Raw genomic sequence first — 57,671 nt, forward strand, 5'->3', positions numbered from 1 at the left:
TTAATTTTAAGATAAGGGAGTTATAAAAAAGCCCCAATATAGTCACCTATATTGGGGCTTTTTCGTTTGTGGAGTTCGTTGCTATTTGCTTAAGAGCGACGGTTTTGGCTTCTCGCTTTTTACATCGCTCTCTCAAGCCTTAATCAGTTGTTTAGCGCAGTTAGCCAATCATCTTCTGCTACTTCTTCAATGTAGCTTTCTACTGTTTGTCCCACTTCTTCATCGTCTTGCTTGAAGTAAGCGATGTGGAACACAGCATCACCTTCGTTCACCAAAGGTAGCGTTTGTTGGCCAATCACGATACCGCCTTTAGTCGTGATAACTTGGCTCTCTTGATGACCCAGTGGAGAACTGATGTAGGCAAGAGTTTGTCCTGCTTCAACTTGTTCGCCTAGTCTCACCATGTTACGCAAGATACCGTCTGATTCTGCACGAATCCAGCTGGTGGATTTGCTCAATACTGGTTCTGGCAGCTTCTTACGGTTCGGACGCAGCATGCCGATTTCTTTCATTACTTGGTGAATGCCAAGGTAGCCTGCACGAATCGCTAGGTGATCAAAGCGCAGTGCCTCACCACCTTCGTATGTCAGTACTGGAATCCCCAACTTTTCCGCTTCACTTCGTAGTGAACCATCACGCAGAGGTGAGTCGATGATCACTGGGGTCGCGAAGGCTTTTGCGATGCGCATGGTTTCTGGGTTCGAAAGGTTCGCACGAATTTGTGGCAAGTTCGTACGGTGAATCGCACCCGTGTGTAGATCCAGAATGAAATCACAGTGCTTAGCCACGTTCTCGAAGAAAGTGTAAGCGATACGTGATGTTAGCGATCCTTTCTCACTACCTGGGAAGCAACGGTTTAGATCGCGACGGTCTGGTAGGTAACGAGACTTATGGATGAAACCGAACACGTTAACGATAGGCACGACAATCAAGGTACCTTTCAGTTTCTTTGGATCGATAGCGTTCGTCAGCTGTCGAGCAATCTCAACACCATTTAACTCATCACCGTGAATCGCTGCGTTTACCATCAGTGTTGGACCTGCTTGGCGACCGTGAATGATTTCAATCGGGATTGAAAGTGGAGAGTGCGTGTAAAGCTGAGCTGCTTGCAGTTCAATCTCCATTCGCTGTCCTGGCTGAACAGTAGAACCAAGTAATTCGAATGGTTGATTAGGTTTTAGTCTTGCCATTTAGGTTGTTCTCAACATGGTGATAATTCGTTAACACGGAATGTAGCAATCGTTGATTTTTAGTACGAATCAATCGGTTTACGGTAACGACAAAACTTTTTTGTGGAGGCGCATCGGGAACGGTATTCCATGGATGGCGCCCTCTTTGGAATACGCTTTTTATTTGTAAGGTTTCTGACAATTTATTGATTTAACTCTGATAATTGTGTTTTTCGCACTTGCTATTATCCATCGCCATTTTCTGGCGGCCAATTTCAAATATCGAGATGAAAATGAAAAAAACAATTTCAAAAGTTGTAGCACTTGCAGTGGTATCTGTTGCTTTATCTGGCTGTGTTGGTAGCAACGCAGTAACGGGTTACCTAATGAAGTTCAACCTTAAAGCCGTTGATAACCGTTACGCACGTGGTGGCTTAAACTTACTGTTGGCACCGGCATACGGTCTAACGGTTGCAGCGGATTACCTGGTATTCAACTCACTAGAGTTCTGGACTGGTAGCAACCCACTAACGGGTGCGCCGCATATCTTTGATACTAAGGTGGATACTTACATTGATATCAACCATCAGCTAGATCCGTCTCTAACGGAAGCGCCTGTAGGTCCAATCACTAATGTAAATATGATCGAAAAAGGTCAGATGCAGCAGATTGATGAAAACACTATCCAAATGGATATCACTTACCAGTCTGGTGAGCGAGCGACACTAATCGGTGTTCGTGATGGCGAGATGGTAACGTACTTTATCGATGGTGAAGTCGTTGCACAAACGTCAATTGATGAGCTAGAGAGCTACGCAGCGTCACGCGCTTAATGTCTTAGCTGGTTGCAAAGATTAGATACAAAAACAGGTACTCATTGAGTACCTGTTTTATTTTGTCTGAATAAATGGTGTTTACTGTAAACACCATTTATTGAACAAACGTAGCTTATCGAATTAAGCTTTTTCTGGGATTGCTTCTAGTAGCGCGACCATTTGGTTCCAGAATAGCTCAACCGTATCAATCTTCACTTTCTCATCTGGAGAGTGAGGGAACTTGATAGTAGGGCCGAAAGAAACCATGTCCATGTTCGGGTAAGGTTCTTTGAATAGACCACACTCAAGGCCAGCATGGATAACCATGATGTTTGGCTTGTGACCGTAGATGCCTTCGTACATGTCGCGGAAGATGTGCATGATTTCTGAATCTGCATCTGGCTTCCAACCTGGGTAAGCGCCAGAGAACTCGATGCTCGCACCCGCAAGCTCTGCTACAGAGTGAAGCATGCTTTCAACTTGGCTACGGCCAGAGTCGATCAGAGAGCGGATTAGGCAAAGTACAGTGATTGAGTTCTCTTCTGTCGTGATAACCCCCACGTTTAGAGATGTCTCAACAACACCTTCAATCTCATCACTCATACGAATCACGCCGTTTGGCGCCGCGTTAAGTGCTGCGATGAAGCGAGCTTGGTCAGCAGCTGCAAGTGCGCCCATTTCAACTGAAGCTTCTTCGTTGAAAGTCACGATGCTGTCTTCTACTTTACCTAGCTCTGTAGAAAGTAGCTCTGTGTAGTCGTTGTATAGCGAAGCCAGTTTCTCTTGGTTTGCCGCTGGAACAGCAACGGTAACGAAACCTTCACGAGGGATCGCGTTACGAAGGCTACCACCTTTGAATTCTACGATGCGTAGGTCTAGCTCTTTCGCGTGACCAGCTAGGAAGCGAGCAAGCAGTTTGTTCGCGTTTGCACGACCTGTGTGAATATCACAACCTGAGTGGCCGCCTTTAAGACCTTTAAGCGTTAGCTTACGAGTCACGAAATCTGCTGGGATTGCAGTACGAGCAATGTCAAATGTCATTGCGCCGTCGATGCCGCCAGCACAACCCATGTACACTTCGCCTTCTTGCTCTGAATCGGTGTTAAGAAGGATGTCGCCTTCTAACCAACCCGCTTCAAGACCGAATGCACCTGTCATACCTGCTTCTTCGTCTACAGTTAGCAGAACTTCGATTGGGCCGTGCTTGATTTCGTTTGATGCAAGAACCGCTAAGCATGATGCCATACCCATGCCGTTATCTGCGCCAAGCGTTGTGCCTTTTGCAGTAACCCACTCACCGTCGATGTACGGTTGGATTGGGTCTTTAGTGAAGTCATGAACCGTATCTTCGTTCTTTTGTGGAACCATATCGATGTGAGCTTGTAGCACAACACCTTTTTTGTTTTCCATGCCCGGCGTCGCAGGCTTTTTGATGAATACGTTGCCCGTTGGATCACGGCGTACATCTAGCCCTTGCTCTGTTGCCCAAGCAATAATGTATTGAGCAAGCTCTTCTTCATGCTTAGAAGGGTGTGGGATTGAGCAAATCTTATCGAAGAACTGCCAAATAGGGGCAGGGGATAATTTACTGATCTCAGAATGGAATTCAGACACGGATGACTCCTTTTTTATTTGATAACCATATATTTAGGCTTTCTATGGGTATAAACATAGAGCAAAAACCTAAAATATAGGTCTGTTTTGATGCCGACAGCATACCATTAGAGTGTTTTGACGAGTAGCGCTTCTAAACCTGAAATGCTTCAAATTTTGAACGCCATCTTGTTCATTTGATCTTGTATAAGTGCTCTGATGCTTATAAAAGATGCAAGCAAACGTTTGTTTAAGTCTATTTTGTAATTTTATTACGAAATTAAGTTTGCAAAATAACCCGTATTGGTCAAAAGTGTGACCTGAAGCAAAAAATACTTGTAATCTTTTTTCTTTAAGGTATATTTGTAACCAACTTCTGAAGTGAAGAGTAAATGCTCAAAGGATGAGTCCGTTTATCGCCTCCAAGGAACCGAGAAATCAAATTCGTTTTTTATTGATTTATTAAGGTGATAGTTATGAAAGGTTTACCATCTGCAATGTTCTGGCTTAACAACTCTGTTTACACTAGCAACTTTGCATACCCTACAAGTTTCGGTTACTAATACCGTAAGCATGTAACTCGAACAGTTTTGTTCACCCCTATATATTGGAATTCTCTAACAACCCTCTTGGTTGACAGATTCTACCGCCACTCAGTTTTGAGTGGCGTTTTTTTTGCCTGCTACTTTATCCCCAGCTGTGATTCGTCATCTATCTACGACTATGCTCGGTTGTTTTTTAAACAGCAAAATATCAATTTGAGCCTTATTACCGATTCTGTTGAAAATCGGATAAATATTGTGGGTTTGAATTGGCAAATTTAGCGCCAGATTCTTAATGAAAATAACTGATAGTTGAAAAAGTAATCAAATAAATACGACCGTTAAATTGTTTTTAGTCTATTGTTTTTAATGTGTATTTTTCTTTTTTGATATGATTTTTAATCGCTTGGTTTCATACGTCATTCTGATAAATATTATTTAGAGCCTTAATTCTATCTGGAATTTGTTATTTGATAACTTTATAATCCACAGCCAATCGATTACGCAACCGTTTACTTTTTACCCTTATAGGATTCGATAATGTTCGAAAAGCTATTCAAACTCAGTGAAAACGGCACCAATGTGCGCACTGAAATCATCGCAGGTCTAACAACCTTCCTAACAATGGCTTACATCATTTTTGTAAACCCAATGATCCTAGCTGATGCTGGTATGGACCACGGCGCTGTATTTGTAGCAACCTGTTTAGCGGCTGCTATTGGCTGTTTCATCATGGGCTTTGTTGCTAACTACCCAATTGCTCAAGCTCCCGGTATGGGGTTGAATGCCTTCTTTACCTACGCGGTTGTGATGGGCATGGGTTACACCTGGCAAGTTGCTCTAGCGGCAGTGTTTGTTTCGGGTGTGATCTTCATCTTCTTGAGTATCTTTAAGATCCGTGAATGGATTATCAACTCGATTCCTATGTCTTTGCGTGTAGGTATCTCTGCGGGTATCGGTCTTTTCCTAGCGTTTATCGCACTTAGCAATGCTGGCATCGTGGTTTCTAACCCTGCAACTAAAGTATCTCTTGGCGACATTACTGCTATTGCTCCTATCCTTGGTGCTCTTGGTTTCTTCCTTACTATTGCCCTTGTACACCGTGGTGTGAAAGGTGCAGTAATGATTGCAATTCTAGCTATTACAGCTCTTGGCATTATCATTGGTGACGTTCAGTACGGCGGTATCATGTCTACACCACCAAGCCTTGCTCCGACTTTCATGCAGCTTGATTTCTCTGCAGTATTTGAAATCGGTATGATCTCTGTTGTATTTGCTTTCCTATTCGTCGACTTATTCGATACAGCGGGTACGCTAGTGGGTGTTGCTACAAAAGCGAACCTAATTAAAGAAGATGGCAAACTACCTCGCCTGAACAAAGCACTGCTTGCTGATTCAACAGCAACGTCTATCGGTGCTCTTCTAGGTACATCGAACACGACTTCATATGTAGAGAGTGTTTCTGGTGTTGCTGAAGGTGGTCGTACTGGTCTAACGGCTGTTGTCGTGGGCGTACTTTTCCTTCTTGCTCTTTTCTTCTCACCACTTGCAGGTATGATTCCGGCGTACGCAACATCAGGCGCACTTTTCTATGTAGCAATTCTGATGATGTCAGGCCTAGTTGGCATTGATTGGCGTGATCTTACGGAAGCAGCACCAGTCGTGGTAACATGTCTACTTATGCCGCTGACGTACTCTATTGCTGAGGGTATCTCACTAGGTTTCATCGCTTACGCTGCAATTAAGCTGCTAAGTGGTAAAGGTCGCGACGTTTCACCTGCTGTGTGGATCATGTCGGTAATCTTTATTCTTAAATACATTTTCGCTTAATCGTCTAGATTTCTGCTTAAACGCTGAAGAGGCTATGTTTGGCATAGCCTCTAATAACATGAAAAATTATTAGGTTTTATACTATGAGCAACAAATTCGTTATCACTTGGGACAACATGCAGACTTACTGCCGTCAACTAGCAGAAAAGCAAATGCCAGCAGAGCAGTGGAAAGGTATCTGGGCTGTAAGCCGTGGTGGTTTGGTTCCTGGTGCAATCTTGGCTCGTGAACTGGGTATTCGTCACGTAGATACGATTTGTATTTCTAGCTACGACCACGATCACCAACGTGATATGACTGTCGTTAAAGCACCTGAAGGTGACGGCGAAGGTTTCCTAATCGTTGAAGATCTTGTTGATAGTGGTGACACTGCACGTAAGCTTCGCGAAATGTACCCTAAAGCTAAACTGATCGCGGTATGTGCTAAGCCTTCTGGCGCGCACCTACTAGACGAGTACATTGTTGATATCGCTCAAGACACGTGGATTGAGCAACCTTGGGATACTAGCCTAAGCTACGTTGAGCCAGTAAATCGCAAGTCAAAATAAGCGTAAACTTAGTTTTTTGAGAAATGACCCTTTATAGGGTCATTTTTTTTTATATTATTAGTGAAAATCATTTCTTATTAAGTATCCCAATGTCTGAACCAGAAGAAACGAGCTCGAACCTTTCGGAAACCTTGTTTGTAAAGCACAAGCAGGCCAAAGAGACCTCAATGCTGACACAATACATGCCAAGCTCTGAAGCGTTATTGGATGAGAAGCGTGAACAGCAAAACTCATCATGGTACCGAAACCTAAGGCGTCTTCAGTGGGTATGGCAAGGCGTGAATCCTATTGAGCAAGAAGCCGTACTGGCTCGAATCGCGTCGTCAGACAACTCTCGTACTACCGATGAGTGGCTAGACACAGTGATGGGGTACCGCAGTGGTAACTGGGCCTATGAGTGGACCAAGTTGGGCATGTTGCATCAGAACCGCTCCAATGAAAAAAGCGGTGAAGAGGTGGCTGAAGAGCTGTTCTCGGCCTCTTTATGTTTTAGTATTGCAGGCTACCCGCATCTAAAAAATGACAATCTGGCAGCTCAGGCCCAAGTGTTAGCAAACGCAGCCTATTCTGAAGCGATTAAGCACACTAAGCTGATTGTTAAGCAGATTGAGGTGCCGTATCAGAACAAGAAAATCAAAGCCAACCTACACCTAGCGAAAACCGACAAGCCTCAACCTGTTGTAATCGTGAGTGCTGGTTTAGATAGCTTACAAACGGACATGTGGCGTTTGTTTAGGGATTATCTGGCGCCAAAGAACATTGCGATGCTTACCGTAGATATGCCATCGATAGGTCACAGCTCTCATTGGCCGTTAACCGAAGATTCTTCGTGCCTGCACCAAGCGGTATTGAACGAGCTGCCAAATATCCCATGGGTTGATCATCATAAAGTGGGCTTGTTTGGTTTCCGTTTTGGCGGCAATGCGATGGTGAGGCTGTCGTTTATCGAGCAACAGAAGATCAAAGCGTGTATCTCTCTTGGTGCGCCAATTCACGATATTTTTGTGCATGCCGATAAACTAAAGCAGATGCCGAAGATGCATTTGGATGTACTGGCTTCTCGTTTAGGTAAAGGTGCTGTTGATATCAATAGTCTCTCTGGTCAGTTGATGGCGTGGTCTTTGAAGGTCCAAGGTCTGTTGGCGAACAGTAAAACCAGCGTTCCTATCTTAGCGTTAGCCTTAGAAGGGGATCCTGTGTCACCGCCAATGGATAATCAACTGGTTGCTATTTACAGTGATTACGGCAAGGCAAAGAAAATCAAATCGAAATCAATTACACAAGGTTATGAGCAATCCCTCGAATTAGCGATAAAGTGGCTTGAGGATGAATTATTTAGATGACATTTCTCCTAAATTGGTTAAGCATGAAAAGTGTACAGATTAAGTACCTGATACTCAGAGAAAATTTATAAAGTCCAACTGCATGTTTTCAACGTATTGCAGTCTGAGTAACGTCATTCTTAACATTGAAAATGGAGATTCAATATGTCAGAAGTGACACAAGAACCAACGCATTATCGCTTGTTAAATGTATTAAAGGCCATTGGGCCATACTTGAGGGAGCCGCAATCAGAAGAAGGCCACTATATTTTTGATTGCTTGTCAGTGTGTGTTAACGATAAAAAATCACCAGAAGAGCGTGAGTTCTGGGGCTGGTGGATGGAGTTGGACAAGTCGGAAGAGGGGTATTCGGCGAAGTACAACATTGGTAAATACAACATCGAAGGCAAGTGGGATTCATTACCTCTGCCTAAAAAGGCAGTTTCTGAGGTCACTAGAACTCAGGAAGCCTTCCACCAAAAACTGGTTGATGAACTTCAAAGTAAGTTTGAAATCAGCATCCAATTGGACGAAGAGTCTGTCGAATTCGTCTGATTTTAAAGGTTACTCTTCTATATAAAGTAAAAAGGTGCGATTTCGCACCTTTTCTGCTTGTGAATTCCCCTGTTGATTGCTAAAACATCACCTCTTATTTGTTTTATCCATAAAAGACTTCATGACAACAAATCATCAAAGCGGGACAACAGCGCAGCGTAAAACTGTCGTTGTTAAACTGGGTACCAGTGTCTTAACTGGTGGAACATTGGCATTAGACCGTGCTCATATGGTTGAGCTGGTTCGTCAATGTGCTGAATTAAAAAAACAAGGCCACTCTGTGGTTATGGTTTCGTCTGGCGCAATTGCAGCAGGACGTGAGCACCTTGGTTACCCCGCACTTCCCAACTCAATGGCGAGCAAACAGTTGCTTGCTGCAGTTGGGCAAAGTCAGTTGATTCAAGTTTGGGAGTCTTTATTCGCTATCTATGGCCTTAAGATTGGCCAGATGCTACTGACTCGTGCTGATCTCGATGACCGCGAGCGTTTTCTGAATGCTCGTGACACGATCAACGCACTCGTTGAACACGATATTATTCCTGTCGTGAATGAAAACGATGCAGTCGCGACCAACGAAATCAAAGTGGGCGACAACGATAACTTGTCGGCATTGGTTGGTATTTTATGTGGCGCTGATAAGCTTTTGCTACTGACAGACCAAAAAGGTCTATTTACTGCAGACCCTCGCAAAGATCCAAATGCAGAGCTCATCAAAGAAGTAAAAACCATTGATGACACGCTGCGTAAGATTGCAGGTGGCAGTGGTACTACGCTAGGTACAGGTGGCATGGCGACAAAACTGCAGGCGGCGGACATCGCTCGTCGTGCAGGTATTGAAGTTATCATTGCAGCAGGTAGCGCCGAAAATGTGGTTTTTGACTCTTTGAGTGACAATCCTCAAGGCACACGTTTCTTACCGTTAGCCGAGGCGCTTGAAAACCGTAAGCGTTGGATTTTAGCTGGCCCAGCTTCTGCAGGTGACATCGTGGTTGACGATGGTGCGGTGAATGCCGTTAACACCAAAGGCAGCAGCTTGTTGGCAAAAGGGGTGGTTCGAGTTAAAGGCGAGTTCTCTCGTGGTGAAGTCACCCAAGTTACAGACAGTAAAGGCAAAGTAGTCGCGCGTGGTATCGCTAGCTACTCAAGCCAAGACCTTGCAAAAATAGCAGGCAAGCACAGTAAAGATATTGGCGACATCCTTGGTTACGATTACGGGTCAGAAGTCATTCATCGTGACGACCTTGTCGTTATCCAAGAATAGTTCGAGATGACAAGGTGATGAACGGCGCATCTGGCTTTTGCACTAGATGCACGTAGTACTCATCGCCTTTTTCATCTAAAGGCAGACAGAATTTAGGGAGAGTTAAACGTGGATTTAACTAACATGGGTATCGCAGCAAAAGAAGCTGCTTTTCACCTAGCGACCGCATCAACGGCGCAAAAGAACAAGGCATTGGCGATCATCGCTGATGAGTTAGAAGCAAATGCAGCCGTTATCCTAGAAGCGAACGCAAAAGACATCGCTCTGGGCCGAGAAGCAGGTCTAACGGACGCACTGCTTGACCGTCTACTTCTGAATGAAGAACGCTTATCGGGCATCGCGAACGACGTTCGTAACGTTATTAGCTTGAATGACCCTGTGGGCAGCGAAATCGACAGCAAAGTACTGGAAAACGGTATGTCATTGTCTCGTCGTCGTGTACCTCTTGGTGTGGTTGGTGTTATCTATGAAGCACGTCCGAACGTAACTATTGATATTGCGGCACTGTGTCTGAAAACAGGTAACGCAAGCATTTTGCGTGGTGGTAAAGAGACGTTCTTCTCGAACATGGAGCTTGTAAAAGTTATCCAGTCTGCATTAGAGAAAGCGGAGCTTCCGGCTGCGTCTGTTCAGTACATTGAAAAGCCAGATCGTGAACTTGTTTCTCAGCTGCTTAAGCTAGATGACTACGTAGATATGATCATCCCTCGCGGTGGCGCTGGTCTGCACAAGATGTGTAAAGAGAACAGCACTATCCCGGTAATCATCGGTGGTTTCGGTATCAGCCATATTTTCGTTGATGAAAGCGCGGATCTTGAGAAGTCTGTCGATGTGGTTGAAAACTCGAAAGTACAACGCCCATCAGCATGTAACTCACTAGATACTTTGCTTGTTCATGAAGCGGTAGCTGAGGAGTTCCTTGGCAAGCTTAAAACACGTCTAGCGGACAAAGTGACACTAGTAGCAGACTCAAGTGCGAAGGCGCTTCTTGCTGATTTCGCTGACGTGCGTGATGCAGGTGAAGATGACTTTGACACCGAATGGCTAAGCTACACACTTGGCGTAAAAGTGGTTGCAGATGTTGCAGAAGCGATTGACCACATGCGCGTGCATAACGCGAGCCATTCAGATGCGATCATGACTAATAGTTTAGAAAGCTCTGAGCGCTTCATTAACTCGGTAGGCTCAGCAGCCGTGTACGTGAATGCATCAACTCGCTTTACTGATGGTGCACAGTTTGGTTTAGGTGCGGAAGTAGCAGTCTCTACTCAGAAACTGCACGCTCGTGGTCCTATGGGCTTGGAAGAGCTGACTAGCTACAAATGGGTGGGCAAAGCGAATTATCTTGTTCGCGGTTAATGTTTCTCGTTAACTTTACTCTGCAGCTCATTTTAAAAATTGCTATCGCGTAGCAATAATCAATGAATCAGCACACAAAAGGGCCTTAATTGGCCCTTTTTCTTTCCTAACGTTTGGCAATTCCGTTACACTGATAATCAATTATTTGGAGGTGATATGCATTGTCCTTTTTGTTCAGAGAACGACACTAAAGTAATCGATTCAAGACTGGTTGCTGATGGCCATCAGGTTCGTCGTCGCCGTCAATGCCTTGCATGTAGCGAGCGTTTCACTACGTTCGAATCGGCAGAACTTGTGATGCCGAAAGTCATTAAGTCGAATGGAAACCGCGAACCGTTTAACGAAGATAAAATGGTTGGTGGTGTGCAACGTGCTCTGGAAAAACGCCCTGTAAGTGCTGATGCGATCGAGCTTGCTATCAGTAATATTAAGTCACAACTCCGTGCAACAGGTGAGCGTGAAGTTCCAAGCGAAATGATTGGTAACCTAGTCATGAGCCAATTAAAAGAGTTAGACAAAGTCGCGTACATCCGTTTTGCTTCTGTTTACCGCAGCTTTGAAGACATTCGAGAGTTTGGCGAAGAAATCGCTAAATTAGAGGATTAATCCCTCAGTCATGTCTAACTTTTCTCCCCTAGATTATCAAATGATGTCGCGTGCTATCCATTTAGCTAAACGCGGCATTTACACTACTGCGCCAAACCCAAATGTCGGTTGTGTGATTGTACAAACCAATGGACAAATTGTTGGTGAAGGCTTTCACGCCAAAGCGGGTGAACCTCATGCTGAAGTGCATGCCATGCGAATGGCGGGTGATAAGGCAAAAGGTGCGACGGCTTATGTCACACTGGAACCTTGTTCTCATTATGGTCGTACACCACCGTGTGCCGAGGGCTTGATTAAGGCTCAAGTGGCTAAAGTCATTTGTGCGATGCAGGATCCAAACCCGAAAGTCGCTGGTCGTGGCATCAAAATGCTGCGTGATGCGGGCATTGAAGTTGAAATCGGTTTACTGGAGCAAGATGCTTTAGACTTGAACCCTGCATTTATTAAACGCATGCAAACAGGCATGCCTTTTGTTCAGCTTAAGATGGCAGCCAGTCTCGATGGGCAAACGGCGCTAGCAAATGGTCAGAGCCAGTGGATCACATCGCCAGCAGCGCGCCGTGATGTTCAAAATTATCGAGCAAAGGCGGGCGCAGTGTTATCAACCAGCCAAACGGTGATTGATGATAACGCTTCACTGAATGTTCGCTGGGCTGAATTACCAAGTAGCGCACAAGCTCATTATGCTGAAGCTGATGTGCGTCAGCCTATTCGTGTGATTCTTGATCGTCGAAACCAACTGCGCCCTGAGCTCAAGTTATACCAATCGCCAACACCTGTATTAAGAGTCGCAGAGGCGTCTGCTGACATTGAGGTCGGTACTACTGATACAGGCCAGTTAGATTTACACGATTTGATGCGCCAATTACCTGCTAATCATATCGACCATATTTGGGTCGAAGCGGGTGCAACATTGGCAAAAAGCTTGATTGAAGCACAGCTGGTGGATGAGCTAATCCTCTATTTAGCTCCTAAACTTATGGGCAGTGACGGAAGAGGTTTGATGGGCGCGTTAGGGCTCACTTCGATGTCTGATGTTATTGACCTAGAAATTAAAGATGTTCGACAGGTTGGTGTGGATATTCGCATCGTGGCTAAACCAATCTCGAAATAGTCACTCCAACTACATACATGTCGTTGACAACAAAAAGAGTTTTAAAATGTTTACAGGAATTGTAGAAGCCGTAGGTACATTGAGTGCAATCACTCCCCGCGGAGAAGACATTACCGTAACGGTTAACGTGGGTAAGCTTGATATGGCCGACGTTCAGTTAGGCGATAGCATCGCAACCAACGGTGTGTGTTTGACGGTCGTGGAATTTAACGACCACAGCTACAGTGCTGATTTGTCACTTGAGACCCTGAAAAAAACGGGCTTTGTTGATTACCAAGCGGGTGACAAGGTGAACCTAGAGAAAGCGATGCTCCCGACGACACGTTTCGGTGGTCATATCGTATCGGGTCACGTAGATGGTGTAGGCGAGATTGTTGAGCGCAACCAAGTAGGCCGTGCGATTGAGTTCTGGGTCGAAATGCCCGCTGAAATCTCAAAGTACGTTGCTCAAAAAGGCTCGATTACCGTCGATGGCATTAGTCTTACTGTGAACGATTTACGTAAGAATGCATTTAAGCTGACGATTGTTCCTCATACCTCTTCAGAAACCACCATCGATCAATTTCATGTTGGTCGTAAAGTGAATCTAGAAGTGGATGTGTTAGCGCGCTACATGGAGCGCCTACTCCAAGGTCAGCAACAAGAGTCTGAACCTGAATCTCGATTGACGATGGAATTCTTACAACAGAATGGTTTTGCCTAATCGGTGATATGAAGTGCGCTGAGCGTCACTTTGTAGAGCGAAGCAATATCATCAGGTTTAAATAGTGTCGGTTCTAGGAAGCAGAACCATTTCAAAGGATATAGAACAATGCCAATTAGTACTCCTCAAGAAATTATTGAAGACATTCGCCTAGGAAAAATGGTTATCCTGATGGATGATGAAGATCGCGAAAATGAAGGCGATCTGATCATGGCAGCAGAACATGTGACGCCAGAAGCGATTAACTTCATGGCGATGTACGGCCGTGGTTTAATCTGCCTAACCTTGACTAAAGAGCGTTCAAGCCGCATGGGTCTTGCGCCTATGGTTCAAGACAACAACGCACAGTACACCACTAACTTTACCGTTTCGATTGAAGCTGCTGAGGGTGTAACTACAGGTATTTCTGCGTCTGACCGCGCTGTGACGGTTCAAGCAGCTGTTGCGAAAGATGCAAAAGCGGCTGACCTTGTTCAACCTGGTCACATCTTCCCGCTAACAGCACAAGAGGGTGGTGTTCTAACTCGCGCCGGTCACACTGAAGCGGGTTGTGATTTAGCACGTTTAGCGGGTTGTGAGCCTGCATCGGTTATCGTTGAGATCCTAAATGATGACGGCACCATGGCTCGTCGCCCTGATCTTGAAGTGTTTGCTGAAAAGCACGACATCAAGCTAGGCACGATTGCCGACTTGATCGAATACCGTAACAACACAGAAACCACGATTGAGCGCGTTGCACAGTGTCACCTACCGACTGAGTTCGGTGACTTTGAACTCGTGACTTACCGTGACACTATCGACAACCAAATCCACTATGCAATGCAAAAAGGTGACCTAACGGGTAAAGCTCCACTGGTTCGTGTTCACCTACATGATACCTTCACCGATCTGCTTCATTCTGATCGTGGTACTGAGCGTAGCTGGTCGCTAGATAAGGCGATGAAGCGCATTGGCGACGAAGGTGGTGTGTTGGTTATTCTAGGCAACGAAGAGTCGTCTGATTCTTTGATTCACAAAGTGAAGACATTCGAAGCTCAAGATAAGAACGAGCAACCAACTATGGCTAAGAAGCAAGGTACTTCTCGTCGCGTTGGTGTCGGCTCTCAAATTCTACAAGACCTAGGCGTTCATGATATGCGCCTATTGTCTTCAAGCACTAAGCGTTACCATGCTCTTGGTGGTTTTGGTCTTAACGTTGTTGAATACGTTTGTGAGTAACCACTTACATACTAGTTTATAGCAACATATTTTATGATGATTTGAGCGGCTCTTTTGGTTCGAAATCGGACAAAAAGAGCCCAGTCGCTGAGCCTGACTTTTATCGTATCAAGCGTTGGCGCTTAGCGACCTGTTGCTCCTAAATAGTTGGGAGCGAGGCTTGGCTATCATCTTTACATCTCCGGTGTCTGTTCTTCTAAATTAGCATTAGATATTGCTCACAGTTTTATGCTAGAATCCGGCGATTCTCACTTGATGAAAATAGTTAAAGGAAGGCTTATGAAAGTGATCGAGGGTGGCTTCCCAGCGCCAAATGCAAAAATTGCTATCGTTATTGCTCGTTTCAACAGTTTTATTAACGAAAGTTTACTTTCTGGTGCAATCGATACTTTAAAACGTCACGGACAAGTAAGCGAAGACAACATCACTGTTGTTCGTTGTCCTGGTGCAGTAGAACTTCCACTTGTAGCGCAACGCGTTGCAAAAACAGGTAAGTTCGACGCGATTGTATCTCTTGGTACAGTAATTCGTGGCGGTACGCCTCATTTTGACTATGTTTGTAGTGAATGTAATAAAGGTTTGGCGCAAGTGTCTCTGGAATACTCTCTTCCAGTTGCATTCGGCGTACTAACTGTTGATACGATCGATCAAGCTATTGAACGCGCAGGAACCAAGGCTGGTAATAAAGGTGCAGAAGCTGCACTAAGCGCACTTGAGATGATCAACGTTCTTTCTGAAATCGATTCCTAATGGGGGCCAGTGTGAAACCAGCCGCACGTCGTAACGCACGTCAATTTGCTCTACAAGCAATTTATTCTTGGCAAATTACTAAAGAAAATATTGCTACCGTTGAAGAACAGTTCTTATCTGGTGGTAAGTATGATGAAGAAGAACATCATGCTGCAGAACCTGCACTTGCTATGCCAGAAACAGACGTTGCATACTTCCGCGACCTACTAACTGGTGTTGCTCTTAGTCACATGGAACTTGATAGCAAGCTTCGTCCATTCGTATCTCGCCCGATGCAAGATCTGGACTTAATGGAACTTGCTCTTCTACGTTTAGCTATGTACGAGATGACTCGTCGCGAAGATGTACCATACAAAGTGGTTATCAACGAAGCTATCGAGCTTGCGAAAGTATTCGCAGCAGAAGACAGCCATAAGTTTGTGAATGGTGTGCTTGATAAAGCAGCGCCACACGTACGTAAGAAGTAATCTCTACGTATATTGAATCTAAAGGTCAGCTTTCATGCTGGCCTTTTTTGTTAGTAAATTCCAAAGATAGGGCATGTGATGTCTGGTGAATTCAACCTAATCGATAAATATTTCGTAAACCGACAGCCTCAACGTAAAGACGTGCACCTCGCCGCTGGTGATGATTGCGCTTTGGTTAAAGCGCCAAGTAATGTTGAGATCGCGATCAGCACAGATACCTTAGTGGCGGGTACTCACTTCTTAGCAGAAGCAAACCCAGCTTGGGTCGCACACAAAGCATTGGCTTCAAACATCAGTGATCTGGCTGCGATGGGTGCAACGCCGGCGTGGGTCTCTTTTGCCTTAACCATGCCTGAAGTAGATGAAGCTTGGTTAGCGCCGTTCTGCGACTCTTTTTTCAAACTTGCAGACTACTTTGGTATTCAGTTAATTGGTGGTGACACTACAAAGGGGCCGCTGAGCCTAACATTGACGGTACAAGGCTTTGTGCCAGAAGGGAAAGCCCTACGTAGAGATGGCGCGAAAGTCGGGGATTGGATTTACGTGACAGGTAATCTGGGCGACAGCAAGGCTGGTCTAGAGGTTCTATTAGACCCTGATAAAAACCAAGCTAAGCCGTATGCGAGGGAGCTTGAAGAGAGACACTATATCAGTTCTCCACGAGTGTTAGCGGGTCAAGCGCTTGTCAATCTTGCTTCGTCGGCTATTGATATCTCAGATGGTGTTATTGCAGATCTCAAACACATCCTTAAGCGCTCACAGGTGGGTGCAAGTATTGATGTGAGTACTTTACCTATCTCACCTGAATTACGTCAGTTTGCCCCTGATATCGCTACGGCGCAGCAGTATGCGCTGACCAGTGGTGAAGAGTATGAGCTTTGCTTTACCGTCCCTGAAGAAAACAAAGGCTCTCTTGAAAGTGCTTTGTCACACACTGGAACAAAAGTCACCTGTATTGGTCAAATAAGACCTGTAGAATACTTTGAACTACACAATAATGGTGAACCGCTGAGCTGGAGCTTAACCGGTTACGATCACTTTAAGGTTAATTGATGACAAACCCACTATCTGCAATCTCTCTTAAAAACCCTTGGCACTTTCTAGCAACGGGTTTTGGCAGTGGCTTATCGCCTATTATTCCTGGAACCATGGGTACACTCGCCTCGATTCCTCTGTACCTATTATTGGTTCAATTGCCGTTCCCGGCTTATGTCGCGGTGGTAGTGATAAGCTGCATTATTGGTATCAAAATCTGCCAAGTGACCTCAGATGACATGGGCGTACATGACCACGGCTCTATCGTATGGGATGAGTTTGCGGGCTTTTGGATCACCATGAGCCTAGTGCCAATGTTGAGCATTCCTGCCGATGATTGGAAATGGTTGTTGACGGGCTTTGTTCTATTCCGCTTCTTCGACATGGTAAAACCGTGGCCAATTGGCTGGTTGGATGCTCGAATTCATGGCGGTTTGGGTATCATGATTGATGATATTGTGGCAGGTATTATGGCGGCGATTTCTCTGTATGCTGTGGCCCATTTCGCAGGTTGGCTAGTTTAATTAAAGATAAGATAAAACAAGGAATTACAATGTCTAAGAAGGTTTACTGCATCGCTCAATTTCAACCGAAAGAAGGCAAGTTGAACGAACTTTTTGAGGTTTTAAAAGCACTAGAGCCAAACACTCTGCGTGAAGATGGTTGTATTCAATACACAGTAACTCGTCACATCCAGAGCCCGTTTGCTGAAGGTCAGAGCTTCCCGATTGCTTTCAACGAAATTTGGGCAGATAACGAAGCATTTGAAGCACATTGTCAACGTCGTGAAATTCAACAGTTCTTTCAAGAGCAGTGTGTTGATGAAACAGGCTTAGTTGAGAACTTTAATGTTGCTATCTACTCTGATGAACCAGAGAGTTACGACGCACCTGTTCTTAAGCCGTGCTGCTAATTTGCTGTAACAACTGACTTAAACAATGACTAGCTAATGAGTTAGCGAATACTAAAAAGGTTGACCCTAGGGCCAACCTTTTTTTGTCTTGTTGCTTATGCAGTTCGCTACTGAAAGCTATTTAGCAAGGTACTCAGAGATAGACTTCTCAATACCTTTCGCGTCTAAGCCTAGCTCTTCATGCAGTTCACCTTGAGTGCCTTGAGCAATGAACTTGTCTGGTAGGCCAAGGTTCAGTACTGGCATTAGCAATTTCTCTTGCATCAAGAATTCAATCACACCTGCACCTGCACCACCGGCAATCGCATTCTCTTCGATAGTCACCAGTACATCGTGGTCAGCGGCAAGTTGTTTGATTAGAGCTTCATCTAGCGGCTTAACAAAGCGCATGTCTGCAACGGTCGCATCCATTGCATCAGCGGTTTGAAGTGCATTTTCTAGGAAAGTACCAAAGCTTAGGATAGCAACCTTAGCGCCATCTTTTGCTTTTGAGCTTTCACGAACGATACGGCCTTTACCAATCTCAAGTGCAGTAAACTCACTTTGAATCTCTGTGCCCATGCCATTACCACGAGGGTATCGAACCGCACTTGGTCCATTGTGCTGGTGGCCAGTGTAAAGCATTTGGCGACATTCGTTTTCGTCGCTTGGTGCCATGATCACCATGTTTGGAATGCAGCGCATGAAGCTTAAGTCGAACGCACCTTGGTGTGTTTGACCGTCGGCACCCACAAGACCTGCACGGTCAATCGCGAACATAACCGGTAGATCCATGATAGCCACATCGTGGATCAGTTGATCGTAGCCACGTTGTAGGAATGTCGAGTAGATAGCGACAATCGGCTTATCACCCGCAATCGCCATACCGGTTGCCAGCGTTACTGCGTGCTGCTCAGCAATGGCAACATCGAAGTATTGTTCTGGGTACTCTTTCGAGAAACGCACCATGCCTGATCCTTCACGCATTGCTGGCGTGATAGCCATCAGCTTAGGATCTTGCGCAGCCATATCACATAAGAAGTCACCAAAAATCTTAGAAAACGTTGGCTTAGAGCTGGTGCTCTTAGGCAGGCTTGAGTGTGCAGGATCGAATTTAGGTACGCCGTGGTAGCCAATTGGATCTTTCTCTGCTGGCTCGTAGCCTTTACCTTTCTTGGTCATGATATGCAGGAACTGAGGACCTTTTAGGTCTCTCATGTTCTTAAGCGTTTTAATCAGCTCGTTTACATCGTGGCCGTCTACTGGGCCAATGTAATTAAAGCCTAGCTCTTCAAACATGGTGCCAGGAACAACCATGCCTTTAAGATGTTCTTCTGTACGACGAACTAGCTCTTTAATCGGTGGAACACCAGATAGCACTTTCTTGCCGCCCTCACGAATAGACGTGTAAAGACTGCCAGAAAGAACTTGAGCTAGGTGGTTGTTCAGCGCGCCTACGTTTTCAGAAATCGACATCTCGTTATCGTTAAGGATAACCAGCATGTCATTGTGAACATCGCCCGCGTGATTCATGGCTTCAAATGCCATACCGGCAGTAATAGCACCGTCACCAATCACACTCACAACTTTACGGTTCTTGCCTTCTTTCTTCGCGCTGATCGCCATACCGAGTGCAGCACTGATCGATGTTGAAGAGTGACCAACAGAAAGGGTGTCGTACTCGCTCTCTTCACGCCATGGGAATGGGTGTAGTCCATCTTTTTGACGGATAGTCGACAAACGGTCGCGACGACCAGTAAGAATTTTGTGCGGGTATGCTTGGTGGCCAACATCCCAAACCAACTGGTCAAAAGGCGTGTTGTACACATAATGCAGAGCTACAGTGAGCTCTACCGTACCTAGACCTGACGCTAAGTGGCCACTTGATTGGCTCACTGAGTTAAGAAGATAGGTGCGTAATTCATCACAAAGCTGTGTTAGCGTCTCTTTCGGGAGAAGACGCAAATCCTCTGGCTTATCAGCCAAAGCAAGAGTTGGGTACTTTGATATATCAAGAGTCATAGGTAATGCGCGCTTATTGTCTTAGTTCTTGCGCTCGATGACGTATCGGGCGAACTCTTCGAGTAACTGGGTATTGTATGGGATTGCAGCCAAAGCTTGAAGCGCTTCCTGCAGTAGAGATTGCGCTTTTTCTTGAGCGCCCTCTAAACCTAGCAAAGAAGGGTAGGTGCTTTTGTTCAAACCTTGGTCAGAACCCTGTGGTTTACCCAAAGTTTCGGTGTCGCCAATGATATCTAAGATATCGTCTTGAACTTGGAAGGCTAACCCGATGGCATCTGCGTATTTATCTAATTGAGGGAGCACCTCAAACGCTTTTTCACCTGCAGCCAGTGCACCTAAACGGATGGCACTTTTCATAAGAGCGCCCGTTTTATTGCGGTGAACTTCTTCCAGTTCTTCTAGCGTAACCGCGCGGTTTTCAGCTTCGATATCGAGCGCCTGACCAATACACATACCTTGAGCACCAGAGGCTTCAGCTAGGCGTTGAATCATTCGAACGCGATTGCTTTCCCCGTCAGCACTTAATGTGCCTTCTGCAAGTATAGTAAATGCCAGAGTTTGTAGGGCATCGCCCGTTAAAATGGCGGTCGCTTCATCGAATTTGATGTGACAAGTCTGATGGCCACGACGCAGTTCGTCGTCATCCATTGCTGGCAGGTCGTCGTGAATCAGAGAGTAGGCATGAATACATTCGACTGCAGAAGCTGGAGTGTCGAGCTCTTCAGCGGTGCAACCGAGCATCTCCCCTGTAATATAGACAAGAAATGGACGCGCGCGTTTGCCGCCTAAAAGTAACCCATAACGCATTGCGTTGATCAGGTTCTGATTTTGGTGTGGCAGGCGATCAAGCCAAAGGTTCAGTTGCTCGTTATTACGTGCCTGATAAGACAATAAAGTCTCGATCATAGGGGATCTCATACAATTCGTTATTCTGGTTGTGGGTTAAAGTCACTAAGTTCTGCGTTTTCATCATTTTGCAGTAGGATGCTAACACGCTGTTCAGCATCGTTTAGTTTGCTTTGACCGGCACGAGCGAGGGAGATACCTCGTTCAAATTTTTTCAGCGCATCATCTAAAGCTAGATCACCGTTTTCTAGTTGATCAACCAAGCCGTCGAGCTCTTCGATTGCCGCTTCAAAGCTCATATTTTCAGGTTTCTTAGTAGCCATAATAAATCTGCGTTTGGAAAGATGAACGAACGTTACCTTAGGGCGTTGAGATGGTCAAATGTAACCAATAAATTTTGCTAGAAAGTTCGTTTTTAAGAGGCTTGAAGCCACTTTCATCTAATAACCTCACCTTTATCGAGTTTATGACTGCTCGAGAACGGGGAAGCGGGTAATAGTTGTGATACAAAAAGCAAAAGTGTGATATTTAGGCCAAGAATTTACTAAAAGATCTTATAGTCTTGCCGATAAAAAGATTATCGTCGACATAGAGCTACAAAAAAGCATGAGGAGTGCTCAGTGGATTTAGCAACCCTAATAGGTTTGATTGGTGGATTTGCCTTTGTAATCATGGCAATGATCCTAGGTGGAAGCCTCGGGATGTTCTATGATACGACATCCATATTGATCGTGGTTGGCGGTTCAACGTTTGTTGTTCTGATGAAGTTCACCATGGGACAGTTCTTTGGCGCGACTAAGATTGCCGGCAAAGCTTTTATGTTTAAAGCCGATGAGCCAGAAGACCTTATCGCTAAAATTGTTGAAATGGCAGATGCTGCTCGTAAAGGTGGCTTCTTAGCACTCGAAGAGATGGAAATCAGCAACAGCTTTATGCAAAAGGGCATCGACCTGTTAGTCGATGGTCATGATGGTGATGTAGTGCGTGCTGCATTGCAAAAAGATATTGCGCTAACCACCGAGCGTCATGAACAGGGGGCGAAGGTGTTCTCTGCATTTGGTGATGTTTCTCCTGCAATGGGTATGATCGGTACCTTGGTGGGTCTGGTTGCCATGCTTTCGAACATGGATGACCCTAAAGCGATCGGCCCTGCGATGGCAGTTGCACTCTTGACTACGCTGTATGGCGCAATTCTATCGAACATGGTGTTTTTCCCTATCGCAGACAAGCTTGCACTGCGTCGTGACCAAGAGACACTGAACCGTCGTTTGGTGATGGATGGTGTGTTAGCGATTCAAGATGGTCAAAACCCACGAGTTATTGATGGTTACCTGAAGAGTTACCTAAATGAAGGTAAGCGTACGATTGATGGTGAACCTGCGTAAGAGGAGTTGAAGATGGATGAAGAGAATCCATGTAAATGTCCTCCTCCGGGGTTACCTCAATGGATGGGAACATTTGCTGACTTGATGTCACTGCTGATGTGTTTCTTCGTACTTCTACTCTCATTCTCTGAGATGGATGTACTGAAGTTTAAGCAGATCGCTGGCTCGATGAAGTTCGCATTTGGTGTGCAGAACCGCCTAGAAGTCAAAGACATCCCGAAAGGGACCAGCATCATTGCACAAGAGTTTCGCCCTGGTCGCCCAGAGCCAACGCCAATTGATGTGATCATGCAGCAAACGATAGATATCACTCAGCAGACGTTGGAATTTCATGAAGGTGAATCTGAGCGCGCTGGTGGTACCATGCGTGACCAAGGCAAGATGACTGGAGGCAAGTCGCCAGAGGTATCGACTCACGACAACCAAAACTCTGAGTCAGACCAACAGCAACAGCAAGCCGAAGCTCAATCTCAAGAGATGGAAACCTTGATGGAAAGCATCAAGAAGGCGTTGGAACGAGAGATCGACCAAGGCGCGATTGAGGTGGAAAATCTAGGCCAACAGATTGTGATTCGAATTCGTGAGAAGGGTGCATTCCCATCGGGCTCTGCTTTCTTACAGCCTAAGTTTCGACCTTTGGTGAGACAGGTGGCTGAATTGGTGAAAGATGTTCCGGGCATTGTTCGAATCTCAGGTCACACTGATAATCAACGTCTTGATTCTGAGCTGTATCGCTCGAATTGGGATCTGTCATCTCAGCGAGCGGTATCTGTTGCTCAAGAGATGGAAAAGGTTCGCGGATTCTCTCATCAACGTTTGAGAGTACGTGGTATGGCGGATACAGAGCCAGTAGAGCCTAACGATACTGAATGGCAGCGCAGCCTAAACCGCCGTGTAGAAATCAGCATTATGCAAGGTGAGCCGCTATACAGTGACGAAGTCCCAGCTATCTCTCAATAGCCTGAGTTATCTCGAGAGATGTAATTGACCAGAAAGCCCAACCTTATGATGAGGTTGGGCTTTTTATTTGGGCGATGAACGGTTGATTGACCTCTTTGTCTACCGGCAGTGAGTAAGCATGCTATTTTTAATAAGGTGCGCATTTATTACTGGTGCCTAAGCAAGCACTCTTTTCCTTGTTTCACTTTCTCATGTATAATTCGCGCCCTTAGATTTAGATATGATCTACTCTTGCTTCAAGTGCTGTGTAAATTCTCCAATTTACTTGGCGAAGAGCCTTTTAAAAACTTTGAACATTAATGTTGTGAACGTACTATGAAATTTATTGTTAAGCCCCATCCGGAAATTTTTGTAAAAAGTGAATCGGTGCGTAAGCGCTTCACAAGGATTCTAGAGTGCAACATTCGTAACGTTATTCAGCGTCGCTGTGAAGGTGTTGCGGTATTTAACCGTCGTGACCATATCGAAGTGACGTCTGAGAGTGATAAGTACTACACAGAAGTGTTAGAGGCTCTGACTCACACTCCTGGTATTCACCACTCTCTTGAAGTTCAACAGTCTGAATTCAAAGACTTGCACGATATCTATGAGCAAGTATTAGAGCGCAGCCGTGCTGACATTGAAGGTAAAACATTCTCTGTTCGTGCTAAGCGTCGTGGTAAGCATGAGTTTACGTCTATCGAGCTTGAGCGCTACGTAGGTGGCGGTCTGAACCAAGCGGTTGAGTCGGCACGCGTTAAGCTGAAAGATCCAGAAGTTACGGTTAAAGTTGAAGTTGCGAACGACAAACTTAACCAAGTTCTCGCTCGCCACAAGGGCCTTGGTGGTTTTCCTCTTGGTACTCAAGAAGACCTATTGAGCTTGATCTCTGGCGGCTTTGACTCTGGCGTATCAAGCTACCTACACATCAAACGTGGCTCTAAAGTTCACTACTGTTTCTTCAACCTTGGCGGTCCTGCGCACGAGATTGGCGTTAAGCAAGTGGCTCATTACCTATGGAACAAGTACGGTTCTTCGGCAAAAGTGAAGTTCATCTCTGTTGATTTCGAACCGGTTGTTGCTGAAATCCTTGAGAACGTAGAAGACGGCCAAATGGGCGTGGTGCTTAAGCGTATGTTCATGCGTGCTGGTGGCATGGTTGCAGATAAGTTCAAGATCGAAGCATTGGTTACTGGTGAAGCACTAGGTCAGGTATCAAGCCAAACACTAACTAACCTGCGTCACATCGATAACGTAACGGATACGCTGATCCTTCGTCCACTTATCAACTGGGACAAAGAAGACATCATTGATCTTGCGCGCGAGATCGGCACTGAAGACTTCGCGAAAGTAATGCCAGAATACTGTGGTGTTATCTCTAAGAAGCCAACAGTGAAAGCGAAGAAAGGTAAACTTGAAGCAGAAGAAGCTAAGTTTAACTTTGAAGTGCTAGAGAAAGTGATCGAGAACGCTCGTGTTATGGATATCCGTGACATTGAGAAAGAGAGCCAAGAGCAAGCTCCAGAAGTGGAACAGGTTCAAGCTGTTGCTGAGCACGCTATCGTCCTTGATATTCGTAGCCCAGACGAAGAAGACGAAAGCCCATTAGAAATCGATGGCGTTGATGTAAAACACCTTCCTTTCTACAAGTTAGCGACGCAATTTGGTGACTTAGACCAAGGTAAAGAGTACCTACTGTACTGTGACCGCGGTGTTATGAGCCGTCTGCAAGCGCTTTACCTGCAAGAGCAGGGCTTCAAGAATGTTAAGGTTTACCGCCCATAGTCTGCTAGCTTAGAGCACGACTTAGGTTGTAACAGATACAGAAAGCCGCTTACTGAAAAGTAAGCGGCTTTTTATTTACCGGTTGATTGTTATTCTGTAATCGATACAGTTGTTCCACTGTGTTGCTCGTATGGTCTTTTTGTTTACACCCAAGCTGATGTTATAAATCGATTTTTAGTTTGCACTGTTAGCATTTGCATTGTTACTAAAAGGTGCAATTAAATGCTTATTTTTGTATGCGTATGATTGTTTAAGTAAGCGGGCGTTACATTTTGTGATTAGAGTAAAGAAATAGTAAGGATTAATTAGTACAGCTATTGATAAACTTGTTGTTACTTTGCTTTGGGCATAAAAAAACACCGCCTTATAGGCGGTGTAAACAAATTTGACAGACAGGTCAAAATAAATACAGGAAGTAGATGCCTCGTTTCAGCGCGTAGCTGTAACAAAACATTTGGTAGAACTCTACCCAACTCGAAAAGTACGAGTTTGCAAACACAACATCGCAGGAGCTGAGCCAATTGATTCTAGAGAGAATCAAGCCGTTCAGGCTAGCTGCTGCGGAATGAAATATAGAATTTCTCTAGCCGCTAGGCAATGGACAAATTATAATGTTTCAGATAAAAAAAACTAATGCTTATTTAGAGAGTAACTATGTCTCGTCGATTACCCCCATTAAACTCGTTAAGAGTGTTTGAAGCTGCGGCTCGACACTTGAGTTTTACGCGTGCCGCTGAAGAGTTGTTTGTTACTCAAGCTGCGGTGAGTCATCAGATCAAAGCGCTTGAAGAGTTTCTGTCTTTGAAGCTTTTTCGCCGTAGAAACCGCTCTTTACTGCTTACAGAAGAAGGGCAGAGCTACTTCTTAGATATCAAAGATATATTTACATCGCTGGCTGAGGCAACTGATAAGGTGCTTGAGAGAAGTGAGAAGGGCGCGTTAACCATCAGTTTACCCCCAAGCTTCGCGATTCAGTGGTTGGTGCCAAGGCTTGCTGACTTTAATCAACAAGAACCTGATATTGATGTTCGAATCAAAGCGGTTGATATGGATGAAGGCTCGTTGACGGATGATGTGGACGTGGCTATTTACTACGGTCGAGGAAATTGGCCGGGACTGAGAGCCGATAAGCTGTATCAAGAATACTTGATTCCACTGTGTTCACCTTCAGTGTTACTGGGGACAAAGCCATTAGAATCTCTAAAAGATTTAACATGTCATACGCTATTGCATGACACGTCTCGTAAAGATTGGAAACAGTTTGCGAAACAAAACGGTATCGATGGAGTAAATGTTAACCATGGACCGATCTTCAGCCACTCAACCATGGTGTTGCAAGCTGCCGCGCACGGGCAGGGTATTGCGCTGGGTAACAACGTTCTCGCACAACCTGAAATCGAAGCGGGTCGTTTAATTGCGCCATTTGATGAGGTGTTGGTAAGCAAGAACGCTTTCTATGTGGTGTGTCATGAGAAACAAGCTGACATGGGACGTATCGCTACTTTCCGTGATTGGATGCTGGCTAAAGCGCAAAGTGAACAAGAGGATTTACTAGATGAGTAACATCATTATTGATGGTGAAGATAATCCAATCACCTTTATCTTTGCGCACGGTGCGGGCGCAGGTATGGATCATGAATTCATGCAGTCGGTAGCCAAAGGATTAGCCTTTAAAGGGATACGAGTGGTTCGCTTCAATTTCCCTTATATGATTAAGCGTGCCGAAGATGGTAAGCGTCGTCCGCCGGATAGAGCGCCTAAGCTGCTTGAAGCCTATCAAGAGATTATTGAGCAAACTGATGCTGACAAGCTTGTGATTGGTGGTAAGTCGATGGGAGGCCGTATGGCGAGCCACTTATCTGAGCTAGATAAAGTCGCAGCAATGGCTTGTTTGGGTTTCCCTTTCCACCCTCCGGGTAAACCAGAGAATTACAAAGGTGAGCATCTTGCCTCTTTGCAAAAGCCGTGTCTGATTCTTCAAGGCGAGCGCGATACCTTTGGTAAGCGTGAAGAGTTTGTCGATTTCGAGCTATCGGATTCTATTCAAGTCGAGTTTATTCCCGATGGCGATCACAGCTTCAAGCCGCGCAAGAGCTCTGGCTACACAGAACAGCAGAACATCGCATTAACGGTTGAGAAGCTTTCTGCATTTATTAAAGAGGTGCTTAATGAAGAGTAAGTACCTACTCACCTTTGCTGGTGTATCTGGCGCTATTGCTGTAATGCTTGGTGCGTTCGCTGCACACGGGTTAAAGGCGATTCTATCTGAGTATCTTCTGGGCGTATTCGAGACAGGGGTTCAGTATCAGTTTATCCATACGTTAGCGATATTAGCGTGTGGCGCTCTGCTACAGATGAAACTTGGCGCTAAATCACAAAAATATTTTTTCATTGCGGCAATTTGCTTTATCATCGGCATCCTTTGTTTTAGTGGTAGCCTGTATGCGCTGGCACTGACAGGAATAAAATGGTTTGGCCCAATAACTCCGTTTGGTGGTCTACTATTTATCATTGGTTGGGGAGTCTTCTCCTTCGCTGCTTTGAATATAAAAGAGGTAACTCAGTGAAACACGTACTACTTTATTGTCGCTCTGGTTTTGAAAAAGAATGTGCTGGCGAAATTCAAGACAAGGCAACACAACTGGAAGTGTTTGGTTTTCCTCGCTTAAAGAACAATACCGGTTTTGTACTGTTTGAATGTTACCAAGCTGGTGAAGCGGACAAGTTGATCAAAGAGATCGACTTCCAATCGCTGATCTTTGCTCGTCAAATGCTAGCAGTAGCCGTTGAAATAAAAGATCTGCCAACCGATGACCGTATCTCTCCAATTCTTGAGGCGCTTTCTGAGAAAGAAGGCTTCCCTCGCTGTGGTGATATTCGTATCGAAACACCGGATACTAACGAAGCAAAAGAGCTACTGAAGTTCTGTCGTAAGTTTACTGTGCCAATGCGTCAAGCAATGCGAGGTAAAGGTTTGATGACAGCGAAGGACAACGCGAAGAAGCCTGTGCTTCACTTGTGCTTCATCGCGCCTGGTCACTGCTTTGTTGGTTACTCTTACCCAACCAACAACTCGCAGTTCTTCATGGGCATTCCTCGTTTGAAGTTCCCTTCTGATGCACCAAGCCGTTCTACATTGAAGCTAGAAGAAGCATTCCACGTATTCATCCCTCGTGATGAGTGGGACGAGCGTCTGGCTCCAGGTATGTGGGGCGTAGACTTAGGCGCCTGTCCAGGTGGTTGGACTTACCAACTGGTTAAGCGTTCGATGTTCGTTCACTGTGTGGATAACGGCATGATGGCGGACAGCTTGATGGAAACTGGCCAAATCAAACACCACATGGTGGATGGCTTTAAGTTCGAACCAGACCGTAAGAACGTAACTTGGATTATCTGTGACATGGTTGAGAAACCTGCGCGCGTTGCACACCTTATGGGTGAGTGGATCATCAAAGGTTGGGCGAAAGAAGCACTATTCAACCTTAAACTGCCAATGAAGGGCCGTTACGATGAAGTTCTGCAAGATATCGAGAACCTAAAACTGTTCCTGATTGAGAACAAAGTGAAGTTCAAGATGCAGGCGAAGCACCTATATCATGACCGCGAAGAAATTACGGTCCATATCCAGTCACTTTCAAATATCTCACCGCACTAATATTGGCGTTGATACACCAGTGATAAAAATGCTCCTTTAAGGGGCATTTTTTGTATCTGAAGTTCATGAAACAACTCGAATATAGGCGTGAAATAAGAGGAAAATCGTCGAAATGCAGGCTACTTCAGTATTTGGATGTTAAAAAAGCCGCAAGTGATCGAGACTTACGGCTACCTATCTTCAGGGGTGATACGAAGCAGGATTTATTCAAAGATTCAGCAGCAAAACGAAGTAAGTTTTACAGCGAGGGCATCTTAACAAATTCTATTTTATTAAAAGTAAGTGAACGTAAGTAAAGAATGTAAATGATAAGAATTATCATTCAATTTGTGTAATATTCACGTCCCCTGACTTGAATCTATAAAATATAAAAAACACAATATGAAACTTAAAGCACTTTCAGTAGCCGTTACGGTTGCCTTAACTTCATTTACAGCCCTTGCTGCCGACGAACAAGAAACGGTAGTGGTAATTGGCTCAGCTCTTGATCAACTTGTTCAGACTGAAATCAACTCTGACACACTTGAAAAGAAACAAGCATCAGACATTAAAGATGTACTGAATACTATGCCAAGCGTAACGGTAGACGGAAACGCACGTTACTCTCGCAAAGTGTATGTACGTGGTATGGAAGACAAGTTTGCCGTGGTGACTATTGATGGTGCACGTCAAGAAGGTCAGCTGTTCCACCACTCTGGTGATCAGGCTATTGACCCAGCGATGCTTAAGCGTGCTGAAATTGAATTAGGCGGTAACTCTGCACTGTCTGGCTCTGGTGCGATTAACGGCTCATTTAGCTACGAGACAAAAGATCCAAGCGACCTTCTTAAACCAGGCGAAAGCATTGGTGCTCGAGTTAAAACGAGCTACCAAACGGCTTACGAACGTTTCGCAACCAACGTTGCTGTGTATGCAAAAGTAAACGACAAGCTGCAATTCATGGGGATTGCAAACTACTCTGAAGATGGTGACCTACATATCCCAGATCAGGAAGCAGTGACGTCTAAGCAAGGCGAACTGAAGTCTGGCATCGCGAAAGTGGTATTCATCCCGAATGACGCTAACGAATTTAAACTGACTTTTAACCGATACAACGATGGCGGTAAACGTCAGCTTTCTGGTGAGAAGGCCGGTGCTCTGTATGCGGATGATGAACACAACTACCACTCGCTTAACCGTGATACTGTGACTCTGCAACATGAATACGATGCAGGTAGTGACTTAGTACACCTGAAAACCAACATTTATTACAACCGTCAGTATATGGAGCGCGATGCGCTTGTGGATACGGCTTGGGATAAAGACGCGAACGGAAAATGGATTAAAGATGGCACAATTGCTATCCCTGATCGTGAATACAACGTGACGACCATTGGTGGTGACATTCGCAATATCTCATGGGTTGGTGAGCATGAGCTGACTTATGGTCTTGATGGCTATAAAGCTGAGCAGTGGATTGACGCGGGCGACGGTGTTTACCAAAGCGGTTCTAAGCAAGGTGAAACCAAGAAGTACGGCATGGATGGCGGTACCGTAACGGCATATGGCCTTTACCTACAAGACATGTACGAGTTTAGCGACTTCCGTTTAACAACAGGTTTGCGTTACGACGTTCATAAGCTTGGTGGTGTTTACGATGGCGACTTCGACCAGTTGTCTCCTAAATTTAAAGGTGAATACCAAACTACGGATAATCTAAAACTTCGTGTAGGTTACGGTCGTCTATTTAAAGGCGCGTCATTGCCAGAGACTCTGACAATGAAAGCAGCTGCAGATGTTAAGCAGTCTGATACTAAGGCGATGACGGGTAATAACTATGAGGCTGGTTTTGATTACGAGCTGACACGTCTACTGGCAGCAGACTACGCTATCCTAGGTTTCACGGCTTACACCTACAACCTAGATAATCAAATGCACCCAACTAAGAACAACACAACACTGGCTAACCAGTACGATGTTGAAGTGTGGGGTGTAGAAACGGTACTGAGCTACGCACTAGACTCTCTAAGCGTATACGCTAACCACTCTTACTCGGATGGTGACCAGAAAGATCTAGAGAATGGCAAAACAAGCCACATGAGCAAAACAGGCATTCACAACTTCAAAGCGGGCTTTAATTACAGCCTAAACAGTGAGTTTGTGTTTGGTTGGGACTCTCGCTTCGTTCCGGGTAATGACTACACGGATGAAGATGGTGAGCAAGTGAAGCGTGCTGGTTTTGCTACGCATAATATCTGGGCGGCTTACACACCTACGTTTGCGAAAGACCTAGAGATGAACATCGGTGTCGATAACATTCTTGATAAGAAATACGCAGAGCATACTGGCTTTGGTATCTCTTGGGGCTCAGATAAGTACACTAGCTACGAAGCCGGTCGTAACTTCAAAGCTTCTATCGCTTATAACTTCTAATCATCCGATTAAGTTCAGTTAGGCGGCAGCCAAAATAACAAAAAGCCTTAGTATCGACTAAGGCTTTTCTGTATCTGGAACTTCGTATAACAAAGGGTTTCTATATAGAGCTAAGCGCTTGCTTCGTAACGAATATCTTGCAGGTTAAAACCTAAATCAATGTCTGTTTTGAGAGCTGAGACTTGCTTACACACTCGAGCGGACTCAATGTGTTCATCAAACTTCTTACGATATTTTTTGGGTAAATCTTCCGCTTGAAAGGCCGTTTCAATATCAGGATAAGTGGTTAAGATCTCTTTGGCTGCTTTTGGCCCCACGCCTGGGATGCCTGGCACTTGGCTAGAGCTAACACCGGTTAACCCCCAGTAATCTGCAAGCTGCTCTGGTTTTACGCCAAACTCCGCCTCGATAAAGGGTTTATCTAACCAGCGGTGTTGGAAATAATCGCGGATCTGCAGGGTTGGCGACAACAGTTGGCAGTAGCCCTTATCTGTAGAGATGATGGTGACGGTTTCGCCATGGTCTGCGACTTTCTTAGCCAGCGTTGCCACTAAATCATCTGCTTCATCACCATCGGACAGTAACGAATCTATGCCTAACTCCCACCAAGCTTGTTGGATTGCATCAAGGCCTTGCATGAGTGGCTCTGGCATGGGTTTTCGGTTCTGCTTGTAAGCAGGCAGCACTTCCGCGCGCCAGCCTCGGTCTTGCAAGTGGTGGTCAAACACTGCGATGATATGAGTCGGCTTAGACTCTGAAGTAATCTTATTTAGAGTACGAGTTGTCGTGGTGATGGTTCTTGCTATATCGGTTGGATCCGGCTGAGCCGAGTGCACGCGTCGGATGAGATTCAAGGCATCGATAATAACAAGATGGATAGGCATAAGTTTCCACTAAATAGGCAATAAAAAAGGGGCTGCTAGCCCCTTATAGTAACGTATCAGTTAGTGAGTTGAAACGTTGGTAACGTAAACGCCTTAATCACGTGAGGCGATTTTATAGCAAGGCACGTAGTCGGTCCCGCCCGGTAGCTTCATTCGATGTTGCTCAACAAAGTCGTTAAGCAGTTGGTCCATTTTGGTCATTAGCTCTTTGTCACCATCGATAATGAATGGGCCGTGTTTTTCTATCTCTAGAATACCTTCAGCTTTGACATTACCCGCAACAATGCCCGAGAACGCTTTGCGCAGATTCGCCGCAAGGCTCTCTGTTTTCTGATCCATGTGTAGGTCGAGTGCCGCCATCGATTCGTGAGTCGGATCGAAAGGCAGTTGGAACTCAGGTTCAATATGCAGTGACCAGTTATAGCTGTAGGCATCGCCGGTCTCTTTACGGTGAGAACGGACATCCGGCATAGCTTGCTTCATAATTTTCGCAGCGCGAGCCGGGTCATCAATCACGATCTCATAATGTTTTTGTGCTTCTGGACCTAATGTCTCGCCAATGAATTTATCAATTGAGCGGAAGTAGGCTTCACTCTCCTTCGAGCCCGTTAATACAATCGGCATTGGCTGATCGGCATTGTTCGGGTGCATCATAATACCTAAGATGTACAACAGTTCTTCGGCAGTACCAGGGCCGCCAGGGAAAATGATGATGCCGTGCGCCATACGAACAAACGCCTCAAGACGCTTCTCGATATCTGGCATGATCACTAGCTCATTCACGATAGGGTTTGGTGGCTCAGCCGCAATGATAGATGGTTCAGTAAGACCTAGGTAACGATGATCAGTGTAGCGTTGCTTCGCGTGACCAATCGCCGCTCCTTTCATTGGGCCTTCCATCGCGCCCGGTCCACAACCGGTACAGATGTTGAGCTCGCGCAGGCCAAGTTCATTACCCACTTCACGAGTGTATTGGTATTCGCTGGCATTGATTGAGTGACCGCCCCAACACACGATGAGGTTCGGTTCGATGCCCGGAGTCAGCGCGCCTGCATTTCTTAAAATACCAAACACTAGGTTGGTGATATGAGTAGCATTGGTCAGGTTAAGCCTTTGGTTGTCGGCTAGGTGCATGTTGACGTACACAATGTCACGCAGCACTGAGAATAGGTGCTCTTGTATTCCCTTGATGATTTCACCATCGACAAAGGCATGTTCTGGTGGGTTGCTCAGTTCGAGCTTGATACCACGCTCACGGCGCACGACTTCGACATCAAACGACAGATATTTGTCGAGCAACTCTTTGGAGTTGTCGGTATGGCTACCTGAGTTGAGTACCGCTAACGTACAGTTACGATACAGTTGGTACAGATCACTAGACGCGGTTTTCTTAAGACGCTCAACCTCAAGTTGAGAGAGTAAATCCATGCTACCGGCAGGGCTAATATGAGTGATCATAGTGCCTCCTTGTTGAAAAGAGCAGGGGAGACAGTTAAGTAACCCTCTGGCTCGAGAGTGAGAAGCAAACGTTGAAAGTGTTTGGTTAAGGGTGAGAGAGTTAACCAGACGAAACGGATACGACAGCGTTGCTTAATGGATTATATAAAAATTGGTTAAGAGCAAATATACGGTTGCTTGAAATCTTATATACAGCATTGCTTGCCAAGAATGCTTGTTAAGCGAATGTTAATCATTAGCTTAGCAAACATTTAGGAAATTGGTATGTGATAAGTATTTGAAAAAATGAAATAAATTAAATCTAGGGCTGCTTAGTTCCAAACAAGTTGGTTGGTTCCACGATGTTTTGCTTTATTTAATGTTTTATTGAGTCGCTCTAACACTTCTTCTGGCGTATCTGACTCTTTGAATTGAGTGCTGGCTGCACATAAGGTGATGGTGATTTGTTGGTCACGGAACTTAAATGGTAAACGGCTTACCTGAGTTTGAATGTTTTGAATCACCTGATGGCAAGATTCATCGGTTTGTTCTGGTAGCAATAAGATAAATTCTTCACCAGAAAAACGCGCTACGGTATCGGTAGTGCTGGCTTCTTTGGTGATGGTTCTTGCGATGATCTTTAGGGCTTTATCGCCCGCAGTGTAACCAAAGCTGTCGTTGATCGATTTGAAATTGTCGATATCAAGCAGTACTACACGTAGCGAGTGTTGTGCGCGAATCCAACGGCGGTACTCAAGCTCTAAACGATCGGTAAACGCGGTACGGTTGTACACCTTTGTTAGAGGGTCAAGCAGCATACGCTGAGCCTGATCTTCTAAACGCTTACGGTAATCTTGAGTCACTTCATATAGGGAATCGAGCTGAGTTTTTCCGTAGCTCATTCGTTCGATCAGTGCTTGCTCTTTTTGCTCGGCGTGATTCAACCTTTCAGATAGAGAGGCGATTTCACTGAGTAGAGGATTGATCGACTGTTTTAAGCTATCAATATCCTTCGCTCTCTCAACTGAGCTTTGGCTTTTGCTCACCAGCTCAGTGAGCTCAGAGTTGAGGCCTTGACGGTGCTCAAAGTAGCTCTGACTTTGATCGGTATTCTGGTCTGCGGTTTTTATGCTCGATGCGAGTGACGCGTTGAGTTGGTCGATAAACTGCTCAGATTTTTTACGCTCTAGTGTGGTGCCTTCAATCACTAGCTTGAGGATCTGAAGTGTCAGCTCAAGCAGGTTCTGTGTAGAAACACCAAGCAATAGCTTTGCGCGAATATCGGTCAGCACATCACCTGATTCGCCCTCAAAATCGAGTTCGGTAATCAGATGTTGTAATTCGTTTGATAGATCAGAAAGGAGTTCTTGTTCTGGGCTGTGTGCAGTGTCGGCGAACTGAGAGCGTGAGTTATTCGCCATGATCTTTATGGCACGCTCATAAATACCGAGCAGTTTTATTGCATGGTCGACTTTCTGACTACCATTGCATTCGGAGAAGCTAAGTAAGTTTCGTAGGTCGCGTTTAAGCTGTGCTGGAAGGCCGGTTATGCGTTGCAGCGTTTCCCCACTGTGCTTAATGCTATCGTCCAGATATCCGTTCTGTTTATCCATAGCCAAGGTTTTCTGCTTCAGCATCCTTTCTAGTACTGCCAGCTTTGGGATCATCGAGCTAATGTCTTTCTGTTTTTCTAGCTCTTCCCTAAGGGCAATGAGGTTTTCATCTAAATGGCTATTACTGCCAACGCACGCGTCACTTAAAGATGTGACGATTCGCTTTAGAACTTTCTGTTCGCGAATAAATTTGAACGAGGTGTCTCTTTGCGTCAAACGAACTTGTTCCAACTGAAATTTCAGCTGGTGGAGTTGCGCCTGAATGTCTTTTTCAAGAATGCCCATAGATGTATTAATTAGCGCCGCGTAGATCGATCTCGATCATTTTGATGAAATTCCGTTACATCGATAATAACAAAACTAAAAATAAGGTCACGAGTTGCAAGTCTTAACCGCTCGCAAATCAGTCATCTTTTAGCATTTTTTTGATGTTGTCCTCATTCTGATACGAGGATTGTATCTTTATTAACCCTTGATTAATCGCATGTTTACACGCTTCTCTTATGTTACCGGTTGCAAGGCTCGCAGCCGGTGCGTTGTCGATAGCTTTGAGGTATACCCATTGGCTGCTGCGCTCTTTGAGACTTATCTCACGCGCCAGATTTGTCGACATCAGTAGCACATCTAATAACTCTTGATCGTTAATCGCAGTGTACGCGCGTGGCAAGAATGGGTAGTCAGCGATGCCCATGCGAACCGTGCGATTGATATTGCGTTCAGTCTCGAATTCATTCACCCAAGATTGAACCTTTCTGAACATGGCTTCAGGCGATGAATCACGATCTGAATTCGGTTCTATATAGAGCAGGTTGGCATCCGAGAAGTGGTAGACGCGAGATGGACCTTCCAGTTTCGACTTGAGGAACTCACCGAACGAATCTTCAAGCTCTAGACCTGCTTTATAGCCGTTCTGTGTGTACATATTGCGTAGGAAAGGCAAATCAATCATCACGAAGCGCAGACGGTCATTCAATGGCTCATGAATCAATTCACCCATCTGCCATTGTTCAAAGGTTTGGCTGGTTTGCTCTAAAGAGTTCGACAGTTTGGCGTTGAGCATTCTTAGGTTCGGCAGTTTCGAACGCGAGTGCGTAAAGAGGTCGGTGCGCAGTGAATCCACCTCTTTGGCCAAGGTTTGAATAATGTAGCCTCGGCGTAACACAAAGAAGAACAACACAATGCTGAATAGGAATAGTGCGAACGCGATCTTCTGGAACTTGCGATGTTCAAGTTTGTATTTCTCTAGCTCTTGAGCTTGTCCTGCGTAGTGTAAGGTCTGCTCGGCAAACTCTTTCTGTTGGCGGAATGCATCTTCGCCAACACGGTTGAGTTTTTGCTGCTCTAAAGAGACTAGGCTGTTGTACTGTTTGAGATTAGCGAGTGCCTGTTGAGGGCGACCTGCTTGTTCGTAACCCAAAGAGAGCAAGTAGTATGAGCGTTGTGATAAGCGTGAGTTCTCGACTTGGCGTGAGATCTCAAGCGCGCGTGTCGCATGCTTGATCACATCTTCACTCTCTTGAAGGTGGTAAGCCAGCCCAGCGGATAGGAGCGCAGCACGTCCTTCCAGCTTTGGAATATCGGTATACTCTAGCAGTTCAAGGGCACGTGTGAGGTACTGTTCTGCTAGAGGGTAATTATAAAGGCGTAGGTAAGTCGCTGATAAGCTTAAACGAATATCGATGACTTGGTAGATATCTCGGTCAGTACTTTCATGATCCAGTACGTTGAAGAAATGCACTAGGGCAAGGTTGTATTTGCCTTGGTAGAAGTACACATCACCCATTTTCTTAAGCACTTGTGCTAATACTGGGGAGTTTTCAAAGTTGTCATAAAAATCAGCAGCTTGAGATAGATGTTCTAGTGCTTTATCTAACACTTGGCGCTCAAAGAACAGTTGGGCCAGTAGGCGGTTTACTTTCGCTAACCGTGCACTTAGGTTGCCTTCCACTGATTTCCAGTAGCCATATAGCAATTCAGACAGCGCGTGATTGTACTCTTTGTGGTTCAGGTAAAATTCACCGACTGCGATGTGGTAGTCGATGGATACTTTTTCGGAGTAGCGTTGATCGAGGTAATTCTTGGCTTCTTGGTAGAACTTTTCCGCTTCATCTACCTTGTTGTCATATGACGCGATGTCAGCTTTCAACATGATTAAGCGGTAGGTGATGCCTTCGGTTAAGCGCAAGGTTTTACTTACTGACTCAAGGTTAGCTTCTATATTCTCTAGCGCAGTATTGGCTTTGTCGGATTTTTTATCATTGAGCCATACTAAACGAACTTTTAAGATCTCAAGATCCACCTTTAGATAGTCGAGCTTATAGGTTTTAGCGAGCTCAGAAGCTTTTTCGATGTGCTTAATCGCAATACGAATATTGCCAAGGTTGTACTCTGCTTTCGCTAAAATCTTGTAGGCATCGATACTACTGTTAGGAGTACGGATCGAGGAGTCTGTCTCTTCGCGCGAAATCGCCGAAGGGCTTTTCTCGCGCTGATCAGAAAGGACACGAAGCGTCAGGTAGCTGTTGGCCATTTGTTTTGCTTGGCTTGGTTCAATCTCAACCAAGTTATTGGCTTCGTTGAGTAGCGCTGAGGAATAGACCGACGCATTCACCGAGGTGCTCAAGCTTAAAATAAATAGGCTAACAACGTATAACCAACGCATTTCAATGTCCTTTAAAGATTAGGTAGGTGCCAAATAAAGTGTGTGGTTTGCCGATTATTGGCGAGCCATACGCTTATTGTGGTTTGGTCTATCTTGCTCTGTTGAACGGTATGGGTTGATATCCAGACCACCACGACGCGTGTAACGTGCAAAAACAGTTAGCTTCGAAGGCGCGCAGTATTTCATGATATCAGTGAAGATACGCTCAACACATTGTTCGTGGAATTCGTTATGCTCACGGAAAGAAACTAAATAGCGCAGCAGGGCTTCACGGTCAATTTGCTTGCCTGAATATGCGATCTCAACGCTGCCCCAATCCGGCTGATTGGTGATCAAACAGTTCGATTTCAATAGGTGACTGTGCAGTGTTTCTTCGACTTCTTGTTCGCCAGCAGCACCTTCAAGCAGAGACGCTTCAAAGTCGTAGCTAGTGATTTGAATATCTTGGTTATCGATACATTCACCTTCCATCGTTACGATAGGTTGGTTGGTGTAGTCAGTGACCGAATTAACATTCACGATCACTGTTTCGCCTGCACATGCCGATAGGTCTTGCGTTAAGCGCTGAGTCACTTGTTCCCAGTTTTCGAATTGAGTCTGGTTGTAGCTGTTTAGATATAGCTTGAAAGATTTTGATTCAATTAAATTTGGGCTAGTTGCTGGGATGAAAACTTCACCCACCGCCACTTGTGGTAGGCCATTTGTGTTCAGCCATGAAAGTTCGTACATGGTCCAAATATCATGACCAACAAAAGGCAATTCGCCGTTTAGCGCGAGATCATCACGATTCAGGCTACGCGGTACTGGTTGCAATAAACTTGCATCGTATTGGTTAGAGTACTCAGTTTTTTGGCCCAGCGTTAAACCCGCTAGTTCTTTTGCGTCAGAATATTTGCTCATACTTTCGTTTCAAATTCGATTAGAATGGGGTCGATTTTACTGAATCCCCTTTACCCTGTCATTAAGTCATCGCTTATTAGATAAGCTTATTCGGCAAGGAGAGGCTCAGATTCTATTTATTATTATGTGTTTAGGAGATTTTCATGACTCAACGTGCTCAAGACGCACTGGTTTCTTTTAGTCAACGATACGTTGACGCGTGGCAACAGCAACACCAAAGCTTACCTCGCAATGAGGAGTTGGTGGACATCGTATCGCCATGCGTAGAAGAAAAGAGCGGTGACGCCGTGTTATGGAAACACTATCCACGTGAGCAATTTGCTGATTTTACTAACGTAGAAACGGGCATTGAGCTAACACTGCATGAAGACATCAAAACCTTCTACGGTGCTCAATACAGCGCAGATATGAATGCGACATTTGACGGTAATGAGCTGACCCTTCTGCAAATTTGGAGTGATGAAGACTTCGAATGCCTGCAAGAAAACATTCTAGGTCACTTGGTAACGCAGCGTCGCCTAAAGCTGAAACCGACGGTTTTTATCGCAGCAACTGATGCTGAGCTGGATGTTATCTCTATCTGTAACTTAACTGGCAACGTGATTTTAGAGCGCTTAGGCACCAAAAATCGTGATGTACTTGCTGAGACATTGGCTGAGTTTTTAGAAAAGCTACAACCAGCGGTATAAATAGATGTACGTATTAGAACTTCAATTTGAGTGTTTTGATAACACAACAGTAAGCGCTGTCGACAAGGCGGTGAATGGCTTAATGGATGCACTGCGTTATAACGGACAAGTGCTCGGCCGTGAGTTTCCTATCGTGATGGGTGATGGTGAATTTTATGTTCGTGTTGTCTGCCCAGAGCAAGACAGCTTGCACCCGCGTAACCACTCAGATTTCGTAAAAGTGTGTTTAGATCGTCTGTCTAATGCGAGCCTGCTTACTCCGAAAATGCGCTTACTGGGTCGAGATTTGAACTCAGAAGAAGTGGCTGAAGATGAAGCGCCAAGTTGGCAAGTGCTGTACACCACCTTTGTGCATACCTGCTCACCGCTGCGCAGTGGTGATAGCTTGTTGCCGATCCCACTATACCGTAATCCACCGACCTTTAATGGCGACCATAAAGCTGTGCTGAAATGGCAGACTGAATGGCAAGCCTGTGATGAAGTACAAATGGGTGGTGGCTGTCGAGCTGAACACGCAACCTTGACGGAAATCAGCGATACCAAAAGCGTATTGTTTAAGCGTGGTTGGGGTTTGAGAGGGCGCATCGAATATCTGACTAAGATCCCCACTTACTACTACTTGTACCGTGTGGGCGGCACGAGTTTGAAAGATGAAAAAGAGCGTAAATGCCCGCAATGTGGCGGTGAATGGCTGCTAGATGCGCCGATCCACGATATTTTCTATTTCAAGTGTGATGACTGCCGTCTGGTATCAAATATCTCTTGGGATCAACTTAAATAATCCAGCTGAGCTTATTTAATCGTCAAGTTTAGGTGTCGAGGTATCAATCAGATGCTTCGATACCTGTTTTATTTATCCATTTTTCTCTTTCCCTGACTCTCTGTTTTATTCTCTTATCTGTTCTCAACTAGACCCATTTTGTGCTTTATGCCTCCATTTTTATCCCGAAGTATTCATCAGGCTAATCCTACACCTATCAACTTTTTCTGATTTCAATAGTTAACTTGATCACAGTAATGGATCAGTTCTCTTTCAATTTATATTCCTCTCAATATAAATGGGATCGATCCCATGGGAATGTTCCCATTTATAAATAATAACCTGATTCTAGATCTGAAAGGAATGGACGATGAAACTGTTACCTATTGCTGCTGCACTCTCTACTGCGTTACTGACACCTAATTTATACGCTGATGAAACCACGCCATTGGAGTTCAATGGCTACATGCGGGGCGGCGTTGGCCTTAGTAATGAAGGCGGCTCAAACAGCAAGTGGGAGGTGAGTAAAGTTGGCCGACTCGGCAACGAAAATGACCTATATGGTGAGTTTGGCTTTAAGAAAGAGGTGTATGCTGAGGACGACGTTTCATTTTTAGTTGATTCCATGTTGTCGTACTGGCAAGGCCAAGATGAGAACGCGGCGGATAAAAGCGTTGATGTGGTTCAACTTAATGTTCAAGCGGTAGGACTTTTTGAAGATAAAGACATTGGTATTTGGGCGGGTGAGCGCTACTACCAACGCCATGATGTACACATTGTTGATAATTACTACTGGGATGTAAGTGGTATTGGTGCCGGTGTTGAACATATCAATATGGGACCAGGTAAATTATCGGTGGCATTGATTCAAGATACGGTGACAGGTGATGTGTTTGATGGCAAAGAAACCACAGCCATGATTGCTGATATACGCTATGCAGGTATTCCATTGTGGAACAATGCGGATCTTGAGGTTGGTATTGATATGAACTTCGCCAATGAAAAGCAGGGTCAAACGGTGGATGCGGATGATAGTGTGATGCTAACGGCGAGCTTAAATCAGAATTTAGTAGGTGGTTTCAACAAGACCATTCTTCAAGTTGCTAATTCTGGTTATGCTGAGCAGATGACGACCTTTGGGTCTGGTAAGGGTATCGTTCGTGATGCCAACAATAATGATGCGGATGGCTTTCGATTGATTAACTGGGGCGTACTAGAAATCGGTGAGAATATCGAATTTGGTCACACGGTGCGTTATGCCGCATCATCCGGTGTGGGTGCGAACAACAGTGATGATGAGTCGTTCAGTGCCGTGATTCGCCCGCTTTATAAGTGGGACAAGCGCATGCGTACCATCCTTGAAATTGGTGGCTTTGTGGAGACCATTGATAACCAAGACAGCGCGGGCGGTAAGTTTACCGTTGCTCAGGCTTGGGTACCGCAAGTGGGTTTCTGGTCTCGTCCTGAGTTCCGTATCTTTGCGACATACCTGAATGATGCAGAAAACGACAATGCTTTCGGTGAAGGTAAAAGCAGTGAAATGAGTGTCGGTATGCAAGTAGAAGCTTGGTGGTAAGCTGAGCCTCTCGAATTAAATGCGAACAATAAAAAAGGGGCTGACATAATGTCAGCCCCTTCGGGTATCTATATGATGCTGCAGTTTAGGTGATTACCAACCTTTAACTACGCCACCTTGGAAGATGTCAGATGCCGCGTTGTACACTTCTTCAGTTTGGTAAGCTTTAACGAAGTTTTGTACGTTTTCAGCGTTTAGGTTCTCTTCACGAGACACAATTAGGTTCACGTATGGAGAATCTTTGTCTTCAACGAATACGCCATCTTTTTGTGGAGTCAGGTTGATAGAGCTCGCGTAAGTTGTGTTGATGATAGAAAGCGCTACGTCATCAAGAGAACGTGGCAGTTGTGCTGCATCTAACTCAACAATCGTTAGGTTTTTCGGGTTCTTAACGATGTCACGAACTGTTGCAAGAAGACCTGCACCTTCACGAAGCTCAAGTAGACCTTGTTGCTCAAGAAGCAGTAGAGAACGACCTAGGTTTGTCGGATCGTTTGGTACAGCGATGCGCGCGCCATCTTGGATTTCGTCTACCGATTTCACTTCTTTCGAGTAACCTGCAATTGGGTAAACAAACGTGTTACCAGCGATTGTCAGTTTGTAACCACGGTCAGCCACTTGCTGATCTAGGTATGGTGCATGTTGGAATGCGTTGATGTCGATAGAACCGTCATCTAGTGCTGCGTTTGGTGTTACGTAATCAGTAAAAGTAACCAGTTCAACGTCTAGGCCGTACTTCTCTTTCGCTACTTTAGCTGCAACTTCTGCAACCTGAGCTTCAGCACCTGCCATTACGCCTACTTTTACTTTAGACGTATCAACTTCTTTATCACCACAACCTGCTAGAACTAGCGCTGAAGCTGCCGCTGCGATAGTTAGTAAACCTTTAAGGCTAAATTTCATAATAATCTCCTTTTAATAAATCTATTTAATTTGGTTCAGACGACTCTTGTCTTAGATAGTTTGCGTTTTAACGCTGAGTCTTTATCTGTGGTCAACGCGGCGAACTAATGAATCACCGATTGATTGAATAATTTGTACAAGCACAATCAACATCACTACCGTTACAGCCATGATGGTCACATCGTAACGGTGGAATCCGTAACGAATCGCCACATCACCTAGGCCGCCGCCGCCAACCGTACCTGCCATTGCTGAGTAGCTCACTAGGGTAACGAGTGTGATGGTTACTGAGTTGATAATAGTCGGTAGTGCTTCAGGAAGCAGAACTTTGCTAATGATTTGTGTTGGTGTCGCGCCCATTGATTGCGCTGCTTCAACTAGGCCCGTTGGTACTTCAAGCAGTGCACTTTCGATAAGACGAGCAACAAATGGGATTGCACCAATGGTTAGTGGAACAATCGCCGCTGTTGTACCGATAAAGGTGCCAATCAGCATCTTGGTCAGTGGGATAATCGCTACCATCAATACTAAGAAAGGCACTGAACGGCCGACGTTGACTACCGCGCCAAGAATTTGGTTAAGCTTGGTGTTTTCTAGCAAGCCGCCTTTTTTGGTGGTGTGTAGAATCACGCCTAGGGGAATACCGACAGCAAAGCCAACGATGCCAGCGACAGCTACCATGTAAAGTGTTTCGCCCGTTGCTTCTAATAGAAGGTTACCGTTAAGGCTGATCCAGTCAGCAATCTCGTTGAAACTAAAGGACATAACCAAGCACCTCTACTTTTACATTGTTATCGCGTAGGAATTGGATAGCAGCATTATCATCTGATTCGTTGCCGAACAGTTCAGCCACCATCATGCCGAACTTCACACCACCGGCGTAATCAAGGTCAGAGCTTAGAATGCTGACATCGATATTAAATTTACGAGCGATTTGCGTCATTAGTGGAGCATCAACGGTTGCACCTGTGAACTCAAGGCGTACCAGAGGGTAACTGCCATCGACTCGAGTTTCTTGCAAGCGTGCTTGGTAATCTTCAGGGATCGTTAGATCTAAGGTTGAACGAATAAATTGATGCGCTAGTTCAGTCTTAGGATGCGCAAAGATGTCGCCAACCGTGCCTTTCTCTACCAATTCACCACCACCGATGATCGCTACTTCGTGACAGATGCTCTTAACCACATCCATTTCATGCGTAATAAGCAGGATAGTAATGTGTAGCTTACGGTTGATTTCACGCAACAGTTCAAGGATCGATTGAGTGGTTGCAGGATCCAGAGCGCTGGTCGCTTCATCACACAGCAGTACTTTCGGGTCTGATGCCAGTGCACGAGCAATCGCGACACGTTGCTTTTGACCACCACTTAGGTTTGCAGGGTAAGTATCACGCTTGTCTGCAAGGCCAACCAGTTCAAGTAGCTCACTGACTTTCGCTTCGATAACCGCTTTATCTTTACCGGCTAGCTCTAGAGGAAGTGCTACATTGTTAAATACAGTACGAGAAGACAGCAGGTTGAAGTGCTGGAAAATCATGCCGATGTTACGGCGCGCTTCGCTAAGCTCTGATTTGCTGAGTTTTGTTAGGTCGATACCATCAACAATCACTTCACCCGAAGTCGGGGCTTCCAACATATTTACACAGCGGATTAGGGTACTTTTGCCTGCCCCTGAAGAGCCTATGACTCCAAAGATTTGACCTTGAGGAATGTGGAGGTTGATATCAATTAAGGCATTGATTTCTTTAGTGCCTTGATAAAAAACCTTATTGACTTGATTCACTTTAATCATAGAGAAACCCGTGCAGGTAGAACAGAATAATATGTCGATAGCTCGCTCGATTTACAGATGATGCTATGGTGTTCCGTGATCTAAGTCAATAGATATTTTTACGTCTAGACGGCTAAACGTCGATTGTATTGCTAAGATGGAAACAAATCGTTAACGAACGCAAAACTAAATAGATAGTGATGAAGCAAATAAAGCGTGTAATAATTAATGATTAATAGAGAGTTGATAGAGAACAAAATTTTGTCTAAACCTGCTGTTTTTTTAGATCGTGATGGTGTGATTAATGTTGATCACGGCTACGTACATGATGAGCATGACTTTGAATACATCGATGGTGTGTTTGAAGCGGCGAAAGCGTTTAAAGATATGGGTTATTTATTGGTGCTTGTGACTAACCAGTCTGGTATTGCTCGCGGCATGTTTAGTGAAGACCGTTTTCTCTCTTTAACGCAGTGGATGGATTGGAACTTTGTCGATAATGGCGTTGAGCTGGATGGCATTTATTACTGCCCTCACCACGCTGAACACGGTATTGGTGACTACAAGCAAGATTGTGATTGCCGTAAGCCAAAGCCTGGCATGTTCATTTCCGCGCGTGACTTTCTAAAGATTGATATGGCTAACTCCGTAATGATCGGCGATAAAGCTGAAGACATGATGGCTGCAGAAGCGGCAGGTGTTGGCACTAAGGTATTGGTAAGAACCGGTAAACCAATCACTGAAAAGGGTGAAGCCTTGGCAAGCGTTGTCCTTGATAGCATTGCGGACGTGCCTGCTTTCCTGAAAGGCTAAGACATGTCACGACCTTTATCGGTATAAAGATGAGGAACGAAGTATGAAAGCTATGTTGGTAGCATCTCTATGTACGGTAGCATTAATGGGGTGCTCTAAATCAGCAGCGCCGGATAGTGCTGCATCGGACAATCAATTCGTGACTTATCAATGTGAGTCTGACGTTTCATTTGAAGTGGCTTACCTTGATAATGAGAAAGCGGTATTACGTTTACCTGAAAATGAATACCGTCTGACTCAAGTGGCAGCAGGTTCAGGCACCAAATACATCTTAGATGATGGTACTGCGGAGCTTATCAACAGCGTCACTTTACGTACTAAAGGTGACAACGCACGTCTAGAACTTGGCCGTGTGGTCTATCGAAACTGCCGAAAGTAAGTCATAGTTAACGACTAAGATTTACAAACAGTTAAGTGAGGGATTATGCCCTCACTGCTTATTTTCCTCCCTTTAACGTTAGACTTTTTATGAGCAAAAAACTCACTATTCTCGATATTGCTAAGCTGTCCGGTGTTGGTAAGTCAACCGTATCTCGCGTTCTGACCAATGATCCTAAAGTCAAACCTGAAACCCGTGAAAGGGTGGAAAGAGTAATTCAAGAATCTGGGTACACGCCTTCAAAGTCTGCGCAATCAATGCGTGGTGGCAGCCAAAAAGTCATCGGCGTGATCATCTCTCGTTTGGACTCTCCCTCTGAAAACAAAGCGGTAAGTACTATGCTAGCTGAGTTGTATCGAGCAGATTACGATGTAGTGATCATGGAAAGCCAACTCGACAGAGACAAAGCCAATGAACACCTTCAGGTTCTAAAGCGTCGCAATGTGGATGGCATCATTGTGTTTGGCTTTACGGATTGTGACATCCCTGCTATCGAAGCTTGGGGGCACAAAGCTGTGGTGATTGCGTTGGATACTGAAAACGTAACGTCTATTAACTATGACAACCAACAGGTGATCAACAGTGCGTTAGCGCATCTGTCGGATCAGGGGATCTCCGATGTTGGATTTATTGGTGTCGATCCTAGCGATAAATCAACCGGTGAACTTCGTCTCAAGGCTTATCTAGATTGGTGCGAGAACAGTGGGGTGATTGCGAATTATCGTACAGGTCAACTTCATCATGAAAGCGCTTATCAGTTAGTGGATGAGGTACTGACTCCTACAACCCAAGCGATTGTCTGCGCCAGTGACACATTAGCTCTTGGTGTAATCAAGCGCCTGCAAGAACGACAACGTGAAGATGTCGTTGTAACCGGTGTTGGTGGTAACGATCTTCTCTCTTTCTTGTTTCCTCGCGTATTTAGTATTGATCCTGGTTATCAATCTGCAGGCAAGTTGGCTGCTAATTTATTGATATCTCAGCTTTTAGGTAATACAGAGATCTCTCATCACACTCAATCACCAATTCAATAATCCACTCAATTAAGCGAAATTGAACCGCTTAGATTAAAATTAGAGTGTGATCTCTTTCAATTAATGGGACTGTTCCCATTTTAATTTATCATTCAGCTAGGCATTATAATAACCAGTTTTGGGAATGTTCCCATAAATCTAAGCCTGAGTGATTGTGACTGAATGGTTTAGATGATTCATTGAATGAAACCAGGGTGGGGTAGTATGAGTAAGATAGCGAAGCAAGACATTACGCGTCTTATCGAGTTAGTCGGCGGCAAAGAAAATATTGCGAGTGTCAGCCATTGTCTGACTCGTCTGCGTTTTGTATTGAATGAGACAGAACAAGCAAATAAAGCAGAACTAGAAAAGCTCAAGCTAGTTAAAGGCTGCTTTACCAACGCAGGTCAATTCCAAGTAGTTATTGGCACCGAAGTTGATGAAGTGTACGCACTTCTGATTGAGCAAACGGGTAAAGAGGCCTCATCAAAAGATGAAGCGAAGCTAGCCGCTCGTCAGAACATGAACTTCCTTGAACGTGGTATCTCCCATTTAGCCGAAATTTTTGTACCACTGCTGCCTGCTATTATTACTGGTGGTTTGATTCTTGGTTTCCGTAATGTGATTGGCGACATTCGCATGTTCGACGGCAAAACCTTAGTTGAAATCAGCCAATTCTGGGCAACCGTTCACTCTTTCTTGTGGCTGATTGGCGAAGCGATTTTCTTCTTCCTACCGGTTGGTGTGTGTTGGGCGACGGTTAAGAAGCTCGGCGGAACCCCTATTTTGGGTATCACGCTCGGTGTGACCTTAGTGTCGCCGCAGCTGATGAACGCTTACATGATAGGTAAAGCCGTTCCTGAAGTGTGGGACTTTGGCTTTTTTGTTATTGAGAAAGTTGGCTACCAAGCACAGGTGATCCCTGCGATGCTCGCTGGTGTGGCATTAGCCTTCATTGAAACCAACCTTAAGCGCATCGTGCCTGCTTACTTGTACCTTGTGGTTGTGCCATTTGTATCGATCATTTTGTCTGTGATTCTAGCGCACGCTTTCATTGGTCCATTCGGTCGTATGCTGGGTGATGGCGTCGCATTCGCAGCGAAAGCGGCCATGACAGGTGATTTCGCGATTCTTGGTTCAGTGGTATTTGGCTTCCTTTACGCACCTTTGGTTATTACGGGTATTCACCACACAACCAACGCCGTCGATTTGCAGTTGATGCAAGATTTAGGCGGTACGCCAATCTGGCCTTTGATTGCGCTATCTAATATTGCACAAGCTTCAGCGGTTGTTGGCATCATTATCTTAAGTAAACGCGAAGGTGAACGAGACATCTCGGTTCCAGCAGCAATCTCTGCCTACTTAGGTGTGACAGAGCCTGCGATGTACGGCATCAACTTGAAATACAAATTCCCAATGCTGAGCGCAATGATCGGCAGTGCCGCTGCGGCTGCAATCTGTGGTAGTGCCGGTGTGATGGCGAATGGTATCGGGGTTGGTGGCTTGCCGGGCATCTTATCTATTCAACCGCAATATTGGTCTGTTTACTTAATTGCGATGCTGGTGGCGATTGTATTACCTGTAACCTTGACGCTGTTCTTCTACAAGCGCGCACAGTCAAAAGGTGAGCTCGAAACCGCAAACGCGTAACGCATTTTATAAGCGATGACTTCAATTGAGTCATCGCTTTTTCTCTTAGAAATGACTTCTATTCGACCATGTGAACATGGTGATTTTAATTTATATTTTTGGTAAGTGAGTGTTAGAGATGGCGATGACTGAACATGATGAAAGCTGGTGGAAAACCGCAACCATCTATCAAATCTACCCAAAGAGCTTTTGTGACAGTGGAAGCAAAGGAACTGGTGATATCAAAGGGATCATTTCGAAACTGGATTACCTCAAACACTTGAGTGTCGATGCAATTTGGTTAACTCCGGTTTACGCATCGCCAATGATTGATAACGGCTACGATATTTCAGATTACTACGCGATTAACCCTCAATTCGGCACTATGGAAGACTTCGACTTATTGCTGGCTGAAGCACATCAGCGTGGTATTCGTATCGTGATGGATATTGTGGTTAACCATACCTCCACTGAGCATGTATGGTTCCAATCTGCTTTGGGCGACAAAAACAGCCCTTACCGCGATTATTATATCTGGAAAGATCCAGTAGATGGTCAAGCTCCAACTAACTGGCAGTCTAAGTTCGGTGGCAATGCGTGGGAACTCGATGAGGCGACTGGTCAATATTACCTTCACCTGTTTGCCAAAGAGCAAGCCGACCTGAACTGGGAGAATCCGGTCGTTCGTGAAGAAGTGAAAGACGTTATCAGCTTCTGGGCTGAGAAGGGCGTCGACGGTTTCCGCTTAGACGTGATTAACCTGATTTCAAAGCAGCAAGATTTCCCTAATGACGATATCGGTGATGGTCGCCGTTTTTACACCGACGGCCCACGTGTGCATGAATATCTAAAAGAGATCAGCGAAGCGGTATTCAAGAAATATGGCAGCGTGACGGTTGGTGAGATGTCTTCGACGACACTCGCGCATTGCCAGCAGTACTCAAACATTGATAACAGTGAGTTATCGATGGTGTTTAACTTCCACCATCTTAAAGTGGATTACACCAATGGTGAGAAGTGGACTAATGCACCATTTGATTTCTTGCAACTCAAATCGATCTTCAACCATTGGCAAACAGGCTTAAATGGAAAAGGTTGGGGCGCGCTGTTTTGGTGTAACCATGACCAACCGCGAGTGGTGAGCCGTTTAGGTGATGATAAGAACTACCGTGTTGAGTCGGCTAAAATGCTGGCGGCGTCTGTCCATATGATGCAAGGCACGCCTTATATCTATCAAGGTGAAGAGATTGGTATGACGAATCCAGGTTATACCGAAATTAGCCAGTATCGTGATGTAGAGAGTACTAACATGTACGACATCATGGTCAATCGCGATGGTGTGGAGCATAAAGATATGATGGCGATTCTAGCGCAGAAGTCTCGTGATAACTCTCGTACACCGATGCAATGGAATAGCGAAGCATATGCGGGCTTTTCAAAAGCTCAGCCATGGCTGGATGTTGCGAACAACTACCCTGAGATCAATGCAGAGCAAGCACTGGAAGACACAGACTCGGTGTTTTATTTCTACAAGAGTTTGATTGAACTTCGTAAAGAAGTGCCTGTGATTACTCATGGTAGTTATCAAGATTTGCTACCTGAGCACCCATCGGTATTTGCGTATTCTCGTGAGAGTGAAGAGCAGACTCTACTGTGTATTAATAACTATTATGGTGAAGGGTCGGAATGTACTTTACCTGAGCGTTTTGATATGACGAATGCCAAGTGCTTGCTTTCTAACTATCAAGAGACAGATGGCTCAGTAACATCGCATCATCAAGTATTGCGCCCTTACGAGACTCGTATTTTGTTGATTGAGGGCTAGCTAGCCAGGTCACTTTATTAAGGTATATCTAAACACAAAATAAAGCTCATGATCTTTAGTACCCCAGTAGGTCATAAGCTTACCAACAAGGCTTTGGATTGCTCCCCAAAGCCTTTTTACATCAGTGTGCTGCAGTTAGTATCACTAGGCTTTTTCTATTGCTGTCAGCTTAGCTGCTGATTCCTCAATGGTGGATTGTTCCACTGACATCAATTCAATCTGCTCAATCAGGCCAATCGTTGGGTTGAACCAGCGCTCAGACGATGTACCAAACTCTGCTGAATCCATACCGACACAGCCAATGTAGTAAGTGTTTTTCTCCGTAAGATTCGCAGCTTCGATCGATTTACCCGAAACAGTGAAGCTTTTACGTACACCTGTTTCATTGATTTCTTGCTGCCAAGTAACTTGGCATGACGCATCAGTTGGCAGTGATTGCACCCACTGGTGATCCTCAAAGTCACTCAACATATTCGCGACGGCTTCTCCATCAAGCGTGATCTGCAGTGAAATGGTTTCTTCGCTGATATCAATAATTGGGTTGCTCTCTTTTACGTCTGTTCCTTTCAAACGGAACAGTGGGCTGCTGTACATCATTCTTGTGATGTATTGGCTACCAATGAAGTAAGCATTGGTGATTTCGTGTAACCCACGGTCAGGACCTGCAAAATAAATGCTGCCGTCTTCTTGTGTGCCTTCAGCATTCGTCATGATGTCTTCAGAGACATAAAACTCGGTGATGCCGTAATTGATCAGGTCGTTGATAACTTGAATTTCCGCTTCATTGCCTGACTCTGATTCTAAACCTGCAATGACGAGCTCACCACTTAACGGCGTGAAGTTCATCGTCATCGAGCCTTCATTTTCACCATCTTTGGTAAATGCGTATTTCAATGCTGTGCTTGTTTGAGGCGCGAATTGAGAGTCATTGATTGGGTAATCGACTTGATTGCTTGGGCCTTTATTGCCATTGGTTGAACCAGAAGAAGAGCCGCCTCCGCCACAGCCATAAAGAGCAAAAAGAGAAGTCGCAAGCAGCGTCATGGTTTTTTTCATGTGAAGCATTCCTAATAATGTTGTTGACCGTGAGCGGTCGGATGTTTTTAGGAATGCTATTGATATGAGGGTTTATAGGGCAAAAAACGAAGACACATGAAACCTTAATTTATATTTAAGTTGCTGTTATTAATGGTTTTATATTATTTAGTCCGATAGTTGATGCCCGACAGCGGTACAGTAATTTAGCATCAGATTCTCCCACTGCTTGATGATCAGCGGCTCTTTGACACTGAGTTTTAGATTTTTCCAAGGCTGAAGGCAGGTCGATTTTGACTCTGGCTTGGATAAGCGCGCAAACAGTTCTTCCGATGGAACGACTCGTAGTAAGGCAACCAAAGACTCCATGTAGTTGAGGCGAAACTTATCCATGTCTCCTTGCTTATAAGCGATGTGAGATACCACCATATAAACCAGAGCATTTTCGATAGTCGAGTTTCCGGCGGTGTTGGTTAAGAATTCCTTCGAAGTTTGCAGATCTCTCAACTTGAAGTGAATAATCCCCAGCCACAGCTTAAGTTCGTCTGGAATCAACTTAAAGTGGGTTTGCACTAGGCTAGTAAATCGAATCAGTCGCTGGTGATCTGTCTCAAATAGCGCTAGCTGGCGAGCGATCAGCGTTGAGGTCATCACGTTGAGTGGTACGTTCTCAAGATCGATAGTTGTGCCATTCAATAGAGCACTTAATGCGTGATTGTCGACAGACCATTCCGGATAGAGCGGAGCAGGCAGAGCAAAGTAGCTCGCAAGTTCTTGGTTAATCTCCATCAAGCTCTCGCTGAGATTGTCTATCTCAATAGAATAAACGCCACGAAAGGCAAGCTTACCTGAGCTCGGGTAGATAAGGCTGACCTTGGCTGCGAGTCGTTTGTCGACCTCTTGGTCCTTCAGCTGAATATTAAGCAGATAGTCACTGGTGCGCATGTTCTTTGCACCAGGGAAGAAAGGAGAGCTATCTATCGGGTCTAGGAAGTAACTTGGGGCATCTTGGTTGGCTAAATCGGTATAGGCGTACTCAATTTGTTGTTGAAGCAACAGAGCTTTAACCATCTTGCGATAATGTCTTGCATTGTCACCGACCGCATCGATGCGATTGAGTAGCAGCTCAACCTTAGGAATTAACCTCTGTTCACGTTCAACCTCAGAGGCATGGTTCGACGAATGCCATAACATGTAACCCAAGCTTGCTGTAGTGATCAGTAACACCAGAGTCGTTAACAGGAGAACAGAGGTCACTAGCGTCGGAGTCTTTCGCGCTTTCGGTTGTTCTGTTTCCAAAACTGTTTCTGCTGTTTCAGATGCTGCATTAGATAAGCTGACCGAGCTAGGGCTAAGAAAGTAGCCTTTGCGGGGGTAAGTGACCAAAATCTTGGTAGCGTCGCTCTCAGGCAAGTGTTTTTGTAGTACCGAGCGAAGTGTGCTGATTCGGTTGGTGAGTACGTTTTTGGAGATGAAATTACTTTGCCAAACTGCCGAGATAATTTGCTCTGCCGCTAATGGCTCTCCGACGCTCGTGAGAAATAGCTCAAGTAACTCGATAGAACGAGGCTCTAAATCGATGACCTGCTCGTTGCAACTCAAGACACGTGTCATTGGGTTGAATTCTAAACCTTCAATGAAGATCGAGGTTTGAGTGTCTTTGGCGCTGGAGAGGTAATCTTGCATATCGAAAGAGGGGTAGCTTATAAAAGCTAAATACTAGCTGTTTTCGTTATGAAAAACAGCTAGTAATTCATTGATTGGATAGCTAGTGTTAAGACGCGTAGTTCACCGAGTAGCGTGTGGGCTTATGATTCATCGCTAGTACGATATTCAATACTGCTGTACCTAGCACTGACACTGCAATCACCCAAGGCGATACAAAGAAGAATGAGGCAAACAGAATACACGCGTCGATCGCCATTTGAGTTTTACCCACTGAGATGCCGTAGCGATCTTGAATAAATAGACACAAGACGTTGAAGCCGCCTAAGCTCGAACGATGACGGAATAGAATCAGCATACCCAAGCCCATCAATAAACCACCGGCTACTGCACAGTAGATCTCATTATGAACTTCGAGCGAAATAACCAAGTATAAATGATCGGCAAACACAGACACTAAAGCGCCGGAAATCGCACTGCTGATCGCAAAGCTGCGACCAAAACGTTTCCACGCCAATAGATAGAATGGACAGTTAGCGACAAAGTATAGAATACCGAAGGTTACAGGTAAAAATTGACTCAACAGTAGAGCCAAACCAGTAGTACCACCGGTAAGCAGGTGCGCAGACTGTAAAAAGAAGACGCCTAACGCTACTAAAAACGTGCCCGTCAGGACTGCAATCCAATCTTCTTTACGTGAGTGTTTTTCCATCGTTTTAATAATTACCTAATCAATAAAGGCGTGCATAGTAGAGAAAAACTTAAGCTTTCGGTAGCTAGAGGGGCAAAATTAAGGTAAACCTATGTAATCTGCGTTTTACAGGGTGTAAATCGTAAAATTGACAGTAAGGAACATCTTTGGTTGGATAAGCCCAATAACCATGATGAATCTTATTTGTGATTATGAAAAAACTGCATGATAAAATTGCAATTAGCTCTTTATGACCTAGATCAAATTATGTAGAATGCGTCACATCAAAACGGTGACGGAAACGTTTGCTTTCGGTCGTTGTGTGGTTTTTTTGAAACTTTCAGTACAATCTGAGTCAGGAGATACAGATGCTTAAGCGTGACATGAACATTGCTGATTACGATGCGGATCTATTCGCAGCTATCCAAGAAGAAACTCTTCGTCAGGAAGAGCACATCGAACTTATCGCTTCAGAAAACTACACAAGCCCACGTGTAATGGAAGCTCAAGGTTCTCAGCTAACAAACAAATACGCTGAAGGCTACCCAGGCAAGCGTTACTACGGTGGTTGTGAGTACGTAGACAAAGTTGAAACTCTAGCAATTGAACGTGCATGTGAGCTGTTTGGTGCCGAGTACGCGAACGTACAGCCTCACTCAGGTTCTCAAGCAAACAACGCTGTATACATGGCGCTACTGAACGCAGGCGACACAGTTCTAGGTATGAGCCTAGCGCACGGTGGTCACCTAACTCACGGTTCTCCAGTAAACTTCTCTGGTAAGCTTTACAACATCATCCCTTACGGCATCGACGAAGCAGGCCAAATCGATTACGAAGAGATGGAAAAGCTGGCTATCGAGAACAAACCTAAGATGATCATCGGTGGTTTCTCTGCTTACTCTCAAATTTGTGATTGGAAGCGCATGCGTGAAATCGCTGACAAAGTAGGTGCTTACCTATTCGTCGATATGGCTCACGTAGCGGGTCTAATCGCGGCAGGTGTTTACCCGAACCCAGTTCCACACGCGCACGTTGTTACAACAACAACGCACAAAACGCTAGCAGGCCCACGTGGCGGTCTAATCCTTTCTAACGAAGGCGAAGACCTTTACAAGAAGCTGAACTCAGCAGTATTCCCAGGCGGCCAAGGTGGTCCTCTAATGCACGTTATCGCTGGTAAAGCAGTAGCGTTCAAAGAAGCTCTAGAGCCAGAGTTCAAAGAATACCAAGCACGCGTAGTTGCTAACGCAAAAGCAATGGTTGCTGAATTCCTTGAGCGTGGTTACAACATCGTTTCAGGTTCTACAGAGAACCACCTGTTCCTAGTTGACCTAATCAACAAAGACATCACAGGTAAAGAAGCAGACGCAGCACTAGGTGCAGCAAACATCACAGTAAACAAGAACTCAGTACCAAACGACCCTCGCAGCCCGTTTGTAACGTCAGGTATCCGTATCGGTTCTCCTTCTATCACTCGTCGCGGTTTCTCAGAAGCAGACGCGAAAGAGCTAGCAGGTTGGATCTGTGACATCCTAGATAACATGGGTGATGAGTCTGTTATCGAAGCGACTAAAGCAAAAGTGCTAGAGATCTGTAAGCGTCTACCAGTTTACGCTTAATTTTTTCTTCGTAGTAATTTGAACTTGGTTGTCGAGCATGCTCACTTACATTCGTAAGCTCCGCGTGCTGTCCTAGAATTTCAAACAACTACTTTGAAAAACACTTTTAAAGGGACTCATAGAGTCCCTTTTTTATTGGTATAGAAATGCTTAGAGCGCGAACGAATTTCTGTGTCGCACATACTCATTTGCTAGCGCAAACTCCGTGTGAGCTCCTTGAACTTCGCTCATCTACTTTGAAAAATGCTTTTAAAGGTCCTTCTGGGGCCTTTTTGTTTTAGGGAAGGGGGCTGAAAACTCTATGTCTTTTCTTTTCCTTGAACTAAAGCTATTTGATTGAAAAATGATGATTTTAAAGGCTCCTGTTGGGAGCCTTTTTTGTATCTGATGGTCAGCTGATGAGAATCAAGAGAAGCGGGTATTAAAAAGGGCTAATGCTTTCACATTAACCCTTTGTATTTGTTGTTTGTGTTGGTTCTACTTTTTGATGCTAAGTAGGGTGCCTGATTTACACTTGAACGAGTAGTAATGACGGCTTTCATTAAACTTACCTAAGCCTTCGCCATCGCAGTAGTCGATGTTGATGTCACGCATTACTTCTAGTGTATCTTCGCTGTTCAAAGCGAATTTAGAGCCATCAGAACAGACGATACGTACTCTTTCATCGTGGCTTACAGAGTAAATATCGACTTCGGTATTACACAGCTCAAAAGAGGCTTCACGAAAATTGTCTTGCTGAGTATTTGAAGCGCAACCTGCAGTAAGCGTTGCAGCGAACACTGCCAAAAGTCCGAGTCTTTTCATTGTTAATCCTTCGCTATCATCAAGTTGGTTGATGAGTTTTTATATGCTATTTGAGGTAGCCTATACAACTACACGCTACGATTCAAGGCGCGTTCTTAGAGTCTAAGATATAAAAAGGGAGTAAGGAGGAGATAATTTATATTCTGCAGGATGTTTTGATTGAAATGCTACACCTATAAAAAAGACCAACATTGAGTTGGCCTTTGTCTATAAAGCTGAGTTTACATCATTATCTAAACTGTTTTGCTTCTGGCAGGTATTCAAAACCAGCAGATTCGAGCTTAGCGATTAAGGCTGCTTTGTCGATTTCGTAGAAGTTAACCACTCGGTCCAAGTCTCCGCCGAAATCGTCACGTAGCTTCATGTTGACGATGCTCATCAACATAACAGGATCCATCTTTTCAAAATTAGCGAGGTTCATAATTAGTCCTCGAAATCTGAAATGAGTAGGTTAGCAGCTGCAAATGCCGCACGTTCGCGAGCTTCTTTAGGAAGAGATTCATCTGCTGCAAGGTCGTTTAATGTTTTTACTGCGCAGGTGATCGCTTGAGGGATGTAGCCTTGGTCGCCACTACCAATTTGAGAGTACAGTTCACGTACCAAATCACAACAATCGTATACTTTCATTTTTATACCTAACCAAATGATAACTGCTCTCAATATACACATAGAGATAAGCAAAAACAAAGCGGATCTGACGAAGATCAGAGTTAGTTTGTTCTTGCTCAATATCTCATTTTATTGCGCTTCAGTTTGTCACTTTATTAGGTGACCAGTTAACCAATGATTGGTCGACTAGCCCGCGACTTGCTGCTCCAGCTGGAATTTCACTTCATCTGCAAGGTTGAGTTGCTTCGCTAATTCTTTCAAGTAAGCCTTTTCCATGAAGTTCTGCTCGTCAGCCACGATCAAAGAGGCTAAGTAGATCTCACTGGCTTGTTGCGGTGAGCTTGCGAGTTGAGCAATTTCGCTCGGATCGAGCGGTTTGTGCAACTCTTCAGACACTAACTTAGTCAGCTGATAATCTGCGCCCATGTTTTCGACGGCTTGTTCAATTTTAGCCATCTCTTGCTCATCGACATGACCGTCCGCTTTAGAAGCCGCAATCATAGATCTTAGAATAAGTAGATTATGACAAGCATCTTGCTCATCAAAGGTGGCTTGTGGAGATGAGTCTGGTGTGCCTTGTTTGGCTTGGTAATCGTTATATACCTTGTATGCCAATGCACCAAGCGCAGCTGCTCCACCAATACCCACGGCCTTCTTGCCAATCTTCTTGGTTTTCTTTGAGCCCATGAGAGCTCCTAGCAACCCGCCACCAACTGCTCCTGCACCTAATGCACCAAGTGTACTTTTGCTGCTGCCTTTACTGCCTTGTGCAAGACCGCTTAGGCCAGATGAGCTTTGTGAGAGTTTCTGAGTGCCTTGTTTAACAAGGTCTGACTTAAGTGCTTGGTTAAGTAGGCTTTTAAGATCCATCGATACCTCCAATGGTAAACGCGTCTAATGAGTTGATGAATCCAATATACGTATTTAAAGATGAACCGGGGATTAACTTACGTTATTTACTTTATCGAGAAATGAGAGAGTGAGTGAAGGTGAAGAGGGGAAATAAAAAAGGCCGCCAGATGGCAGCCTTCTATTATTTGCTTTGCAAGATCACTTACTTTGCTGAGTTTGCTTATTTAGCAAATTGAGAAGTAACGTGTTCAACGATTGAATCGATAGCAACAGCTTCTTTAGTACCAGCACGACGGTTCTTGTACTCGAAGTTACCTTCTTTCATTGAGCGGTCGCCGATCACGATAGTGTGAGGGATACCAATTAGCTCGATGTCAGAGAACATTACGCCTGGACGCTCTTTACGGTCATCGAATAGTACTTCGATACCCATAGCTGTTAGTTCAGCATATAGCTTCTCAGCCGCTTCTTTAACTTCTTCAGACTTGTGCATGTTCATAGGAACGATAGCAACTTGGAAAGGTGCTAGTGCATCCGGCCAGATGATGCCGTATTTGTCATGGTTCTGCTCGATTGCAGAAGCAACAACACGTGATACACCGATACCGTAACAACCCATCTCAAGGATAACGTTCTTACCGTCAGGACCAAGCACGCCACAGTTCATCGCTTGTGAATAAACGTTACCTAGTTGGAAGATATGACCAACTTCGATACCACGT

The 57,671-nt window shown here is 44.9% G+C and carries 54 protein-coding genes (1 of these 54 only partly in view); 33 read left to right on the forward strand and 21 right to left on the reverse strand.

Annotated elements, in window-relative coordinates; translation table 11 throughout:
• Nucleotides 1-143: 143 nt before the first annotated feature.
• Nucleotides 144-1,190, reverse strand: a complete 1,047-nt coding sequence (locus F0228_RS08210) for a succinylglutamate desuccinylase/aspartoacylase family protein (protein WP_019824906.1) — start codon at nucleotides 1,188-1,190, stop codon at nucleotides 144-146.
• Between the two features lie 272 nt (nucleotides 1,191-1,462).
• On the opposite strand from F0228_RS08210, the gene F0228_RS08215 reads away from it, so the two are divergent.
• Entirely contained in the window at nucleotides 1,463-2,002 is a 540-nt protein-coding gene (locus F0228_RS08215) for a DUF3332 domain-containing protein (protein WP_004741496.1), read from the forward strand.
• A 123-nt stretch (nucleotides 2,003-2,125) separates the two neighbouring features.
• On the opposite strand, the gene F0228_RS08220 is transcribed toward F0228_RS08215, so the two are convergent.
• Nucleotides 2,126-3,598, reverse strand: a complete 1,473-nt coding sequence (locus F0228_RS08220; RefSeq protein WP_171731261.1) for an aminoacyl-histidine dipeptidase — start codon at nucleotides 3,596-3,598, stop codon at nucleotides 2,126-2,128.
• 1,061 nt (nucleotides 3,599-4,659) lie between these two features.
• Here F0228_RS08220 and F0228_RS08225 point away from each other — a divergent pair.
• The 15 genes from F0228_RS08225 (at nucleotide 4,660) to F0228_RS08295 (ending at nucleotide 17,800) form a co-directional block, all read left to right on the forward strand.
• Nucleotides 4,660-5,949, forward strand: a complete 1,290-nt coding sequence (locus F0228_RS08225) for an NCS2 family permease (RefSeq protein ID WP_008218658.1) — start codon at nucleotides 4,660-4,662, stop codon at nucleotides 5,947-5,949.
• A gap of 83 nt (nucleotides 5,950-6,032) precedes the next feature.
• A complete protein-coding gene (gene tet(34) / locus F0228_RS08230) occupies nucleotides 6,033-6,497 on the forward strand; it encodes an oxytetracycline resistance phosphoribosyltransferase domain-containing protein Tet(34) (RefSeq protein WP_004741499.1) in 465 nt (154 codons plus the stop codon).
• 89 nt (nucleotides 6,498-6,586) lie between these two features.
• Nucleotides 6,587-7,840 carry an esterase FrsA gene (frsA, locus tag F0228_RS08235; protein ID WP_171762100.1) on the forward strand — a complete coding sequence of 418 codons (1,254 nt, stop codon included), beginning with the start codon at nucleotides 6,587-6,589 and terminating at the stop codon, nucleotides 7,838-7,840.
• Nucleotides 7,841-7,984: 144 nt separating this feature from the next.
• A complete protein-coding gene (gene crl, locus F0228_RS08240; RefSeq protein ID WP_004741501.1) occupies nucleotides 7,985-8,374 on the forward strand; it encodes a sigma factor-binding protein Crl in 390 nt (129 codons plus the stop codon).
• Between the two features lie 76 nt (nucleotides 8,375-8,450).
• Nucleotides 8,451-9,635, forward strand: coding sequence for a glutamate 5-kinase (gene proB / locus F0228_RS08245; RefSeq protein ID WP_171367898.1), 1,185 nt, complete (start codon nucleotides 8,451-8,453; stop codon nucleotides 9,633-9,635).
• Between the two features lie 108 nt (nucleotides 9,636-9,743).
• A complete protein-coding gene (locus F0228_RS08250) occupies nucleotides 9,744-10,994 on the forward strand; it encodes a glutamate-5-semialdehyde dehydrogenase (protein ID WP_171762101.1) in 1,251 nt (416 codons plus the stop codon).
• Nucleotides 10,995-11,150: 156 nt separating this feature from the next.
• Nucleotides 11,151-11,600 (forward strand): transcriptional regulator NrdR, encoded by a 450-nt coding sequence (nrdR, locus tag F0228_RS08255; protein WP_008218648.1) that lies wholly within the window; start codon nucleotides 11,151-11,153, stop codon nucleotides 11,598-11,600.
• Between the two features lie 40 nt (nucleotides 11,601-11,640).
• On the forward strand, nucleotides 11,641-12,714 hold the full coding sequence (gene ribD / locus F0228_RS08260) for a bifunctional diaminohydroxyphosphoribosylaminopyrimidine deaminase/5-amino-6-(5-phosphoribosylamino)uracil reductase RibD (RefSeq protein ID WP_171762102.1): 1,074 nt from the start codon (nucleotides 11,641-11,643) through the stop codon (nucleotides 12,712-12,714).
• A 46-nt stretch (nucleotides 12,715-12,760) separates the two neighbouring features.
• Complete coding sequence (locus F0228_RS08265; RefSeq protein ID WP_008218644.1) at nucleotides 12,761-13,417, forward strand: riboflavin synthase; 657 nt, start codon at nucleotides 12,761-12,763, stop codon at nucleotides 13,415-13,417.
• Nucleotides 13,418-13,525: 108 nt separating this feature from the next.
• The gene (gene ribBA, locus F0228_RS08270) at nucleotides 13,526-14,635 is read left to right on the forward strand and encodes a bifunctional 3,4-dihydroxy-2-butanone-4-phosphate synthase/GTP cyclohydrolase II (RefSeq protein WP_061032568.1); all 1,110 of its coding nucleotides are present in this window, start codon (nucleotides 13,526-13,528) and stop codon (nucleotides 14,633-14,635) included.
• A gap of 279 nt (nucleotides 14,636-14,914) precedes the next feature.
• Complete coding sequence (ribE, locus tag F0228_RS08275) at nucleotides 14,915-15,385, forward strand: 6,7-dimethyl-8-ribityllumazine synthase (RefSeq protein ID WP_004741508.1); 471 nt, start codon at nucleotides 14,915-14,917, stop codon at nucleotides 15,383-15,385.
• Nucleotides 15,385-15,852 carry a transcription antitermination factor NusB gene (gene nusB, locus F0228_RS08280; protein WP_004734399.1) on the forward strand — a complete coding sequence of 156 codons (468 nt, stop codon included), beginning with the start codon at nucleotides 15,385-15,387 and terminating at the stop codon, nucleotides 15,850-15,852. Before ribE ends, nusB begins: the two co-directional genes overlap by 1 nt.
• Before the next feature lie 78 nt (nucleotides 15,853-15,930).
• The gene (gene thiL, locus F0228_RS08285; RefSeq protein ID WP_171762103.1) at nucleotides 15,931-16,905 is read left to right on the forward strand and encodes a thiamine-phosphate kinase; all 975 of its coding nucleotides are present in this window, start codon (nucleotides 15,931-15,933) and stop codon (nucleotides 16,903-16,905) included.
• Nucleotides 16,905-17,411, forward strand: coding sequence for a phosphatidylglycerophosphatase A (pgpA, locus tag F0228_RS08290; protein WP_008218636.1), 507 nt, complete (start codon nucleotides 16,905-16,907; stop codon nucleotides 17,409-17,411). Before thiL ends, pgpA begins: the two co-directional genes overlap by 1 nt.
• Nucleotides 17,412-17,440: 29 nt before the next feature.
• Entirely contained in the window at nucleotides 17,441-17,800 is a 360-nt protein-coding gene (locus F0228_RS08295) for a putative quinol monooxygenase (protein WP_171762104.1), read from the forward strand.
• 117 nt (nucleotides 17,801-17,917) lie between these two features.
• On the opposite strand, the gene dxs is transcribed toward F0228_RS08295, so the two are convergent.
• From dxs to xseB, 3 genes are read right to left on the reverse strand one after another with little or no spacing between them, the layout of a single operon-like run.
• Nucleotides 17,918-19,801, reverse strand: coding sequence for a 1-deoxy-D-xylulose-5-phosphate synthase (gene dxs, locus F0228_RS08300; RefSeq protein WP_061032570.1), 1,884 nt, complete (start codon nucleotides 19,799-19,801; stop codon nucleotides 17,918-17,920).
• 21 nt (nucleotides 19,802-19,822) lie between these two features.
• On the reverse strand, nucleotides 19,823-20,707 hold the full coding sequence (ispA, locus tag F0228_RS08305) for a (2E,6E)-farnesyl diphosphate synthase (protein WP_061032571.1): 885 nt from the start codon (nucleotides 20,705-20,707) through the stop codon (nucleotides 19,823-19,825).
• Nucleotides 20,708-20,727: 20 nt separating this feature from the next.
• On the reverse strand, nucleotides 20,728-20,970 hold the full coding sequence (gene xseB, locus F0228_RS08310; RefSeq protein ID WP_004734405.1) for an exodeoxyribonuclease VII small subunit: 243 nt from the start codon (nucleotides 20,968-20,970) through the stop codon (nucleotides 20,728-20,730).
• 297 nt (nucleotides 20,971-21,267) lie between these two features.
• Here xseB and pomA point away from each other — a divergent pair, with 297 nt between their 5' ends.
• From pomA to F0228_RS08350, 8 genes are all read left to right on the forward strand, one after another.
• Nucleotides 21,268-22,032, forward strand: coding sequence for a flagellar motor protein PomA (pomA, locus tag F0228_RS08315; RefSeq protein WP_008218621.1), 765 nt, complete (start codon nucleotides 21,268-21,270; stop codon nucleotides 22,030-22,032).
• Nucleotides 22,033-22,044: 12 nt separating this feature from the next.
• Nucleotides 22,045-22,992, forward strand: coding sequence for a flagellar motor protein MotB (locus tag F0228_RS08320; protein WP_008218619.1), 948 nt, complete (start codon nucleotides 22,045-22,047; stop codon nucleotides 22,990-22,992).
• Between the two features lie 315 nt (nucleotides 22,993-23,307).
• On the forward strand, nucleotides 23,308-24,756 hold the full coding sequence (gene thiI / locus F0228_RS08325; protein WP_171762105.1) for a tRNA uracil 4-sulfurtransferase ThiI: 1,449 nt from the start codon (nucleotides 23,308-23,310) through the stop codon (nucleotides 24,754-24,756).
• A 654-nt stretch (nucleotides 24,757-25,410) separates the two neighbouring features.
• Nucleotides 25,411-26,319 (forward strand): transcriptional regulator GcvA, encoded by a 909-nt coding sequence (locus tag F0228_RS08330; protein WP_061032573.1) that lies wholly within the window; start codon nucleotides 25,411-25,413, stop codon nucleotides 26,317-26,319.
• A complete protein-coding gene (locus F0228_RS08335) occupies nucleotides 26,312-26,935 on the forward strand; it encodes an alpha/beta fold hydrolase (protein ID WP_171762106.1) in 624 nt (207 codons plus the stop codon). The genes F0228_RS08330 and F0228_RS08335 overlap by 8 nt, the downstream gene beginning before the upstream one ends.
• Nucleotides 26,925-27,323: a DUF423 domain-containing protein gene (locus tag F0228_RS08340; protein ID WP_105057508.1), complete on the forward strand. Its 399-nt coding sequence runs from the start codon at nucleotides 26,925-26,927 to the stop codon at nucleotides 27,321-27,323. Before F0228_RS08335 ends, F0228_RS08340 begins: the two co-directional genes overlap by 11 nt.
• Nucleotides 27,320-28,411, forward strand: a complete 1,092-nt coding sequence (rlmM, locus tag F0228_RS08345; protein WP_004738523.1) for a 23S rRNA (cytidine(2498)-2'-O)-methyltransferase RlmM — start codon at nucleotides 27,320-27,322, stop codon at nucleotides 28,409-28,411. Before F0228_RS08340 ends, rlmM begins: the two co-directional genes overlap by 4 nt.
• Nucleotides 28,412-28,792: 381 nt before the next feature.
• Nucleotides 28,793-30,823: a TonB-dependent receptor gene (locus F0228_RS08350; protein ID WP_061032577.1), complete on the forward strand. Its 2,031-nt coding sequence runs from the start codon at nucleotides 28,793-28,795 to the stop codon at nucleotides 30,821-30,823.
• A 110-nt stretch (nucleotides 30,824-30,933) separates the two neighbouring features.
• Here the strand turns inward: F0228_RS08350 and xni are convergent, their stop codons facing one another.
• From xni to queF, 5 genes are all read right to left on the reverse strand, one after another.
• Nucleotides 30,934-31,707, reverse strand: coding sequence for a flap endonuclease Xni (gene xni, locus F0228_RS08355; RefSeq protein ID WP_171762107.1), 774 nt, complete (start codon nucleotides 31,705-31,707; stop codon nucleotides 30,934-30,936).
• A 93-nt stretch (nucleotides 31,708-31,800) separates the two neighbouring features.
• Entirely contained in the window at nucleotides 31,801-33,165 is a 1,365-nt protein-coding gene (ppnN, locus tag F0228_RS08360) for a nucleotide 5'-monophosphate nucleosidase PpnN (protein ID WP_008222901.1), read from the reverse strand.
• Nucleotides 33,166-33,476: 311 nt separating this feature from the next.
• Nucleotides 33,477-35,042, reverse strand: a complete 1,566-nt coding sequence (locus F0228_RS08365) for a diguanylate cyclase (RefSeq protein WP_061032580.1) — start codon at nucleotides 35,040-35,042, stop codon at nucleotides 33,477-33,479.
• 118 nt (nucleotides 35,043-35,160) lie between these two features.
• Nucleotides 35,161-37,419 (reverse strand): hypothetical protein, encoded by a 2,259-nt coding sequence (locus tag F0228_RS08370; RefSeq protein ID WP_061032581.1) that lies wholly within the window; start codon nucleotides 37,417-37,419, stop codon nucleotides 35,161-35,163.
• 54 nt (nucleotides 37,420-37,473) lie between these two features.
• Nucleotides 37,474-38,319 carry an NADPH-dependent 7-cyano-7-deazaguanine reductase QueF gene (gene queF, locus F0228_RS08375; RefSeq protein ID WP_171762108.1) on the reverse strand — a complete coding sequence of 282 codons (846 nt, stop codon included), beginning with the start codon at nucleotides 38,317-38,319 and terminating at the stop codon, nucleotides 37,474-37,476.
• A gap of 143 nt (nucleotides 38,320-38,462) precedes the next feature.
• Here queF and syd point away from each other — a divergent pair, with 143 nt between their 5' ends.
• The 3 genes from syd (at nucleotide 38,463) to F0228_RS08390 (ending at nucleotide 41,344) form a co-directional block, all read left to right on the forward strand.
• Nucleotides 38,463-39,008, forward strand: coding sequence for a SecY-interacting protein (gene syd, locus F0228_RS08380; protein WP_004738534.1), 546 nt, complete (start codon nucleotides 38,463-38,465; stop codon nucleotides 39,006-39,008).
• Between the two features lie 4 nt (nucleotides 39,009-39,012).
• Complete coding sequence (locus F0228_RS08385; protein WP_061032583.1) at nucleotides 39,013-39,789, forward strand: Zn-ribbon-containing protein; 777 nt, start codon at nucleotides 39,013-39,015, stop codon at nucleotides 39,787-39,789.
• Between the two features lie 349 nt (nucleotides 39,790-40,138).
• On the forward strand, nucleotides 40,139-41,344 hold the full coding sequence (locus F0228_RS08390; protein WP_171731053.1) for a carbohydrate porin: 1,206 nt from the start codon (nucleotides 40,139-40,141) through the stop codon (nucleotides 41,342-41,344).
• A 93-nt stretch (nucleotides 41,345-41,437) separates the two neighbouring features.
• Here the strand turns inward: F0228_RS08390 and F0228_RS08395 are convergent, their stop codons facing one another.
• The 3 genes from F0228_RS08395 to metN form a co-directional block, all read right to left on the reverse strand.
• Entirely contained in the window at nucleotides 41,438-42,247 is an 810-nt protein-coding gene (locus F0228_RS08395; RefSeq protein WP_061032585.1) for a MetQ/NlpA family lipoprotein, read from the reverse strand.
• Between the two features lie 81 nt (nucleotides 42,248-42,328).
• Nucleotides 42,329-43,012 carry a methionine ABC transporter permease gene (locus F0228_RS08400; protein ID WP_008222912.1) on the reverse strand — a complete coding sequence of 228 codons (684 nt, stop codon included), beginning with the start codon at nucleotides 43,010-43,012 and terminating at the stop codon, nucleotides 42,329-42,331.
• Complete coding sequence (gene metN / locus F0228_RS08405) at nucleotides 43,002-44,036, reverse strand: methionine ABC transporter ATP-binding protein MetN (protein ID WP_061032586.1); 1,035 nt, start codon at nucleotides 44,034-44,036, stop codon at nucleotides 43,002-43,004. The genes F0228_RS08400 and metN overlap by 11 nt, the downstream gene beginning before the upstream one ends.
• 240 nt (nucleotides 44,037-44,276) lie before the next feature.
• On the opposite strand from metN, the gene gmhB reads away from it, so the two are divergent.
• The 5 genes from gmhB to treC all read left to right on the forward strand — a co-directional run bounded on the left by gmhB (nucleotide 44,277) and on the right by treC (nucleotide 49,674).
• Nucleotides 44,277-44,828, forward strand: a complete 552-nt coding sequence (gene gmhB / locus F0228_RS08410; RefSeq protein ID WP_004738542.1) for a D-glycero-beta-D-manno-heptose 1,7-bisphosphate 7-phosphatase — start codon at nucleotides 44,277-44,279, stop codon at nucleotides 44,826-44,828.
• A gap of 43 nt (nucleotides 44,829-44,871) precedes the next feature.
• Nucleotides 44,872-45,207 carry an MliC family protein gene (locus tag F0228_RS08415; protein WP_171731052.1) on the forward strand — a complete coding sequence of 112 codons (336 nt, stop codon included), beginning with the start codon at nucleotides 44,872-44,874 and terminating at the stop codon, nucleotides 45,205-45,207.
• 89 nt (nucleotides 45,208-45,296) lie between these two features.
• A complete protein-coding gene (gene treR, locus F0228_RS08420; RefSeq protein ID WP_008222915.1) occupies nucleotides 45,297-46,241 on the forward strand; it encodes a trehalose operon repressor TreR in 945 nt (314 codons plus the stop codon).
• A gap of 204 nt (nucleotides 46,242-46,445) precedes the next feature.
• Entirely contained in the window at nucleotides 46,446-47,870 is a 1,425-nt protein-coding gene (gene treB / locus F0228_RS08425) for a PTS trehalose transporter subunit IIBC (RefSeq protein WP_216610932.1), read from the forward strand.
• A 118-nt stretch (nucleotides 47,871-47,988) separates the two neighbouring features.
• Nucleotides 47,989-49,674: an alpha,alpha-phosphotrehalase gene (treC, locus tag F0228_RS08430; protein WP_171762109.1), complete on the forward strand. Its 1,686-nt coding sequence runs from the start codon at nucleotides 47,989-47,991 to the stop codon at nucleotides 49,672-49,674.
• 144 nt (nucleotides 49,675-49,818) lie between these two features.
• Here treC and F0228_RS08435 read toward each other — a convergent pair whose 3' ends face one another.
• The 3 genes from F0228_RS08435 to F0228_RS08445 all read right to left on the reverse strand — a co-directional run bounded on the left by F0228_RS08435 (nucleotide 49,819) and on the right by F0228_RS08445 (nucleotide 53,086).
• Nucleotides 49,819-50,730 carry a hypothetical protein gene (locus tag F0228_RS08435; RefSeq protein WP_171731050.1) on the reverse strand — a complete coding sequence of 304 codons (912 nt, stop codon included), beginning with the start codon at nucleotides 50,728-50,730 and terminating at the stop codon, nucleotides 49,819-49,821.
• A 147-nt stretch (nucleotides 50,731-50,877) separates the two neighbouring features.
• The gene (locus F0228_RS08440; RefSeq protein ID WP_116871737.1) at nucleotides 50,878-52,395 is read right to left on the reverse strand and encodes a winged helix-turn-helix domain-containing protein; all 1,518 of its coding nucleotides are present in this window, start codon (nucleotides 52,393-52,395) and stop codon (nucleotides 50,878-50,880) included.
• 88 nt (nucleotides 52,396-52,483) lie between these two features.
• Nucleotides 52,484-53,086, reverse strand: coding sequence for a YitT family protein (locus F0228_RS08445; RefSeq protein ID WP_061032592.1), 603 nt, complete (start codon nucleotides 53,084-53,086; stop codon nucleotides 52,484-52,486).
• Between the two features lie 347 nt (nucleotides 53,087-53,433).
• On the opposite strand from F0228_RS08445, the gene glyA reads away from it, so the two are divergent.
• The gene (gene glyA, locus F0228_RS08450; RefSeq protein ID WP_004738553.1) at nucleotides 53,434-54,684 is read left to right on the forward strand and encodes a serine hydroxymethyltransferase; all 1,251 of its coding nucleotides are present in this window, start codon (nucleotides 53,434-53,436) and stop codon (nucleotides 54,682-54,684) included.
• Nucleotides 54,685-55,161: 477 nt separating this feature from the next.
• Here the strand turns inward: glyA and F0228_RS08455 are convergent, their stop codons facing one another.
• From F0228_RS08455 to F0228_RS08475, 5 genes are all read right to left on the reverse strand, one after another.
• Nucleotides 55,162-55,488 (reverse strand): hypothetical protein, encoded by a 327-nt coding sequence (locus F0228_RS08455; protein WP_008222921.1) that lies wholly within the window; start codon nucleotides 55,486-55,488, stop codon nucleotides 55,162-55,164.
• A 229-nt stretch (nucleotides 55,489-55,717) separates the two neighbouring features.
• The gene (locus tag F0228_RS08460; protein ID WP_008222922.1) at nucleotides 55,718-55,909 is read right to left on the reverse strand and encodes a DUF4250 domain-containing protein; all 192 of its coding nucleotides are present in this window, start codon (nucleotides 55,907-55,909) and stop codon (nucleotides 55,718-55,720) included.
• A gap of 2 nt (nucleotides 55,910-55,911) precedes the next feature.
• Nucleotides 55,912-56,115, reverse strand: coding sequence for a YaeP family protein (locus tag F0228_RS08465; RefSeq protein ID WP_004738556.1), 204 nt, complete (start codon nucleotides 56,113-56,115; stop codon nucleotides 55,912-55,914).
• Between the two features lie 168 nt (nucleotides 56,116-56,283).
• The gene (locus tag F0228_RS08470; protein WP_171731048.1) at nucleotides 56,284-56,967 is read right to left on the reverse strand and encodes a tellurite resistance TerB family protein; all 684 of its coding nucleotides are present in this window, start codon (nucleotides 56,965-56,967) and stop codon (nucleotides 56,284-56,286) included.
• 202 nt (nucleotides 56,968-57,169) lie between these two features.
• A protein-coding gene (locus tag F0228_RS08475) for a proline--tRNA ligase (protein ID WP_004738559.1) crosses the window boundary here: on the reverse strand, nucleotides 57,170-57,671 show its 3' end. It continues 1,217 nt past the right edge of the window; 502 of the gene's 1,719 nt are visible here — the last part of the coding sequence; its start codon lies off the right edge, out of view; its stop codon occupies nucleotides 57,170-57,172.

Origin of the sequence: Vibrio sp. 99K-1 (assembly GCF_013114585.1) — a bacterium.
In the GTDB taxonomy this organism is placed as follows: domain Bacteria; phylum Pseudomonadota; class Gammaproteobacteria; order Enterobacterales; family Vibrionaceae; genus Vibrio; species Vibrio chagasii_B.

Coding starts and splice junctions, on each gene's coding strand:
- F0228_RS08465 (WP_004738556.1), bottom strand. CDS start 56,115: ATGAAAGTATACGATTGTTGTGATTTGGTACGTGAACTGTACTCTCAA.
- treR (WP_008222915.1), top strand. CDS start 45,297: ATGAGCAAAAAACTCACTATTCTCGATATTGCTAAGCTGTCCGGTGTT.
- F0228_RS08210 (WP_019824906.1), bottom strand. CDS start 1,190: ATGGCAAGACTAAAACCTAATCAACCATTCGAATTACTTGGTTCTACT.
- pgpA (WP_008218636.1), top strand. CDS start 16,905: ATGACAAACCCACTATCTGCAATCTCTCTTAAAAACCCTTGGCACTTT.
- F0228_RS08320 (WP_008218619.1), top strand. CDS start 22,045: ATGGATGAAGAGAATCCATGTAAATGTCCTCCTCCGGGGTTACCTCAA.
- ribD (WP_171762102.1), top strand. CDS start 11,641: ATGATGTCGCGTGCTATCCATTTAGCTAAACGCGGCATTTACACTACT.
- F0228_RS08295 (WP_171762104.1), top strand. CDS start 17,441: ATGTCTAAGAAGGTTTACTGCATCGCTCAATTTCAACCGAAAGAAGGC.
- syd (WP_004738534.1), top strand. CDS start 38,463: ATGACTCAACGTGCTCAAGACGCACTGGTTTCTTTTAGTCAACGATAC.
- thiI (WP_171762105.1), top strand. CDS start 23,308: ATGAAATTTATTGTTAAGCCCCATCCGGAAATTTTTGTAAAAAGTGAA.
- dxs (WP_061032570.1), bottom strand. CDS start 19,801: ATGACTCTTGATATATCAAAGTACCCAACTCTTGCTTTGGCTGATAAG.
- nusB (WP_004734399.1), top strand. CDS start 15,385: ATGGGGGCCAGTGTGAAACCAGCCGCACGTCGTAACGCACGTCAATTT.
- crl (WP_004741501.1), top strand. CDS start 7,985: ATGTCAGAAGTGACACAAGAACCAACGCATTATCGCTTGTTAAATGTA.
- F0228_RS08400 (WP_008222912.1), bottom strand. CDS start 43,012: ATGTCCTTTAGTTTCAACGAGATTGCTGACTGGATCAGCCTTAACGGT.
- F0228_RS08340 (WP_105057508.1), top strand. CDS start 26,925: ATGAAGAGTAAGTACCTACTCACCTTTGCTGGTGTATCTGGCGCTATT.
- F0228_RS08440 (WP_116871737.1), bottom strand. CDS start 52,395: ATGCAAGATTACCTCTCCAGCGCCAAAGACACTCAAACCTCGATCTTC.
- F0228_RS08350 (WP_061032577.1), top strand. CDS start 28,793: ATGAAACTTAAAGCACTTTCAGTAGCCGTTACGGTTGCCTTAACTTCA.
- xni (WP_171762107.1), bottom strand. CDS start 31,707: ATGCCTATCCATCTTGTTATTATCGATGCCTTGAATCTCATCCGACGC.
- F0228_RS08370 (WP_061032581.1), bottom strand. CDS start 37,419: ATGCGTTGGTTATACGTTGTTAGCCTATTTATTTTAAGCTTGAGCACC.
- metN (WP_061032586.1), bottom strand. CDS start 44,036: ATGATTAAAGTGAATCAAGTCAATAAGGTTTTTTATCAAGGCACTAAA.
- F0228_RS08445 (WP_061032592.1), bottom strand. CDS start 53,086: ATGGAAAAACACTCACGTAAAGAAGATTGGATTGCAGTCCTGACGGGC.
- glyA (WP_004738553.1), top strand. CDS start 53,434: ATGCTTAAGCGTGACATGAACATTGCTGATTACGATGCGGATCTATTC.
- frsA (WP_171762100.1), top strand. CDS start 6,587: ATGTCTGAACCAGAAGAAACGAGCTCGAACCTTTCGGAAACCTTGTTT.
- F0228_RS08330 (WP_061032573.1), top strand. CDS start 25,411: ATGTCTCGTCGATTACCCCCATTAAACTCGTTAAGAGTGTTTGAAGCT.
- thiL (WP_171762103.1), top strand. CDS start 15,931: ATGTCTGGTGAATTCAACCTAATCGATAAATATTTCGTAAACCGACAG.
- F0228_RS08395 (WP_061032585.1), bottom strand. CDS start 42,247: ATGAAATTTAGCCTTAAAGGTTTACTAACTATCGCAGCGGCAGCTTCA.
- F0228_RS08385 (WP_061032583.1), top strand. CDS start 39,013: ATGTACGTATTAGAACTTCAATTTGAGTGTTTTGATAACACAACAGTA.
- F0228_RS08225 (WP_008218658.1), top strand. CDS start 4,660: ATGTTCGAAAAGCTATTCAAACTCAGTGAAAACGGCACCAATGTGCGC.
- treC (WP_171762109.1), top strand. CDS start 47,989: ATGGCGATGACTGAACATGATGAAAGCTGGTGGAAAACCGCAACCATC.
- F0228_RS08265 (WP_008218644.1), top strand. CDS start 12,761: ATGTTTACAGGAATTGTAGAAGCCGTAGGTACATTGAGTGCAATCACT.
- F0228_RS08415 (WP_171731052.1), top strand. CDS start 44,872: ATGAAAGCTATGTTGGTAGCATCTCTATGTACGGTAGCATTAATGGGG.
- treB (WP_216610932.1), top strand. CDS start 46,446: ATGAGTAAGATAGCGAAGCAAGACATTACGCGTCTTATCGAGTTAGTC.
- ribBA (WP_061032568.1), top strand. CDS start 13,526: ATGCCAATTAGTACTCCTCAAGAAATTATTGAAGACATTCGCCTAGGA.
- F0228_RS08470 (WP_171731048.1), bottom strand. CDS start 56,967: ATGGATCTTAAAAGCCTACTTAACCAAGCACTTAAGTCAGACCTTGTT.
- F0228_RS08335 (WP_171762106.1), top strand. CDS start 26,312: ATGAGTAACATCATTATTGATGGTGAAGATAATCCAATCACCTTTATC.
- F0228_RS08390 (WP_171731053.1), top strand. CDS start 40,139: ATGAAACTGTTACCTATTGCTGCTGCACTCTCTACTGCGTTACTGACA.
- queF (WP_171762108.1), bottom strand. CDS start 38,319: ATGAGCAAATATTCTGACGCAAAAGAACTAGCGGGTTTAACGCTGGGC.
- nrdR (WP_008218648.1), top strand. CDS start 11,151: ATGCATTGTCCTTTTTGTTCAGAGAACGACACTAAAGTAATCGATTCA.
- ppnN (WP_008222901.1), bottom strand. CDS start 33,165: ATGATCACTCATATTAGCCCTGCCGGTAGCATGGATTTACTCTCTCAA.
- xseB (WP_004734405.1), bottom strand. CDS start 20,970: ATGGCTACTAAGAAACCTGAAAATATGAGCTTTGAAGCGGCAATCGAA.
- F0228_RS08435 (WP_171731050.1), bottom strand. CDS start 50,730: ATGAAAAAAACCATGACGCTGCTTGCGACTTCTCTTTTTGCTCTTTAT.
- F0228_RS08455 (WP_008222921.1), bottom strand. CDS start 55,488: ATGAAAAGACTCGGACTTTTGGCAGTGTTCGCTGCAACGCTTACTGCA.
- F0228_RS08365 (WP_061032580.1), bottom strand. CDS start 35,042: ATGGGCATTCTTGAAAAAGACATTCAGGCGCAACTCCACCAGCTGAAA.
- F0228_RS08460 (WP_008222922.1), bottom strand. CDS start 55,909: ATGAACCTCGCTAATTTTGAAAAGATGGATCCTGTTATGTTGATGAGC.
- F0228_RS08215 (WP_004741496.1), top strand. CDS start 1,463: ATGAAAAAAACAATTTCAAAAGTTGTAGCACTTGCAGTGGTATCTGTT.
- ribE (WP_004741508.1), top strand. CDS start 14,915: ATGAAAGTGATCGAGGGTGGCTTCCCAGCGCCAAATGCAAAAATTGCT.
- ispA (WP_061032571.1), bottom strand. CDS start 20,707: ATGATCGAGACTTTATTGTCTTATCAGGCACGTAATAACGAGCAACTG.